The organism is Streptomyces himalayensis subsp. himalayensis, assembly GCF_013778455.1.
GTDB lineage: Bacteria > Actinomycetota > Actinomycetes > Streptomycetales > Streptomycetaceae > Streptomyces > Streptomyces himalayensis.
Genome location: NZ_JACEHE010000020.1, coordinates 1 through 57671 on the forward strand (window position 1 = coordinate 1; position 57671 = coordinate 57671).

Annotated in this window: 51 protein-coding genes and 3 pseudogenes; 25 read left to right on the plus strand and 29 right to left on the minus strand. The window is 68.5% G+C overall.

The genetic code is table 11. From position 1 onward, the window contains the following. The first annotated feature begins 760 nt into the window (after window positions 1-760). From H1D24_RS28020 to H1D24_RS28045, 6 genes are all read left to right on the plus strand, one after another. Entirely contained in the window at window positions 761-1153 is a 393-nt protein-coding gene (locus tag H1D24_RS28020; RefSeq protein ID WP_309484465.1) for a hypothetical protein, read from the plus strand. A gap of 69 nt (window positions 1154-1222) precedes the next feature. Further along, on the plus strand, window positions 1223-1780 hold the full coding sequence (locus H1D24_RS28025; protein WP_181660503.1) for a hypothetical protein: 558 nt from the start codon (window positions 1223-1225) through the stop codon (window positions 1778-1780). A 115-nt stretch (window positions 1781-1895) separates the two neighbouring features. Further along, the gene (locus H1D24_RS28030; protein WP_181660504.1) at window positions 1896-3074 is read left to right on the plus strand and encodes a DUF932 domain-containing protein; all 1179 of its coding nucleotides are present in this window, start codon (window positions 1896-1898) and stop codon (window positions 3072-3074) included. A gap of 296 nt (window positions 3075-3370) precedes the next feature. Then, complete coding sequence (locus H1D24_RS28035) at window positions 3371-3799, plus strand: hypothetical protein (protein WP_258564367.1); 429 nt, start codon at window positions 3371-3373, stop codon at window positions 3797-3799. Then, window positions 3796-3957 carry a hypothetical protein gene (locus H1D24_RS28040; protein WP_258564368.1) on the plus strand — a complete coding sequence of 54 codons (162 nt, stop codon included), beginning with the start codon at window positions 3796-3798 and terminating at the stop codon, window positions 3955-3957. The genes H1D24_RS28035 and H1D24_RS28040 overlap by 4 nt, the downstream gene beginning before the upstream one ends. Before the next feature lie 867 nt (window positions 3958-4824). Further along, a complete protein-coding gene (locus H1D24_RS28045; protein ID WP_220137352.1) occupies window positions 4825-5130 on the plus strand; it encodes a hypothetical protein in 306 nt (101 codons plus the stop codon). Window positions 5131-5164: 34 nt separating this feature from the next. Here the strand turns inward: H1D24_RS28045 and H1D24_RS43675 are convergent, their stop codons facing one another. The 3 genes and pseudogenes from H1D24_RS43675 to H1D24_RS28055 form a co-directional block, all read right to left on the minus strand. Next, entirely contained in the window at window positions 5165-5521 is a 357-nt protein-coding gene (locus H1D24_RS43675) for a LysE family translocator (protein WP_309484466.1), read from the minus strand. A gap of 38 nt (window positions 5522-5559) precedes the next feature. Next, window positions 5560-5763: pseudogene (locus tag H1D24_RS43680) on the minus strand (LysE family transporter); the annotation flags it as partial. Window positions 5764-5911: 148 nt separating this feature from the next. After that, window positions 5912-6418 (minus strand): DUF4265 domain-containing protein, encoded by a 507-nt coding sequence (locus H1D24_RS28055; protein ID WP_181660505.1) that lies wholly within the window; start codon window positions 6416-6418, stop codon window positions 5912-5914. Window positions 6419-6834: 416 nt separating this feature from the next. On the opposite strand from H1D24_RS28055, the gene H1D24_RS28060 reads away from it, so the two are divergent. Then, on the plus strand, window positions 6835-7176 hold the full coding sequence (locus H1D24_RS28060; protein ID WP_181660506.1) for a hypothetical protein: 342 nt from the start codon (window positions 6835-6837) through the stop codon (window positions 7174-7176). A 127-nt stretch (window positions 7177-7303) separates the two neighbouring features. Beyond that, window positions 7304-8002 carry a hypothetical protein gene (locus H1D24_RS28065; protein ID WP_181660507.1) on the plus strand — a complete coding sequence of 233 codons (699 nt, stop codon included), beginning with the start codon at window positions 7304-7306 and terminating at the stop codon, window positions 8000-8002. A 236-nt stretch (window positions 8003-8238) separates the two neighbouring features. Here H1D24_RS28065 and H1D24_RS28070 read toward each other — a convergent pair whose 3' ends face one another. The 3 genes from H1D24_RS28070 to H1D24_RS28080 all read right to left on the minus strand — a co-directional run bounded on the left by H1D24_RS28070 (window position 8239) and on the right by H1D24_RS28080 (window position 10622). Then, complete coding sequence (locus tag H1D24_RS28070) at window positions 8239-8436, minus strand: hypothetical protein (protein ID WP_181660508.1); 198 nt, start codon at window positions 8434-8436, stop codon at window positions 8239-8241. Window positions 8437-8958: 522 nt separating this feature from the next. Beyond that, complete coding sequence (locus H1D24_RS28075; protein WP_309484467.1) at window positions 8959-9972, minus strand: HNH endonuclease; 1014 nt, start codon at window positions 9970-9972, stop codon at window positions 8959-8961. Further along, a complete protein-coding gene (locus H1D24_RS28080) occupies window positions 9969-10622 on the minus strand; it encodes a class I SAM-dependent methyltransferase (RefSeq protein ID WP_181660509.1) in 654 nt (217 codons plus the stop codon). Before H1D24_RS28080 ends, H1D24_RS28075 begins: the two co-directional genes overlap by 4 nt. Window positions 10623-10815: 193 nt before the next feature. On the opposite strand from H1D24_RS28080, the gene H1D24_RS28085 reads away from it, so the two are divergent. Continuing rightward, a complete protein-coding gene (locus H1D24_RS28085) occupies window positions 10816-11859 on the plus strand; it encodes a phosphotransferase (RefSeq protein ID WP_309484468.1) in 1044 nt (347 codons plus the stop codon). A gap of 3 nt (window positions 11860-11862) precedes the next feature. Here H1D24_RS28085 and H1D24_RS28090 read toward each other — a convergent pair whose 3' ends face one another. Genes H1D24_RS28090 through H1D24_RS28125 form a run of 8 tightly spaced genes read right to left on the minus strand, consistent with a single transcriptional unit; the run spans window position 11863 to window position 17672 of the window. Further along, a complete protein-coding gene (locus tag H1D24_RS28090; protein ID WP_181660511.1) occupies window positions 11863-12900 on the minus strand; it encodes a glycosyltransferase in 1038 nt (345 codons plus the stop codon). A 3-nt stretch (window positions 12901-12903) separates the two neighbouring features. Beyond that, entirely contained in the window at window positions 12904-13518 is a 615-nt protein-coding gene (locus H1D24_RS28095) for a nucleoside/nucleotide kinase family protein (RefSeq protein ID WP_181660512.1), read from the minus strand. Next, window positions 13515-14393, minus strand: a complete 879-nt coding sequence (locus H1D24_RS28100) for a PIG-L deacetylase family protein (RefSeq protein ID WP_309484469.1) — start codon at window positions 14391-14393, stop codon at window positions 13515-13517. The genes H1D24_RS28095 and H1D24_RS28100 overlap by 4 nt, the downstream gene beginning before the upstream one ends. Window positions 14394-14414: 21 nt before the next feature. Continuing rightward, window positions 14415-15149 carry a glycosyltransferase gene (locus H1D24_RS28105; RefSeq protein ID WP_181660513.1) on the minus strand — a complete coding sequence of 245 codons (735 nt, stop codon included), beginning with the start codon at window positions 15147-15149 and terminating at the stop codon, window positions 14415-14417. Next, window positions 15146-16030, minus strand: a complete 885-nt coding sequence (locus H1D24_RS42700; protein ID WP_181660514.1) for a phosphotransferase family protein — start codon at window positions 16028-16030, stop codon at window positions 15146-15148. The genes H1D24_RS28105 and H1D24_RS42700 overlap by 4 nt, the downstream gene beginning before the upstream one ends. A 5-nt stretch (window positions 16031-16035) precedes the next feature. After that, the gene (locus H1D24_RS28115) at window positions 16036-16929 is read right to left on the minus strand and encodes a glycosyltransferase family 8 protein (protein WP_181660515.1); all 894 of its coding nucleotides are present in this window, start codon (window positions 16927-16929) and stop codon (window positions 16036-16038) included. Window positions 16930-16968: 39 nt separating this feature from the next. Next, the gene (locus tag H1D24_RS28120; RefSeq protein ID WP_181660516.1) at window positions 16969-17214 is read right to left on the minus strand and encodes an ATP-binding protein; all 246 of its coding nucleotides are present in this window, start codon (window positions 17212-17214) and stop codon (window positions 16969-16971) included. After that, a complete protein-coding gene (locus H1D24_RS28125) occupies window positions 17211-17672 on the minus strand; it encodes an ATP-binding protein (RefSeq protein WP_181660517.1) in 462 nt (153 codons plus the stop codon). Before H1D24_RS28125 ends, H1D24_RS28120 begins: the two co-directional genes overlap by 4 nt. Before the next feature lie 155 nt (window positions 17673-17827). Between H1D24_RS28125 and H1D24_RS28130 the strand changes: the two genes are divergently transcribed. Then, window positions 17828-19141 carry a helix-turn-helix domain-containing protein gene (locus H1D24_RS28130; protein WP_181660518.1) on the plus strand — a complete coding sequence of 438 codons (1314 nt, stop codon included), beginning with the start codon at window positions 17828-17830 and terminating at the stop codon, window positions 19139-19141. Here the strand turns inward: H1D24_RS28130 and H1D24_RS28135 are convergent. The 5 genes from H1D24_RS28135 to H1D24_RS28155 form a co-directional block, all read right to left on the minus strand. Next, window positions 19138-19677 (minus strand): NUDIX hydrolase, encoded by a 540-nt coding sequence (locus H1D24_RS28135; RefSeq protein WP_181660519.1) that lies wholly within the window; start codon window positions 19675-19677, stop codon window positions 19138-19140. The two genes, H1D24_RS28130 and H1D24_RS28135, sit on opposite strands and share 4 nt — an antisense overlap. A 42-nt stretch (window positions 19678-19719) precedes the next feature. After that, window positions 19720-20022, minus strand: coding sequence for a hypothetical protein (locus H1D24_RS28140; protein WP_181660520.1), 303 nt, complete (start codon window positions 20020-20022; stop codon window positions 19720-19722). A gap of 262 nt (window positions 20023-20284) precedes the next feature. Beyond that, window positions 20285-20458: an IS110 family transposase gene (locus H1D24_RS28145; protein ID WP_258564370.1), complete on the minus strand. Its 174-nt coding sequence runs from the start codon at window positions 20456-20458 to the stop codon at window positions 20285-20287. A gap of 234 nt (window positions 20459-20692) precedes the next feature. Then, a complete protein-coding gene (locus H1D24_RS28150; RefSeq protein WP_181660521.1) occupies window positions 20693-22762 on the minus strand; it encodes an NACHT domain-containing protein in 2070 nt (689 codons plus the stop codon). A gap of 65 nt (window positions 22763-22827) precedes the next feature. Beyond that, window positions 22828-23283, minus strand: a complete 456-nt coding sequence (locus tag H1D24_RS28155; protein ID WP_181660522.1) for a hypothetical protein — start codon at window positions 23281-23283, stop codon at window positions 22828-22830. Between the two features lie 164 nt (window positions 23284-23447). On the opposite strand from H1D24_RS28155, the gene H1D24_RS28160 reads away from it, so the two are divergent. Together H1D24_RS28160 and H1D24_RS28165 are read left to right on the plus strand one after the other, a co-directional pair. Beyond that, a complete protein-coding gene (locus tag H1D24_RS28160) occupies window positions 23448-24005 on the plus strand; it encodes a hypothetical protein (RefSeq protein ID WP_181660523.1) in 558 nt (185 codons plus the stop codon). A 176-nt stretch (window positions 24006-24181) separates the two neighbouring features. Continuing rightward, on the plus strand, window positions 24182-24829 hold the full coding sequence (locus H1D24_RS28165; protein ID WP_181660524.1) for a hypothetical protein: 648 nt from the start codon (window positions 24182-24184) through the stop codon (window positions 24827-24829). A 386-nt stretch (window positions 24830-25215) separates the two neighbouring features. On the opposite strand, the gene H1D24_RS28170 is transcribed toward H1D24_RS28165, so the two are convergent. Then, window positions 25216-25686, minus strand: a complete 471-nt coding sequence (locus H1D24_RS28170) for a DUF6247 family protein (RefSeq protein ID WP_181660525.1) — start codon at window positions 25684-25686, stop codon at window positions 25216-25218. 112 nt (window positions 25687-25798) lie between these two features. Here H1D24_RS28170 and H1D24_RS28175 point away from each other — a divergent pair, with 112 nt between their 5' ends. The 4 genes from H1D24_RS28175 (at window position 25799) to H1D24_RS28190 (ending at window position 29383) form a co-directional block, all read left to right on the plus strand. Further along, window positions 25799-26038, plus strand: coding sequence for a DUF8825 domain-containing protein (locus H1D24_RS28175; RefSeq protein WP_181660526.1), 240 nt, complete (start codon window positions 25799-25801; stop codon window positions 26036-26038). Continuing rightward, window positions 26035-26250, plus strand: a complete 216-nt coding sequence (locus tag H1D24_RS28180) for a LexA family protein (RefSeq protein WP_181660527.1) — start codon at window positions 26035-26037, stop codon at window positions 26248-26250. The genes H1D24_RS28175 and H1D24_RS28180 overlap by 4 nt, the downstream gene beginning before the upstream one ends. A gap of 121 nt (window positions 26251-26371) precedes the next feature. Further along, a complete protein-coding gene (locus H1D24_RS28185) occupies window positions 26372-27676 on the plus strand; it encodes a pentapeptide repeat-containing protein (RefSeq protein WP_181660528.1) in 1305 nt (434 codons plus the stop codon). Between the two features lie 855 nt (window positions 27677-28531). Further along, the gene (locus tag H1D24_RS28190; protein WP_181660529.1) at window positions 28532-29383 is read left to right on the plus strand and encodes a hypothetical protein; all 852 of its coding nucleotides are present in this window, start codon (window positions 28532-28534) and stop codon (window positions 29381-29383) included. Window positions 29384-29392: 9 nt separating this feature from the next. Here the strand turns inward: H1D24_RS28190 and H1D24_RS28195 are convergent, their stop codons facing one another. Then, on the minus strand, window positions 29393-30490 hold the full coding sequence (locus H1D24_RS28195) for a site-specific integrase (protein ID WP_258564372.1): 1098 nt from the start codon (window positions 30488-30490) through the stop codon (window positions 29393-29395). Between the two features lie 234 nt (window positions 30491-30724). Here H1D24_RS28195 and H1D24_RS28200 point away from each other — a divergent pair, with 234 nt between their 5' ends. Next, window positions 30725-31207: an RICIN domain-containing protein gene (locus H1D24_RS28200; protein WP_181660530.1), complete on the plus strand. Its 483-nt coding sequence runs from the start codon at window positions 30725-30727 to the stop codon at window positions 31205-31207. 354 nt (window positions 31208-31561) lie between these two features. Further along, window positions 31562-31699 carry a hypothetical protein gene (locus tag H1D24_RS42705; RefSeq protein ID WP_258564373.1) on the plus strand — a complete coding sequence of 46 codons (138 nt, stop codon included), beginning with the start codon at window positions 31562-31564 and terminating at the stop codon, window positions 31697-31699. Window positions 31700-31716: 17 nt separating this feature from the next. Here H1D24_RS42705 and H1D24_RS44160 read toward each other — a convergent pair. The 3 genes and pseudogenes from H1D24_RS44160 to H1D24_RS28210 form a co-directional block, all read right to left on the minus strand. Then, window positions 31717-31929, minus strand: a pseudogene (locus tag H1D24_RS44160) (formyltransferase family protein); the annotation flags it as partial. After that, window positions 31872-32231 (minus strand): ATP-binding protein, encoded by a 360-nt coding sequence (locus H1D24_RS44495; protein WP_508480294.1) that lies wholly within the window; start codon window positions 32229-32231, stop codon window positions 31872-31874. The pseudogene H1D24_RS44160 and the gene H1D24_RS44495, both read right to left, overlap by 58 nt. A 35-nt stretch (window positions 32232-32266) precedes the next feature. Continuing rightward, on the minus strand, window positions 32267-33325 hold the full coding sequence (locus tag H1D24_RS28210) for an aldo/keto reductase (RefSeq protein WP_181660531.1): 1059 nt from the start codon (window positions 33323-33325) through the stop codon (window positions 32267-32269). 106 nt (window positions 33326-33431) lie between these two features. Between H1D24_RS28210 and H1D24_RS28215 the strand changes: the two genes are divergently transcribed. After that, entirely contained in the window at window positions 33432-34058 is a 627-nt protein-coding gene (locus H1D24_RS28215; RefSeq protein WP_181660532.1) for a TetR/AcrR family transcriptional regulator, read from the plus strand. 530 nt (window positions 34059-34588) lie between these two features. Here H1D24_RS28215 and H1D24_RS28225 read toward each other — a convergent pair. Next, on the minus strand, window positions 34589-34825 hold the full coding sequence (locus H1D24_RS28225; protein WP_181660533.1) for a hypothetical protein: 237 nt from the start codon (window positions 34823-34825) through the stop codon (window positions 34589-34591). A gap of 550 nt (window positions 34826-35375) precedes the next feature. Between H1D24_RS28225 and pglW the strand changes: the two genes are divergently transcribed. Genes pglW through H1D24_RS28255 form a run of 6 tightly spaced genes read left to right on the plus strand, consistent with a single transcriptional unit; the run spans window position 35376 to window position 53880 of the window. After that, window positions 35376-39848: a BREX system serine/threonine kinase PglW gene (gene pglW, locus H1D24_RS28230; RefSeq protein ID WP_181660534.1), complete on the plus strand. Its 4473-nt coding sequence runs from the start codon at window positions 35376-35378 to the stop codon at window positions 39846-39848. 58 nt (window positions 39849-39906) lie between these two features. Continuing rightward, window positions 39907-43671, plus strand: a complete 3765-nt coding sequence (gene pglX, locus H1D24_RS28235) for a BREX-2 system adenine-specific DNA-methyltransferase PglX (protein ID WP_181660535.1) — start codon at window positions 39907-39909, stop codon at window positions 43669-43671. Between the two features lie 23 nt (window positions 43672-43694). After that, window positions 43695-47609 carry a DUF6079 family protein gene (locus tag H1D24_RS28240; protein WP_181660536.1) on the plus strand — a complete coding sequence of 1305 codons (3915 nt, stop codon included), beginning with the start codon at window positions 43695-43697 and terminating at the stop codon, window positions 47607-47609. After that, on the plus strand, window positions 47606-50398 hold the full coding sequence (gene pglZ / locus H1D24_RS28245; RefSeq protein ID WP_181660537.1) for a BREX-2 system phosphatase PglZ: 2793 nt from the start codon (window positions 47606-47608) through the stop codon (window positions 50396-50398). Before H1D24_RS28240 ends, pglZ begins: the two co-directional genes overlap by 4 nt. Then, complete coding sequence (brxD, locus tag H1D24_RS28250; protein WP_181660538.1) at window positions 50399-51730, plus strand: BREX system ATP-binding protein BrxD; 1332 nt, start codon at window positions 50399-50401, stop codon at window positions 51728-51730. It abuts the gene before it with no gap. Next, complete coding sequence (locus H1D24_RS28255) at window positions 51727-53880, plus strand: DEAD/DEAH box helicase (protein ID WP_181660539.1); 2154 nt, start codon at window positions 51727-51729, stop codon at window positions 53878-53880. The genes brxD and H1D24_RS28255 overlap by 4 nt, the downstream gene beginning before the upstream one ends. Before the next feature lie 127 nt (window positions 53881-54007). On the opposite strand, the pseudogene H1D24_RS28260 reads toward H1D24_RS28255, so the two are convergent. The 4 genes and pseudogenes from H1D24_RS28260 to H1D24_RS28275 form a co-directional block, all read right to left on the minus strand. Continuing rightward, window positions 54008-54204: pseudogene (locus H1D24_RS28260) on the minus strand (IS256 family transposase); the annotation flags it as partial. Between the two features lie 117 nt (window positions 54205-54321). After that, on the minus strand, window positions 54322-55995 hold the full coding sequence (locus H1D24_RS28265; RefSeq protein WP_181660541.1) for a DUF262 domain-containing protein: 1674 nt from the start codon (window positions 55993-55995) through the stop codon (window positions 54322-54324). Window positions 55996-56035: 40 nt separating this feature from the next. Beyond that, on the minus strand, window positions 56036-56275 hold the full coding sequence (locus H1D24_RS28270) for a hypothetical protein (protein ID WP_181660542.1): 240 nt from the start codon (window positions 56273-56275) through the stop codon (window positions 56036-56038). After that, entirely contained in the window at window positions 56272-57504 is a 1233-nt protein-coding gene (locus tag H1D24_RS28275) for a helix-turn-helix domain-containing protein (protein ID WP_181660543.1), read from the minus strand. The genes H1D24_RS28270 and H1D24_RS28275 overlap by 4 nt, the downstream gene beginning before the upstream one ends. Between the last annotated feature and the right edge of the window lie 167 nt (window positions 57505-57671).

The window sequence follows — 57671 nt, forward strand, 5'->3', positions numbered from 1 at the left end:
GCGCGCGGTCTGCTCCGCAGACACGACGCGCCGCCGCTACGCGGCGGGCTAATTTCCTTGCTCCGCAAGGAAATTGAGGTGCCGTCACTCCGTGACGGCGGCTCGAATCGCTCCGCGATTCGAGCCAAAACAGAATTCGCTCCGCGAATTCCTGAAAGCGCAGCAAGGCGGGGCGGGCTCCCCTGCCCGGATCCTTGCAAACTGTCACCGCCTATTCATTCATGCCCATTTCCCTTCCAAAGGCAGAATGTGCGCGATTCATTTAATCCCTCCCGGGAAAGGTTAAATGAAATCAAATCAAATTCCCCTGAATTCCGTCCCGTTAGTTTGGATGAAAACATGCCCTCGTGTCGTTCCTGGCAACCCGTGGCTACAGCCTCACCCGCGCGCCCCGCAGGGCCACCACCAAGCCCCAGGGCGCACCAGCGCCCGAAGCGTGGCGGCCCCGCCGACGCGCAACCCAAACCCTGGCCCCGATCCCCGAGGCCGCCGCGCCGCTCAGCCCGCAACCCGCCTTTCTCTCCTTCGGGCAGGGAGTAGTGGCAGCAGAGGGGATGTCAGCTAGCCGACCAGGCCCAAATCGCCCTGTGAGCTGGGGTGATGGGAAGGCCGGCCGCAAGGCCGCGCAACATCTGGCGCAACCTATGGCGCGACACCGTGGCGCAACAGATGCCGCAACGCGTGGTGCAACAGGTCTTCCCCCAAGGCCATACATCCACTATTATTTGAAGTCCTGGTGGAGGCGACCCCAGGGACCGCAGTGACCAACGAAGGGGAAGATGTGGAAATCCAGATCTCTGACGGAATCGTCCGCCGGGTGCGCGGCGGCCAGGACGCCCCCATGAACGGCCTTGCGATTCAGGCCCGCACGATCGCGAACTTCATGCCGCTGATGTGTGCGCGGGCAGGAGCGAACATCGTGCACAACTCCGACGCGAATTACACCGGAATTCGCTTCGACACCAAAGTTGGTCCGGTGGTGCTGGAAATGCCGATGGGTGACGGTCCTTACCGGCTTGTTCACGAGCTGATGGAGTCGGACGAGAAAGGGCGTACCGAGGTGGAGATGCGGCGATTCCCTCAGATCTACAAGCCCCGTGGAGTCGCGCACATCACGGCCGAGTTCCTTCGGTCGCGCGGGTTTCTGAAGTAAATCCGCCCGGGGGCGCTACCGGGCGGGGCGCCCCCTTGCACCCGTATCACCGAGAGGAGAGGGGAAGTCATGGAGAACACGCGGATTGCGGACCAGGCCGAGGAGGCTGGGGCGCCGCTCACGGTGGCAGAGCGGGAGCAGGCCGGTTACGCGCTGCGGGAGTTGGCGCGCAGCGAGAGCGACCGGGACGCGCTGCGGGTGCCGCACGAGCAGTTGGAGATGGTCCGGCCGTTCTTCGAGTTGGGTTGGGCGATGGGTGTGCGCACCGGTCACACGGGCCCGGCCATGGCTGATGTGCCGGTTGACCGCGCGACGGTCGCGCGCGCGTTCGTGATGCTGCTGTCGGAGCGGGTGGCGGATCAGCTCGTGATCGCGGTGGCGCGGAGTCTGGACCCGCAGCACGCCGGACCGGTGCTGTGGCAGAAGGTCAGGTATCACGGCAGTCTGACGCAGCGTCACGGTGCGTACTGGGTCAGCGCGATCCACGCGCACGCCGACCGGTTCGGCGAGGTCCCCGAGCTGCGCTACGACCTGTGCGGGATGCGCGGTGCCGCGCCGGTGTCGATGGTCACGAATGTGCGGCGGACGAGCCTGACGCCGCTGCCCGATTACCGCGCGATGGTCTAAGTGTTCAGGTCAGGGGCGGGTTTACTCACCCCTGCAACACACTATTATCGAAGTTGTTCGGGGGCGGTGGCCCCGCCCCCGGACCCGCAGAAACCACAACGAAGGGGTACACCGCATGACTCAGCAGTTCGCCGAGCGCGCCACGAACGTCGCCCCCACCGGTGCCCGAAACGCCGAACTCTCCGACTTGGTCCGCATCCTGGAGGACCAGCAGCACCGGAAGCTGGACGTGATCGCCCCCGCCGCCGCGCTGCGGTTCCGCGAGGGCAACGTGCACGTCGAGGGCGTGGAGTCCCTGATCACGGAGGACGGTGTGACGGAGGTCGACGGCATCTACCGGCCCACTGCCGTCGCCGACGAGGGAATCGCGGACAAGCTGCGGATCCCGCTCGCCTACCTGCGCCGCATGCGCACCGACAACGTTCCGCTGCTGGACGAGAACGTCAACGCGTGGCTGGGCCAAGAGCCGGAGCGCCGGTTCATGTTGCGTGCGTTCCGGGGCGAGAACGGCCCCGGCATGCCGCCCGCCGAGGGCGTGGCCCGCGCGCTGCTGTCCGACAGCTACAAGGTGATGGACAACTTCGACATGCTGCTCGCCGCCCTGGACGGGGTGCAGCAGTCCGGCCACCCCACGCGGGTGACCGGCTGCGACCTGACCGACCGGCGCATGTACGTGCGTGTGGAGTCCCAAGCGGTCGCGATCCAGGCCCGCGCGCTGCTGCGCGGCTACCGCTCCCCGTTCGACGGCCGCAGCGGTGACGAACTGCCGATGGTCTCGGCTGGTTTCGTCATCACCAACAGCGAGGTGGGCGCCGGGGCGTACACCATCACCCCGCGTGCGGTGATCCAGGTATGCCGCAACGGCCTGACCATGGCCAAGGACGTCATGCGCGCCGTCCACCTCGGAGGCAAGCAGGACGAGGGCGTCGTGTCCTGGTCCGGCCAGACCCAGCGCAAGACGCTGGAACTGATCACGTGCAAGACGGCCGACGCCGTGCGCACCTTCCTGTCACGGGAGTACGTCGAGGCCAAGGTGTCGGAGATGGAGGCCGCCGCCGGTAAGACGCTGGCCGAGCCGACGAAGACGATCGAGCACGTCACCAAGACGCTCAGCATCGGCACCGAGGCCAAGGACATGATCTTGGCTCACTTCGTCCGGGGCGGTCAGATGACGGCCGGGGGCGTGATGCAGGCCGTCACGTCGACCGCGCAGACGCTCACCGACGCCGACCAGGCCGCCGCCCTGGAAGCGCTCGCGGTGCCCGCCCTCACGGCCGCCGCCGTGCACGGCTGACAGACCCCGTGCGGGCCGGGAACCTCCCCGAGCCCGGCCCGCACGGCCCCGACCGCCCAGAGCGCGGAGCGCGCCCCACGCCTTCAGGGAGCGCGGAGCGCGCCCGCCCCGCCCCTGCCGCGTAGCGGCAGCGCGACGTGTCTGCGGAGCAGAGCGCGCGCCAGAAGACGCCTGCCACGCCATGAGGCGCAGTACGCCGGCCCCCGGCGCTCACCGCCCCGCCCCGCCCCGCAAGGAGTCCCCATGCCCGCACGCCCGGAGCTCATATGGCCCGACGATGACGCATAGCCGCTGCCATGAGCCGCACCCTGACCGCGCTTGCCGTCCTGGTCCAGGCACTCGGAGACGGGGAGCACGCGATCAGTCTGGTGGCCGAGCGGACCGACGACACCTTCGTCCGGGGTCAGGCCGACCTCTCCGTCGGCACCGCCCCGCTACGCCTGGCAGTGCTCGACGAAGACGACTTCGCCGCGCGGCGCGCGCTGCTGGTGTTCGCGCTGGAGGGCAGCACCGTCCGGCACGCCGTCCTAGTCGCCACCACGGCCGCCGAGCCGAACCCCCGTGCGTGCGGCTGGATTGTACGGAACGGGTGGCTGCACCCCATGGACACGGCCCAGCTCCAGGACGCGGTCATCCCGTGCCCCCACGTCTCCGCCGTACTGCGCAAGGTCTACCGCTCCCCGGTCCTGCCCCAGATCCCGGACACCAACGAGGAGGCCCCGTGACTGACACGCCCGCCGTCACCTCGGACGGCTACTGCACCAACACCACGCCGGTCCCCGGCACCATCCGCACCGTCAACGCCAGTCTGACGGGCCGAAGTTCTTCCGCATGCACGGCCGCCGCTATGCCCAGTGCCCGTGCGGCCGCGACGTCTCCCTGACCCAGCGGGACAGCCTCCGCCGCCACAAGCCGCCGCAGGCGTAGCCCACAGACGCCGTTCCCGCCCCCAGGCCCGGGGAGGCGGCAGGCCGACCCGGCCAGAGCGGCACCTGCCGCCCCGCCGCCCGCGCCCTCCCCTTCGGCGAGCGCGGGGCGGCAGGCCCTCGGCTCACCGAGTCGCCCCCGAGGAGCCACAGCCCATGACCAGCCGGAGCCTGACCATCGAGACGCCCGCCAGTACCGTGCGCGCCACCGCAGGCCCCCCACCAGGCCGACGCCGTCGTGCTCGAGCTGGGCGGGCGATGCGCGGCAGCGTGCACGTCACCGGCAAGCACCACCCTCACCACTGGGACCAGTTCACCGCCGTACGCGCCTGTCTGGACCCGTCAACGCCTTCCAGACCACCGCCCCCAGCAACCCGCCCTGCCGCGGCTCGCCCGCAGCCACACCGGCTACCGGGGCAGCCTGACCCTCTGCCGCGACAACGTCGACCGCCCCCAAGTGTCGGTGTATCCGATGAAGTCCCCTGAACACGCACCGTCGGAGAAAGACGGCAGCAACGCTCACCGCCGTCCTGCGCCCCCTGCGCCGAGCACGTTGCGCCGCGCGACGACCTGCCCGTGATCCTGGACGCCTCCTGGCAGCGCGACACTCCCGCCCTGCCTTTCCTCACCTGGTCGGCCTCCCACCACCAGGCCGAAGCCGCCCGCTTCGGACGGGAAGCCCGTGCCGCCCACCCGGCGCGGCAAGCCGCCGTGGCCGCCTGGTGGACCGCCGCACAATGGCTCACCGCCTCCCCGCACCCGGCACTCCTGCTGATGCCGGCCCACTGCCCCGGCTCACTGGCCCGCCATATCGACGAGATGCAGTGGTGGGCCCCTACTGCCTCACCGAAGCCGTCCGCGAGCACGAACACGCCCGCCGCGCCCAGGCCGAAGCCGCGCAGGTTCCCACCACCAACGAATCGTTCGGCACCAACGCCAGCGCCGAGGAAGCCGTCGCCTACAACCGCAGCCGCGTCGCCACCGCGACCGCCGTCGCCCTCTACCGCTCGGGTACGCGCTGCCGATGCCCGACGACCATCTGGTACAGCTGCGCGAGGTCGATCAGTGGCCAGTGGATTGGTCGGCGCTTGCGTGGCTGGAGCGCCAGCTGGGGCCGATATGGTCGATGATGACGGTCGGCGGCGGACTTGGAGACGCCGAACCTCAGCTCGCCGCCGCTGTTCGAACCCCGAAGGCCACCAGCACGGCTCCTGCCAGGCGACTCATCCACCGCCGGAATCGAGGTGTGTCGATTGCCGTGTGCGCGAAGGCGATCACGGATGTCCAGAACAGCAGCCACACCAGCACGACGGCTACATGCGCGATCGCAAGCGTGGCGATCTGTGGCGCAATAGGGCGGCTGGAGGTCAGGAACTGCGGCATCAGGGTGAGATAGACCGACGCGGCCTTCGGATTGAGGACGTTGGACCACAACCCCTGGCCAAGCCCTGGAGTTGAGCCCATGGCAGGCGCCATCGCCTGCGTGTCGTTGGTTCTACGCCTCGACGTGCAGAACGCCACGTGGTCACGCCCAACCAGATGAGATAGACGCCGCCCAGGAGCTTCACCATCGTCAGCGCCCGAGCCGACGACATGACGAGGGCTGACAGGCCAACCGCGGCAAACGTCGCGTGGACCAAGAGCCCGCACGCCGAGCCAAATGCGGCGCGCACACCGTCGGACCGCGAACCCGCGATCACCTGCTGCGTGACCAGCGTGAAGCTCGTGCCGGGAATCAATGTCAGGGGTGTGACCGCGGCCATGAAGCCGAGTACCAGATGCCACTGCACGTAAAGAGCCTATGCAACGGGCGTGTGCCAAGCCTCCGGTTCCGCCTGTCCAGTTCGAGGCAAGCCAGATCGGGGCCAACCTCGCCCTGTATCAACCCGAAGATCCTTTACGGGACAGCCCTTAAGCTTCACGCCAGGCGTCTGTCACACAGGCAGTTTCGAAGTGCCACCAACCGTGCTCCTGACCTCGGGTCAGAAGAGCCTTGATCCGGCTAAGGTCTGCGTCAGCGCGCACGGTGAAGGCAACCAGAGGGAACTCTTCGCTGAAGACCTCACCGCCCACGCCAGAGGGCGCCAACTGCTCAAAGACAGCGTGGGCGCTCCGCCCCAGCGGACCGCTGGGGACGGGCAGGACGCGAATAGTGCAGCTACCCGACGCCTCCACTTGCTGCACCGCCCAGTGCAGACCTTGGGCGTCGGTACGGAACCGGACGACTTCCCCTTCGGCCACGCCGTCCTGAAAGAAAGGGACGTTCGCCACGCGGGCGGTATCTTCGCTCAGCTGCGTTGCCCACAAACCTTCGGTGTCATAGGGAAGCCACCCGTCACGCGGCACAAATCGGTACCAGATCTTGATCTGGTCCCCCACTGCAGGTCGCACGCGTTCGGGAGCGGCGTTGAAGGTCATAGGCGACATCATCCTTCACCGGATCCCGAAGCGAGCACACACCTGCTCGTAGTTCGGAACAGGTGCTCCTGCTCGCCGTGCGTGTTCGCCTCCAAGTGCAACCTGCTGGTGGCCAGGGCCCGGCGCCCGCGGCTCGCCGGCCCCTACGCTGAAGTGGAGGCGGACCGCCGCGCCACTTCCGCCCCGGCTGGCGCCTCACCGGTCTGATCGAGGCCAACCCTCAGTCCACCGACCCGACCTCGGGATCATCTGTCTCGAAGACGGACCTGACATGGGTCTGCTCGAGCAGCAGGTCCGCCGCACCCTGCAGCGACCGCCTCGCAAAGCCTTTGGACCTCGCCGCCCAGGGCCGCCCCCCTCCGCGACGGCTGCAGCGCACCACCGCCCGGACCTTCATGTGAGGGATACTGCCCACGATGACGACGACCACCCAGCGCATCCTCGACCTCGCCGCAGCCGCACCGGCCAGCCACGACGAGAACCTGGCGCTGCTCCTGCGCGAAGCGAACGAGCTGTACCAGCAGGGCCTTGAAGGTCTGCGCCCAAGCGTGGCGGCCCGCTTCGCCGGGCTGTCCACCCGGGATCTCGTGGCAGCCGCGAACGCGGCCGGCATGCCCTGCGACGCATCTCAGGACCGCGATGAGCTGCTCCTGCTTCTGGCCCTGGCCGAGTGGGAGATGACGCCAGCGGCCATGGCCTACTCGGAGATGGCCAAGGACGCAGCCCGCCGCGGCGTGTGCCTGATCCCGGAGGAATGACCCCGTCTTCGTCCGCCGCCCGGAAAAGCTGGGCGGCGAGCTGGCCCCCCATCCCAAACTCCTGCCATTATGTGTGTTGTGAGCCGGACAGCCTGGCCCACCTTCGATTAGGACGGACGCTTCTGCCATGATCTCGCGCCGTGAGCCACGCCTGGCCGACGCTGCCGAGATCGCGGCTGAGCAGGGCTTGTCGCCCGCGCGGATCAGCATGCTCTACAACGAGCGCTCCGAGAACGGATTCCCCGAAGTCGCCGGCCACCGCGGCCGTGCCCGCCTGTGGGACCACGCCGAGGTCACCAAGTGGTTCGCCCGCCGCCAGCCCGCGAGGCTCAGCGAGCACACGCCGCCGTCCCGCGACCCGGACGACCTGCTGAACGCGGCGGAGGCCTCGAGGTTCCTGGGCTACAAGAACCCCAACCAAGTAACCACCTACGTCCGCGACCACCCCGGGTACTTCCCCGAACCCGACGTCGTCGAGGAACTCGGCACTCCCCAGAACGCCTACCGCCGACAGATGTGGCGCGTGCAGACCCTGCTGGACTGGATGGCCACCCGGCCCGGCCGCGGCAAGCACGCCGGCGCCAAACGTGCCGCCCCCGCTCTGCCCGACGTCCCGGTCGACGGCGACCCCGACGAGCTCCTGGGGGCGACGCAGGCAGCCGCCCTACTGGGATTCAAGAGTGTCAACTCCTTCTCCAGCAGCCTCTCCCAGGGCAACCTGCCCTTGCTGGAAACCTCCGACGCGGTCACGGAGAAGGGCGGACGCCGACGGTGGACGCGCCGCCGAATCCTGAAGCAGGCCGCCCAGCGCAATCCCAGAAGGTAGAAGCCGGCGGTGAGCGCGCATCCGCCCACCGCCCCAGAGACGCGGCATCCGGTTACGGGTCGTTGGTCCCTTGCGGGCCGGGTGTCGCACGATGGCCGGCATGGCGTGGCTCGCCACCACGCCCCCGCAGCAGCAACCGCTGCTGCTGCGGACCGGCCATCGCCAATCTTCCAAGCCAGGCACGGGAGGCTGCTCGATGCAGCCCAGCAGAGGCGCGACCGCCCCCGCGCCATTGCTCAGAGCCGAAGCTGCCGTGCCTGCGGGTCATAACAGTTGAGACCCATCGAGGAAGCAGCCTCCGCCGCGGAGGCAGACACCTCCTCCGCCATGCTCCAGCTCATCGGGAAGTAGATCAGGGGGCCGCTCACCTCTTTGATCAGCGGACCGGTCGACCACGGCGAGACGTCGTCTTCGTCTTCGTGAGATCGGGCCATCGTTCCCAAGAGCACGGCGACATAGGCCGTGATTTGCTTGGTCGGAGGAACGTCGGTCCAACTCCGTGTCGAAGTAGGCCTCGTACAGATCGGTGAAGCAGGTCGTACGCGAACTCCGGGCTTGCCGGCCAAACTGTCCGCCGTAGGGCGGTGCCTCGGGCCATCGCGCCACGACGGCCCCGACCAGTGGCTTGATTTCCGCCACCGCGGTCAGCAGTGCTATCTGTCCTGCTCGGTACTCCGACACGGCTCGCTGATCTCGAAGATCGAGGAGGCTTCGCTACCGGTATTCATACCGTGACCGCCTCTGGTCGTTCGGCGAGCCGACCGCGTTCGAAGCGGGCTCCGGCGCGGATCAGGGGAACGAGATGGGGCGCCGTTGACGGCGCGCCAGCGGCCTGGCCATCGAGTTGTCCCCCAGGGTCTCGCCACCATCGAGGCCGCCGTTCCGCCCGAGCAGGTCGCGGACACCCGCTACGACGCGACCAGCCTCACACATGCGTGCTACCCGATCAGTTCCCTTCAGGCAGCTGCCTGCACTGCCTCCAGGAACTCTCGCCACGATGACACGTTCCTGCCGCGCAGGGCACTCTTCAGGCTCAGTTGCAGGGTGCGGCGCAGTGGGTGAGGCGACTGCATGATGGTCTCGTTGCGGGCGGCCAGGCGGGCGATTTCGGCTGGGGTGGGCAGTCGATCGCTCTTGACTCCGTTGCAGGCGGCGTGCGCAGGGGCGAGGTTCCACAGGGTGTCCAGGTTCGGGCCGTGCCAGGCGCCCACGCTGCCGTAGCGCTTCATCAGGGCGAATGGGAAGACGTGGTCTACGGCTATAGCGTCCTCCAGGACCAGGACGTCGCCACAGATCTGGCAGCGGCCGTGCTGGAAGCCGATCGTGGCCTCGACAATGCCGGTCACCGCGCGACGGCGAAGCTTGTCGGTGAGCTTGAGCGTGTCCAAGTCATGAGTGACACCGTCCTCTACCAGGCTCCGCCCCACGCCGGCCGCGAAGGAGCTTTCCACGATGCTCCAGCGCGCGCCCAACTCGGCGGCCAGGCTCGCAGCCTGCTCGGACCGCGCCAGCCGCATCAGCTCGGGAGTCAGCCGCACCACGCGCTGCCGCCCCGTCCCCTCCAGTTCGTAGAACGTGTGGGGCACCACACCGCTGCCACGCAGGTTGTGGAACTTCTGCATCACCATCGCGGGCATCGACCGCACCGCAGCCGTCAGCAGCCGCTCGGTGGGATGGCCTGCAGCCAGCGTCGCGGCGCCCTCCTGGGTTGCGACGGCGAGGAAATCCTGTTCGCTCAACTCGACTGTCTGCGGGGCCTGCGGGCCCTGGGCCAGGTGGCGCGCCATGCCCAGGCTGTAGGTGACGGCGAACTCCCCGAGCGGTACCGCATCCCGTCCAAGCCGCCCGAACTCGAAGAGGGTTTGGCCCAGGGCGAACTTGTAGGTACGCGAGTTGGCGCCCATCAGCACCGCCAGGCGCCACGACGCACGCGGGGAGGCGTCCTGTGCGTAGAACTCCTGCCCGTTCACCCTTCCCCCTTGCGCAGGACGACGGTCTGCCACCACACGTCGGCCCTGCCGAGCCGGTCCCTGCCCTCCTCGACCAGCCGCACCAGCCGTAGCCCTGCTCGCTCCCCCAGAGAAACGACGTCCTCGGCAGGCACGTCGAACATCACCCGGTCCGTAGGCGGGTCCCCTCGTCGCAGTGAGATAACGAGCAGGCCCGCCGGGGCCAGAAGCGCGGCCAGCCGCTCCATCGCTCGCCCGCGCTCGGCCAGCGGCAGGTGCATCCAGACGGCCGACAACAGCGCAAGGTCGAATGTCTCATCCAGCCGGGACAGCTCTGGCAGCGAATCCTCCGCCCACGAGACGTTCTCGCTCGGGTGCTGTTGCTGGGCGACCTCCCGTAGCTCGCGTACCGGCTCGGCCGCCACCACCTGGTAGCCGCGCGCCGCCAGCGCCGCGGCGTCCCGCCCCGTGCCGGCCCCGATATCCACGACCCTCGCCGGGACGGGCGGTAGCAGGTCCAGCACGCCGCCATGCACTTCCTCAAAGGTGACGCTCCCGTACCGCTGCCCGAGACGTCCGGCGTTCTGCGCGTAATAGGCCTGGACGCCCGCGGCAGGATCTACTGCGGGCGGCGCCACGCGCTGCGTGACGTTCTCGCCTGTATCGACCATGGCGCCAAACTACGGGAGGGCTCTGACAAGGCACGCCGCGCGGGAGCGACGAACTCACAGGGAGACGGGCGTCATCGCCCTCCGCGGCGGCGCCGCTTTCGTCGGTGATGCCTGCGTGGTGATCCACTCGGTGCCGGGCGAAGCGGCCAAGCTTCGGCTGGGCGGGGAGAAAACCGGGCGTATGGTGGTCCGCGTGACGGACGTGACCTGCGAGGATCTTGACGACGTTGCCTCAGTACTTCCGGCACTGGTACGCGCCTTCAGGCTGAGCGAGGCCACCAGCTGGAGGTTCCTGACCACGGGGCTGATGAACCGCAACTGGCGTCTGGAGACGCCCGAGGGCACGTTCGCGCTGAAGGAGATCAGCGACGTACCGCTGACCAAGGCCCGTCGGAACCTGCGAGTGCTGTCCCTTCTCGCAGACGAGGGGCTGCCGGTCTGTGAGCCGGTGCACAGCGTCAGCGGGGATCCCGTCGTCGAGGTGGACGGACGCGGATACTGCCTGCTGCCCTGGGTGGACGGGAAGCACGTACGGGGCACCGAGCTATCACTGGATGAGGTGCGGAAGCTCGGTGGGCTGCTGGCACGGCTCCATGAAGGGCTTAACGGCGCGGTGGTCCGCGACGGGCTGTTGCCCGGGGCGGACGAGCGGCCCCGCGCCAGGGTGACCACGCCGGAGGCCGCAGCTACGAAATCCGACCGCCTCCTACAGACCATCGGGCGATCCGGCTCGGAGGCTTTCGATCGGTTCGCGGCCGAGGCACTGGAGCAGCGCAAGCTGCTGCTCGACAAGTACGCGCCGCTACGACCGAGCGCCGAGGTCCCGCTGGGACCGTTCGGCTGGACACACGGCGACTTCCAGTACCGGAACATCCTGCGGCGCGACGGCACCGTGGTCGCGGTACTGGACTGGGACCGGATTCAGGTGCGTCCCTACGGAGAAGAGGTGGCGCGCACCGCTCAGGTCCAGTTCGGCATGGACGGCCGCCTGGACCTGCAGCGCGTCGCCGCTTTCGTGACCGGGTACCGCACGGTGCTCCCGCTGGGCGTGAAGGATCTGGCCGACGCCGTGTCCCGTCTGTGGTGGAAGCGGCTGACCGACTTCTGGCAGCTGGAGTGGCACTACAACCGGCAGAACTCCAGCTGCGACGACCTGTTTCTGGCGGACGAGCCGGTCGTGCAGTGGTGGAGCGAGCATCTGGACGAGGTACGGGCCGCGTTCGCGGCGTGCCCGTGACAGCTACCCGTCGAGAACTCCGGCCGCGGCCAGCTCCGGCAGGCACGGCCGGGTCAGCTGCTTCGCCCGCCTGCTGGCTCCGGCTCCCAGTTCCGCGTGATCGGCAGCCTGGATGGCGTGTGCCCATGCCTCGGTGTCGTCGTAAGGCAGCGCCATGCCTGAGCCTCCCAAGGCCTCCGGGATGCCTCCGCGGCGGGCCCCGAGGGTGGGCAGGCCGCACAGCCCAGCCTCGATGATCACTCGGGGGAAGGCGTCCTCGACGGCGGAGGGGACGAGCAGCAGCCGGTGGCGGGCATAGAGCGGCGTCATGTCGTACGTGTGTGGCACGTAGGAGACGTTGTGATAGCCCACGAACTCCTCGGCGGTGTTCCACCAGCCCTCGACCAGGGTGAAGTGCCGGTCCGGCAGTCGCCCAATCAGGCGGTGCAGCAGCGCCGAGCCTTTCGCCGGAACTGGGTTGATCATGAGGAGATCGCCAGTGCGAGGTTCGTCTTTCAGCACGGGCCTGACGAAGGGCGGGTGCAGCACGGTGAGGCAGGTGTCCGGACGGGGCCGGGCGCGCGTGGCGACGAACTGGGAGACAGCCAGCGCGTGGTGCGGCCTCCCGTGGAGGACGCCGAGCCCGGTTGCGGAGACCGAGTGGAGGATGCCGACGACTCGCGAGGTGCGGCGGCCCATCGCGCAGAGGTCCGCGGCCCCCTCCTGTGCAGTGATCACCAGGTCCGGGGACTGGTGGTCCAGCGCGTGGCGCAGAGCCGCTTCCACCGCTGCCTGAGGCACCGCGCAGCACGTGATGCCCTTCCACCGGTAGCGCAGGTCGTCGTCCTGCTGCTCGCAGGGAACACCGAGCGAGGCCAGGTGGCGCCGCATCATCGGCAGCTCGGACGCGGCGACATCCCAGGGCGGCTGGTGAGCGCCGAGGTAGGCGACGGACCAGCCGGCAGCACGGAACTCCTCGGCCAGGAGCTGCTGCGTTACTTCCGCGCCGCCGATGAGGAACGGCGGCGGCGTACGACGCCAGGCGAACAGGACGGTGGGCACGCGTCACCGCCTATTCAGCACGAGGTCTGTGACGGCCTGTGCCACATCCTCGGGGGGCTGGTCGGCCGAGACCACCTCGAGGCGCCGCGTGATCACTGGCTGCTTGCCGTTGAGGAAGTAGGAGCGGGCCAGGGACAGGAAGTCGTCGTCGTGCAGAAAGTAGTGCGGCTCGGTGGTGGTGTGGCCGGCGTGCTTGCGGCGCAGGTGAAGTGACTCGGGGCTGGCGTCCAGATAGATGGTCAGGTCCGGGCGCAGGTGGGGAAGTTGTTGCAGGTGCCGGAGTGCGGCGGGGTATGCGGTGTAGCCGGCCAGCTCGTCGAGTGCTCTGGCGTGGGCCATGAGGGTGTCCACGGAGCGGTCGAGGAGGATGACTGGTGCAGCTGGCCTGCGCGTGACGGCGGTCACCCGCTGTGCCTCTATCCCCATGAACACGGCGAAGGCGGTGAGCTGTTCGGCGGTGGAGCCTGTGCGGGCTTCCGGAATGCTCTCCGGGTGAAGGATCGACTTGACGTAGCAGTCGAAGAAGACGGCCTTCGAGAGAGCGGGGATGGCGCGCAGCGTCTGAAGGACGGTGGTCTTGCCCGCGTATGAGGGGCCTTCGAGGGCGATGATGGTCATGCCGTCTCCTTCAGGCGGTAGAACCGCTCCGCGAAGCGCGGTCCCGCGGCGGGATCGACCAGGTCGGCGGCGGCGGTCCAGGCGTGGCGGATCGGCCGGTACATCTTGTGTGGTGGCTGGATCTGGGAGCCGTGCAGGTAGAGCAGAGTGAGCTTGTCGAGGATCGCGCCGGTGATGTCCTCCAGCTGAGGGGTGAGCCAGCCTCCGGTGCGCTGGCGGAACAGGTGCTGGTCGCATGTGGCCTGGGCGTAGGTGGGCCAGAAGGCGACGTCTTCCCAGAACCAGCGACAGCCGAGGATGCGGGCGGCTTCGTGGACCAGCAGGTGGTCGGGGTGACGGGTGACTGCGGCCGGGGCGAGGAGTTCCGCGCCGGGCTGCACGCGGAGCAGTCGCTGCAACTCCCACACGATGTGCTCCAGCCTCGTAGGGTCGTAGGGCCGGTAGGGCTTCATGGCGTCCCGGTGACCGAGCGCGTGCTGGCGGGCGCCGAGCGGGCGCAGGGCCGTGGCGCCTTCTCGGGCGCGGAGCGCGGAGACGGCCTCTTCGCCGCGGTAGTGCGCGCTCAGGGCGGGGTCAACGGTGGCCGACCGGCTGAAGACGGTGATGACGGTCAGCGGGCGGGGCTGTGTCAGGAAGTGGCCGGCGGCGGAGAGCGCGAAGTCGTCGTGGTGGGGTTCGATGACCACGACCGGACGTCCTGCGGGCGTGCGCTCCTCGATCACGTACGGGACACCGGTGTGGGGTGCGAGAAGGTTGAGCAGGCTCCCGCCGCTGGCGATCTTCGTGAGCTCCTCCTGCCAGGCGAAGTGGGCCTCGGCCAGGTCTGTGGGGAAGGTGTAGATGCCCTCGGCGTCGGGCACGGGAAGCTGCGGCACGGTGTGATCTCCCGTAGGTCGTCAGCGGACGGTGGTCTCGTACCAGTGGCGCCAGAAAAACGCGGAGCGAAGGCGCACGCGGGCGGTGACCGGGTTCTGCCACCACCACATCCGCCAGGTAGGCCACTGGTCGTAGCGGCGGGTCGACGGCTCCACGCGCAAGTCGTCGACGAGTACGACCGGCTCTCCGCGGCGGTCGCCCAGGTCCCGCAGCCGGGAGAAGAACTCGACGTCCTCGCTCATGAACAGGTCAGTGCGGTAGCCGGACAGCGTGGCGAAGGCCTCCGCGGTGCAGAACTGGGCCACGCCCTGTGCGCCCCGATTCCGGCGTCGGTACGCGTCCCAGTACCAGCACAAAAGGCGTGCTCCCCACCGTTTGGGCATGTAGCGCGGCGGAATCGCGCCGCCCACACACTGGCCGGAGGACAGCAGCCCGACGGCCGCGCAGACGGCCTCGGCCGGCAGGGCGACGTCGGCGTCGACGAAGAACAAAAACCGCCCCAAGGCGACGGCGGCACCGGTGTTGCGGACCTGACCGATGTTGCGGCGCCGCTCACGTACCACCACGGCGCCCATGCCGGTGGCTACCTGCGCGGTGGCGTCGGTGCTGGCGTTGTCCACGACGATGACTTCGCCGCGTTTGCCGCTGGTCTCCTCCCACAGCTGCAGGGACTTGAAGACGGTGGGCAGGTACTGGGGCAGGTAGTCGGCCTCGTTGTAGGCGGGGATCACGACAGACACTTCGGGGGCACTCACCGGATGGTCCTTCCTGCTGTCAGGCGGGTGGGATTGCGGAACAGCTCGGGGTGCCGGGCGGCCAGAGCGCGAAAACGCGCCGCCCACAGCTGCTGGTCCCGGGGATGAGGTGTGCTGTGCACCCAGCAGCGCAGGGTGTGAAAGACGACCAGCGCCGCCACAAGCCCGGTGTCCACGGGTGTGCCGTAGTGGCGCTTGATGGCGTGCAGGTCATCTGGGGCCAGCGCGTTGGTCATGGTGAGCGTCTGCGCGAGGTCGAATTCGGGGGGCCCGTGCCAAATGTGTGGGAAGTCGACCAGGTGATCAGCGCCGTCCGCGGAGATGACGATGTTGCCGAAGTGCACATCGCCGTGGCACCACACCGGGCGTCGGACACTGATGCGGGACGCGATGCACTCCAGAGCCGGTTCGATGTGCAGGAGCGTCGAGGAACCACAGCGCCGGGCCAGCGATGCGACGTGGTCCGCGAACGGGCGAGGAGGCACGGGCAGGGACCATGCCGGGATCCTGTGGAAACCCTTCAGGAGCGCGACGGCGCGTCTGAGGGCATACCTGTAGGGGAAACGGCCCTCGGCAACGGCCTGCTCGAGCGTGACCGTCCCGAGGTCACGGGTGATCAGTGCCGTGGAGCCAAGCGAGGGCACAAGCCCGACGGCGAGCACGGGCGGTACGGCGACGAAATCGGCGGCCGCTGTGCTCACGCGCGCCTCGGTCAAGGCGTTGCGCCGGGCCGTGGCCGCGTACACCTTCACCACGACCCTATGCCCGTCAGCCAGCCGTACCCGGTAGACCACCGATCGGGACCCGGCGGCCAGACGTCGGGAGGAGACCGCCTCTGCGTCGAGCAGGCCCCGGCAGGCCCGGGCGACCACTGGTGCCACCCCGCTCACCGCACACCACCCGACCCGGCCTCGACCCCCACGGCTCCCAAGCGGCGCACGTGGCGGAGCGTGGCACGCAGATGCATCCGGTACTCGCGTACGTCCTCGGTTGTCGGGCAGTCGCTCCGCCACGGCTTCTCAGGGCCGACGAAGTGCACAAGGCGCGCTCGCGGGTCCGCGCGCAGCGGCCGGTCCACCACGCGGCGCACCCAGTCCCCTCGCTGCAGGAACCGAGCCACCTCGAACCGGTTGAACGCCGTGTCCACGGGATGAGCCGCCCGCGTGGCAAGCAGCCACAGATTCAGCGCGTCCTGGTCGTTGTGAAGAATGTGCCGACGCCCGGCAGCAAGGGCCCACTTCGCCCCTGACCGCACGCGGTTCATCGTCGCGGTGTGCAGCCACAGCACGCCGGCGTTGTAGTAGGGGCGTCCGCGCACGGAAGGGAAGCGGTCGGCGAGCCCGGGCAGGGCCGGACACTCCCCCACAGATGGGTTGAACTCGTCCCGGACCGCACCGACCCGGTCCGCCGGCAGGCGGTCGAGCGGTTCGGCGAGATCTCCGCGGACCAGGACGTCGCTGTCGACGTAGATCAGGTAGGGACGGCGGACGAACTGAGGCGTGAACTGGAACCGCAGATAGGTGGTGACGCTGATGTAGTGGCCCTCCACCAGCAGCGCCCTCGCCGCCGGCCTGGCCCACCGTAGATCGAATGAACCGAACCCGACCCGCTTCGCGATCGCCGCAAGCAGACAGGCGTGTGCGGGAGCCAGGTCCAGGGTCAGCACTCGCACGGCTGTGGTGCGGCGTGCTGCGGGGCCGATACCGTCCGCGAGGGACGTGATGGCCGTGAGCGCCGGTAGTAGGTACCGCTCGTCCACGCAGAGCCCGAACGCATGCAAGACAATCTCCTGACGTGGTGGTGTGTCGTACGGGGCCGGTCACTGAGCCGCGAAGGGCTGCGCTTCACATGGCTGGAGGACAGCGCGTACGGTCTTGCCGCCGCTCTCCCGCAGGAACCAGGTCACTTCACCGCCGAACTGGCGTATCAGGTGCAGGCCTCGACCACGCTCGTCCTCCGGCCCGGCCTTGATCACCTCGTCGAAGCGGGAAAACGCAGGCACTGGGTCCGATACCTCGATGACGAGGCATTCGTCCTCGAGGGCAGCGACGGGGTGGATGGTCACGGGAGGTCTCCGTGTGTCGGGCGGTGGCTCATTGGGCTCGGACTGAGGAGGAAGCGGGCCCAGACCGTCTTGCCCAGCGGGCTGCGGGGGTGGTGACCGGTCTCGTCGGCGAGGGCTGCGACAAGTTGCAGGCCACGACCGTGCTCATCGTCCGGTCCTGCCGTGACGGGATCAGGGCGACGAGTGCTGGCGTCGGACACCTCGATCAGGCAGCAAGTGTCTTCAGCGGTCAGACGGACTTCGAAGAGGTGACCGGCTCGGTGCCCGTGTTGCACGGCGTTGGTGGCCAGTTCACTGGAGACCAGGACCACTCGGTCGATGTCGTCCTGAACGTAACCCCAGGTCTTGAGCGCCTTGCCAACCTGGCTACGGACCAGGGCAACGCATTTGGGGGTGGATGTGAACTGCATCTTCCACTGCTGTGCGGCCTGTTGGTCGGGTGTCGTTGTCGGGAGCATCGCGTCCCCTCGTCGCGGGCGGTAGTGGAGCTTCAGCTCACCGCAGGAAGGGGTCACAGAATGAGGCCATCGTGATTACCCAACGTGGGTAAAATCCGGGGTGGTTTGACTCCCCAGACCGCCCACAGACTGCGGGGCGAGGAAGAGGGACCCGAGTGTCCGGACCGCAGCCCCACCGCGCACTTCCGCCGGAGTTACTGGCCAGCCCTGAATGGCGAGAGGCATGCCGTGTCCGGGACTTCGGCCGCATCTTCCGCCTGGTCAAAGTGAAGGCGGGGATCTATCCCTCGCGTATCGCGGCCCTGTGCGGCATGACGCCCAGCCGGGTCGGCGAGATCATGGCCGGACGTCGCAGCCTGGCGCACATCGACGTGATCGAGCGGGTCGCCGATGGACTACGTATCCCCGGCGCGATGCTGGGCCTTGCTCACCGGCCTTGGGAGATCCCACAGCCGGTCCGTACACGAGGAAGCGTCCCGGAGCCGGAACCACAGGCCGCTCACGAACCGGTCACTGAGGCTGTGCCCAGCGACGGTTTCGACGACCTGATGGCACTGGCCGACGGGCAGGTCAACCGCTCCACGCTTGCCGCGCTCCGCTCCTCGGTGGAGGACTACTGGCGCCGCGACGACCAGCACGGCGGCGCGCCTTTACGGCCCGCCGTCGTGGGGCATCTGCGTTATGTCACCCAGCTGATGACCGGCGCCGACAGCGCTCTGCGCAATGATCTGCAGTCGCTGGCCGCTGAACTGGCCCGCCTCGCAGGCTGGGCGTACTTCGACGCCCGTCAGTACAGCACCGCGCGCACCTACTTCGCCCAGGCCCTCAGCCTCTCCCGCGGGCAGGGCGATCGGCTGTTCATCGCCAACGTTCTCTCCTGCATGAGTCTGCAGGCCACCTACGACGGCAACCCGATGGACGCCGTGGCGCTCGCCTGCAAGGCCCAGGACATGGCCCGATCCGCTGGCGGCCAGCCCTTGGTGATGTCCATGCTCCACATGCGCGAAGCCTTCGCTCATGCCACTCTGCGCGATGCCGCCAGCTGCCACCAAGCCCTCGACCGGTCCCGTGACACCTACGAACACGGACGTGGTCGTGAGGATGAAGCACCTTCCTGGGTGCGCTACTTCGACGAAACCAAACTCGTCGTCGATACAGGGATCGCCCTGGCCAGACTCGGAGAAGCGGCCCGCGCCGAACCACTCATCGCCGAAGGGCTGCGACGGGAGAAGGCCGGCCAGCAGCGCGGGCGCGCCTTCCACGCCTTCTGGCTCGCCAGCACCCAGCTCCAGCAGGGCAAGCTCGATGAGGCCTGTCGCAGTGCCGGGCTCGCCCTGGAGCTGACGGCGTCCATCGACTCCCCGCGCGTGGCAGGCCATGTTCAGGAATTCCAGCGGCGCCTCGGGCCGTACGCTCGCGAGGCGCCGGTGCTCGCCTTCGAGCAGCGGATGCGGGAGAGGCTCGGCTAGGCGCTCGTGGTGGCCTCGTCCAGGAGCAGGTAGAGCAGACCGACCAGGCTGCCGCTGCTGACAATCTCCCGGCGGTCGATCATCCCGCGGATCTGCGAGAGCGGGATCCACTCGATGCGGTCCGACTCGTTCGCTTCCGTCGGCGGCCCCGTATAGGTGGCACCGTCAGCTCGGAAGACGTGGTGCTCGGAATCAGTGATGCCGTTCGCCGGCTGGGCGTAGACCAGGGGCTTGATGGCCTCCACACGCCAGCCGGTCTCCTCCTCGACCTCGCGGGCGGCCGCCTGCTCCGGCGTTTCATCCTCTTCGATGAGGCCCATGGGCAGTTCCCAGCCCCACGTGTCGGTGACGAAGCGGTGGCGCCACATCATCAGAACCCGCTTCTGATCGTCGACCACGGCGGCCACCGCCAGGTGTCGCATGCGTACGACATGGTGTTCCCAGCGGCGCCCGTCGGGCTGCTGGACGTCCACGAGCCACAGGTTGACCCACGGGTTGCTGTAGATCTGCCGTTCGCCATGGACCCTCCACTGCATGAGGTCAACTCCCTTTCACCGTTGCGGTCTCCAGCATGTCACTTAGACGAGAAATCGTCCGCCCTGCTTCAGAGCGAACGTCCCCCACGACCTGGTCGCGGTCTCCATCTCCTCGTTGGCCTCGCCGGTCCCGATGCCGCGCCGTACCTTTGCCGGAGAATACGGAGGAGCCGATTCACGGTCGTCCCTCGACTCCACCCTCACCGCATCCGCCCTCAGGACGCCGTTGCCTGTCAGCGAGCGGGCGACGGCACGACGTTCTGCCGGCCTGCGTAGTAGCTCTCTCCCTTTCTGCTGACTCCCCAAGAAGGTCTGTTTGTCCCTGCCCGTGATCCGGCTTGCCATCGAGGCCCGAGACAGCACCGCCCACTACGGTGTCCCAGCTCCACAAGACTGAGCCGCTGACGCTCTGCGCCCCGCATCCCCGATCTCCAGCCCACCGCCGAGAAGCGGTAGCCGAAGGCCGTGCCTAGTCACTCGGTGGGTGTCTTGGACCACCCCACATGCACCTTGGGCCCTGTCCAGCAAGTCAACGAGGCAGTTGGCCTTCACGCGCACGTAGCGGTGCCCTTGGGAGCAGTGCCGCTCCCTCGGGTTACCTGGAAGGTCACGGAACCTCTCCGTGGGACCGGAGCCAGTCCAGCAGCCGCTGGTATCCCTCCGGGGTGGTCTCGAACTGCTCGGTGGCCAGGTGCCGGCCGATGCTGTCGATGACCGCGGCCTGGTGGAGATCGGTGTGGGTGTCGATCCCGCCGATGACGCTTATCTCGTCTGCTGCCATGCTGGTGTGTGCTGCCCTTCCAAATCTCGCGTGCGGAGGGCACGCGCCGGTCGGGCAGACGGACAAGACAGTGGTGGGGACCTCTGGCCAGGCTCCTATTAGGTCACAGTCACCCGGCCGGCCACGCGCCAAGCGGCATCGCCCGGCAGGCCGACGATTCCCCAAAAGGACAACCGAAGCGTCAGTCAGGCGGAGAGTCAGACCTCCGGGCGATGCCATGGCCAATCCTCACTGTCAGGCGATCGGCCGAGTGTCCCGGCCGATCCAGTCCTGCAGGGCATGGTGACGGAACTGGACAGCAATTCCGGAGAGCCGGAACAGGCCGGCATCGTAGGCCCAGTCGAGAAACGGCCCCAGCCTGCGGCGGGGGAAGCGGCGGTGAGCGATCAGGATCGGGACAGCGATCGCGTACAGAGTCCAGGCTGAATCGCAGGTTCGACCGATGCCGATGGCCAGTCCCAGCCAGAGCCCAAGTACTGCTCCGTCACCGAAGGCAGTCCAGGACAGCCATGGGTAGGCCGCCAGGTTGGCCGCTCCGAATCCGGCGCTGAATGCCAGCCCGTAGCACGTCAGAACGACGGCCTGGAATGCCAGTGCCTGCCCCATCAGTCGGCTTGGCTGACTGACGGCCGATGGCCGACGGGCCAGGACAATCTCCGTGGCGAGGACCAGCCCGACGGAGACGAAGGAGAGTCCGTATGCCTGTCCGACTCTGGGTCCGTATCCCTGGCTGAACCAGATGCCGAAGGCGTAGCCGACCGTCAAACCGGCCACGGGCCACACCAGCGCAAACAGCATCCGGCGCCTGCCCGACGGAGTACGCAGCAGAGAGGTGTCCAGTCCACGTAAGCGGGCAGCGCTCCGGCCCGCTCGGGCGATCACCCAAATGACCAAGAGCAGCCCGGCCAACAAAAGCGCGCGTCCAGGGGCGTAAGGCGGGATCCAGTACGAGGTCGTGGCGTGGTAGTGGCTCAGCGCGAACAGCAGGAACAGCGCAGTCAGCACCCCTTGAAGGACCATGGAGACGATGCGCGGCATGTAGCCGCCAGCCACGCGCCACAGCTGGTGTGGGTAGAAGTCGGCTCCTGAGCGGCCCTGCTGGCGGGCCATGGCGAGGTGGCGGGCCAGAGTGCCGAGCCACTGACGGACCTCGGATTCCGAATAGCCGGTCCCCGAATACTGGTGCTGGGCAACCGACTCCGGCAGGAGTCGCGCGAGCAGAAAATCGCGCAACCCGCCCTCAGGCAGCCTGGTCAGTTCCTCAGGCTTCCCATGGTTGAGATAGGTCGCCACGGTGACGAACAGCCACAGCGGTGAGCACAGCAGTCGAGCGAGCGGGCTGTCCGGATGGTTCGTGAGGTGCTCGTCGATGGGGCGCCACCGATCCGCAACCTTTCCATCCGGAGAGCGTCCGGGGAACCGATAGGCCAAGTGTTGCCGCACGCGATCGATGTCGAGAGGCAGAAGGGAGACGACCGCGGCGTCTTGAAGCACCGGCACTTCGCCGGGGCGCATTGCAGGACTGCTGGACTGCTCCAGACGGCGGTAGAGGTCGGCTCGGCAAGTGACCACGATGGGCTGCGGCCCGTGGTGCCCGTGTGTGTTAAGTGCGCGGATCACCGCTAGAGCGCGTGTGGGGTCGGCTCCTTCGGGGTCCATCTCGTCCAGACCGTCGAGGATCGGCAACACCCAGCCCGCTCGAACGAGTTCTCTTGCATGTCGGCGCTTCAGCGGATGGGCTCCGCTGGATATCTGACGGACGATCCAATCGTCCAGAAGTTTGGCTACGGTCGCGGGCGCCATGTCCGGGGAGGCGAGGCGGGAATCCTCGAAGCTGGGGAGGCTGAGCCGTACCGGGACCAAGCGGCCGCGCTCAGTCGGCTCTTGCTTCTGTGAGTCAATCAGGTCGAGCAGCAACTGCATTACGAGCACTGTTTTGCCAGCCCCGGCGTTTCCAAGCACGACCAGCCTGCCTCTGCGCAGCCCGGTGTAGAAGGCCGCGATGGTCGACAGCGATCCATCGCCCGACTTTTCATCATCCCGCCACCGCACCAGGTCGAGTTCGGTCCGATGGAACTCCAGGTCGGCCGCCTCGGGATCACCAGCGTCCGCCAGGAGACGATCGCGAACATCGGCCTCCTGACGGCGCACCGAGCTGGCCAGGGTCTGCGCCCAGCCCAGCAGTGCCTCGTGCTGTTGGGGTAAGGCAACGATGATGTCGCCGTTGCCCTCGTGCTGAAGGGTGACGTCGCCACCACCGCTGTCGACCTGGTAGAGGCTTCCCCACACGGTCGATCGGCTCACGGACTGTGAGGTGGCCCTGCGGCGGCGTCCCCACTTTCCCCAGGCGTCAGGCAAGTTCGGCAGCCTCACTCCAGCTCAATGTCCGTGCCACCGTCGACCTGGTGGACCGGTCCAGAGATCGAACCGGAGACCGTCTGATCACCGCGGGGCACGGCTCGCGGAGGTTGCGGTGCCCCTGCCGGTGGCGTCGGGGGCGGGGTGGGCGTCGAAGAACTGGTTTTGATCTTGACTGAGCCAGTTGCCCCACGCATCTGGTATACGCCTCCGCCGACGTTCGCCGCCACGTGCTGTCCGCCTCCACTGGGGCGGTACTGGAGCACCAACCCCCAAATGGTCACGATGAGACTGGCGATGGCGACGAACAAACCCGCCACCCCGGCCAGCGAGGTCGCCTTTTCCAGCCCCACGCGGTTGAAGTACCAGATGAGGCCACCCGAAGTCACAGCCGTCACGATTCCGCCGGACCACGCCAGAGCTTTCCCCGTCATGACAGCATCATCGAGGATGCGCAGGCGTCGCACAGCTAAATTGCGCCACTGCGCCATGATTCCGGTACGTGGGGATGATGGGCTCCGCGCCCTCGCTGCGCAGGCTGCTGGCAGCCTCCAGCTGGTCCAGCGGAACGGGATGCAACCGACCGTAGACAACTATTCACACCCGCGGCTACGCCCCGTAGCCTCCCACCATGGAATGGTTAACGGCCGCTTGCTGGGGGGCGTTTGGTGGCTTCGCGATGGAGGCTCTTGACTTCATCCGAGCGGTCCGGTGGCATCGCAAATGGCCGTGGCTGATCGAGTCGGCCTCTTTGGACCTGGGCCAGCCGCAGGCCCATAGGCATGTCCGGCCTGGAGAGGAGAACTTGCCTGCCACGGGCTTCGGCGCCTATTTGGCGTCCGGGGTCTTCCGGATCGTGGTCTCTGGGGGCCTCGCTGGCGCGATCGCGGCGAGCGCTCCACCGGGAACGGTCACGCCGTGGGTGTCGCTCATTTCGGGCGTTGGCTCGCTGGCGATCCTGGAGCGGCTTCTCACGCTGGTCCCCTTGCTTGTCAGATACGGCAAGGACGCCGTTGTCGGAATGGTGGAGGCTCACCAGGCCCAGCAGGCACAGCAGCAGTCGCAGACGCTGCCGCCCGCTGGTCCAGCAGTTCCTGGGCCGATGAATCCGGGCACTCCTTCTACGGGCAGCGCTGGCATCGCCTCGCCCGCTCAGCCGGATCCGGGCCCGGGGGGAGTGGTTCAGTGATGGTGATCACAGCGGAGTCCTTTGCTGGCCGTTTCTTGGCCGCAGTCTCCCGACGGGGGCCAGCCTTCCGGCCTCCGCGGTCTGCCTGGCGGGGCAACGAAGAGCTCATTCCCCGCCTGCGTCGTGCCCGCCGCAGGACAGCAGCTGCGGTCACCCGCTTTGTTCTGAGTGCGTTCGTGGCCCGACTGCATGACGAGCTGGTCCTGTTGCCGGCTGAGACGCGGATCCAGAACAGGGACGGTCTGCACGAGCTGGTCTCGGGCTTCGTTCAGTTGCAGGCGTCGGTACGCGAGTTAAGCCTGCATAAGGAGGGGGACCGGGTGGTCGGCGGCTTCGGGCGCCCCCAGATGTCGGTCGCCAGGTCCATCCTGCGCTCTCAGGTGGACCCCCGTGTGGAAGACCTGAGGCTGATCAGTAGGCGCTTGACTGCATGGCCCATCAGTGTCGAGAACCTACTGCTGCGCCTTCTCTCCGAGGTCCGCGACGAAGTGGACAGTTGCGTGATTGCGCTTGGCCGGCCTCGGTACGTGGGTGCGGGCAAGAGGATTCCGGAGGCCCGTTCGCGGTTGCGCGTGGTCCAGGAGGTGATGGGTGAGGTGCAGCGCCTCATCGAGGCGGCAGCGGACGACTTCTCTGGCGCTGACCTCACACGGGTCGACCCCGCCATGTCTGATCTGGCTTGGCTGCAGTGGGATGCGGCGACGCAGTGGCCGCGGGGTTGGGAGGAACGGATCCGGCGGATGTCGCTGGAGCATGCGCCGGGTCAGTTCGTGGTTCAGCCGGTGGATGCGGATGATAGAGCGGATTGGTTGGCGGACGTGTAGCGGCTCCAGCGAACCCGAAGAACTGGCTGCGACGTTCGTCCACAGGTCTCCGGAACTGCCTGATCCCGCGCTCGTCAGCGGACCGCCGACAGGCCGCCCGCGGCGGCCGGCGCCAATGCGGCCGCCAGCGGTGACCTCGATCTGCCAGCTGTCCATCGTCTCTCCGCGGTGGGCGCCGCGGGCCAGTTCGCCCCTGAGCCGGTGGTGGCGCTCGGTCCGGGTGGCCGGGGCCGGGTCGGTCCGCATGAGGTACCAGGCGGCGCGGGTGTTGCCCGCGGCCTGGGTGCATAACTGCTCCCAGCCCTTGGCGGCCTCGGCGTTGGCGAAGCGGATGTCCCATTCGTCGTCGGCGGGTGGCGGGGCTGCGCGGTCGCCGCGCTTGGGGCTCATGCGGCTGTTCCTGGCTCGGGTACGGGCCCGTAGTCCTCGCCGTGGTCGGTGGTGAGTGCGGCGTACAGCTCGGGGTCGGCGTGCACCTCGGCGGTGTGCCGCCACTCGGTGATGAGCTGGGCGACGGCCGCGGTGTTGTCGAGCTCGGCGGCAGCGCCCAGGGCCTCGACCAGCTCGACGGAGAACGCGCGGACGTCGTGCGCGGGCAGGTAGCGCACCCACGGGAAGGCGCCCGGCAGTACCTCGAGGACCAGGGTGCGGCCCTCGGGGGTGCGCATCATCTCCACGAACATCCGGCTCGTGGCGCCCATGACTTCCTGGTCCTGCTCGGCGCGCGCGGCCGTGGTCAGTACCAGGTCCTCATCGTCTCGGCGGCGGAGCAGTATCCGCCGGGCACCGCGGAGCCCGGCCAGCGTCAGCTTGGGCTTGTTCAGCAGCTCCGACAGGTTCGTTTCCAGCACGCTCATAACTTGAAGCTTAGTTGACAAGTCCCAGGATGGCTCCCCGTTCGACCCGTTTCGCACCGCAGGGCAGCCTGTCGGCGTGCACCAAAAATCGAACACGTGCTTGAATTCGGCCATGGCGTCCTTCCCGTCCTTTCCGCCCGACCTGGTGCAGGCCCAGCGCGAGTGGATCCGCACCTATGCGGCGCTTGCCCAGCAGCCGCTCCGTACGGCGGCCCTGCGCCGACGCCTGCAGCTGCTGTCTTCTCGTCTCGCCTCGCATCCGTTCTGGGCTACGGAGGCGGGCCGGTCGCCGGCGGCCCGGGTTGAGCTGCGTCAGCAGGCGCGCAGGCAAGAGGAGACGGGGGCGTCATGAGCGTCGACCTCACCGATCGGCAGGTGCGCATCTTGCGGTGCATCAGGGAGTGGATCGCTGAGCATGGCGAGGGCCCGTCGATTCGTGAGATCGGTAAGCACGTGGGCCTGTCGAGCTCGTCGTCCGTGGCGTACCAGCTCGGCAAGCTGGAGCAGCAAGGAATGGTCAGCCGCAGCGGCAGCCGCTGGCGCTCCTGCAGGCTCGGGCGCTGACACCACACTGACGGTCAGCCCATCAGCTGTAGCCGTTGATTGCTGCGCGGGCTTGCAGATGGGTGAACGTCGAAAGGTGGTCACTGCAACCGGCCGTGCGCCTCGACGGTCTTGTTGGTGTATGAGATCGAATCTGGCTCGGCGCCGGGCCGAGCGGCGCGGCCTTCGCCTCTGGCCTGTCGGCCCCGTCCTTGCTCTGGCCTTCACCACGGCGATCGCCGTGGCAGCTGCGGTCTTCTTCGCCGGATGGGACCTGCTCGGCGTCCAGGGCCTCAAGCCTGAGCATCGCCTCACCTCCAAGACCCTGTTCGACCTGGTGAAACTCTCGTTCGGGGTGGTCGCCGGGGCCGGTGCCTTGGTCGCCCTGGTCGTGGCCTACCGGCGCCAGCGCGTCGACGAGGACGGCGCCCTCCGCGAGGCCACCCGTCTGCACACCGAGCGGTTCACCACCGCGGTCTCCCAGCTTGGCGAGGAATCCGCCGCGGTACGCCTGGGCGGCGTGCACGCCCTGGCCGGTCTCGCCGACGACGCTCCCACGCGCGAACTGCGCCAGACCTGCATCGACGTCCTGTGCGCCTACCTCCGACTTCCGTACACCGCCGAGGCTGACCTCCCGTCGGGCGACGCAGACGCTCGCCATGCGTACCTGGCCCTGCGGGAAGTGCGGTACACCGTCATCCGCCTCATCCGGGACCACTTCCGGCTCGCTCCCGAGCATCCGCATTCTTGGCAGGGCCACGACCTGGACTTCACCGACGTGGTCTTCGACGGCGGAGACTTTTCCGGCGCGGAGTTCTCCGGCGGCACGGTCAGGTTCGACGACGCGACGTTCTCCGGCGGCACGGTCGACTTCAAAGGCGCGACGTTCTCCGGCGGCACGGTCGACTTCACCCGCGCGAGATTCTCCGGCGGCACGGTCGACTTCCGCTACGCGACGTTCTCCGGCGGCTGGGTCGACTTCTGGCGCGCGACGTTCTCCGGCGGCACGGTCTTCTTCACCCGCGCGAGATTCTCCGGCAGCGCGGTCAGCTTCATTGAGGCGACGTTCTCCGGCGGCACGGTCCACTTCCGCGACGCGCCGTTCTCCGGCGGCACGGTCGACTTCAAAGGCGCGACGTTCTCCGGCGGCACGGTCGACTTCAACGGCGCGACGTTCTCCGACAGCTCGGTCTACTTCATTGAGGCGACGTTCTCCGGCGGCACGGTCCACTTCCGCGACGCGACGTTCTCCGGCGACACGGTCTTCTTCACCCGCGCGAGATTCTCCGGCGGCACGGTCGACTTCACCCGCGCGAGATTCTCCGGCGCCATACTGGACTTTTCTGGTGCGGATGGTGTCGCGCCGTCTGACCTGGTGCCAGCGAGCGGGCAGCCTCTGCCAACCGGGCTGCTGTTCCCTCCCGCGTGGTACCCGACAACGCCCTGACAAGTTGGCAAGCTCGACTGCTCACGGCGGGTTCGCCGGACGGGTCTCACCACGGTGGTGGCGCGCCGAGCGGAGCGCCCACGACGGGCCCGGCCACATCGCGGCAGCTGCTGCTCCCCTGCAACCGCAGCGGGCGGTGCGGTCTGCTCACGCTCGCGCGTGCGTGACGGCGGCAGTACGGCGAGGGGTCCAACTCCGACGGAGTCCACGGCATACCGGCCCGGCGCCTCTCCCCGCCCCTCCGCAGCCAGCCTTTGCTCTGTCACAGCCAAGCCACTGCGGTCGGCAGCGCGCGGGCCACGTAAACCTCCCGCCCTGGCCGTGCTCTGGCAGCGTCCAACAACCGATCGGTTCTCGGACGGCGGCGTCGGGTCGTCGATACGCCGGGCCAGAACCGACGTCCGGTGTCCAAGAAAGATGTGCAACAACGTCCGACATCCCGCAAGGGCCCGTTTCTGTACGGTGCCGGGGTAACGCCCGCCGAAGCGCCATTCGGGAGCAGCAGAAAGGTACAGTCGACTCCGTTTCAGGATTAGCAGATAGCAAGCGTCGCGCTTGTTTTTGTAAGCGGGTTGCCCTGTTGAAGCTTCAGGGGAATTAGGCCACTTGGCCTCTTTTTCGGAGCGCGGTGTGGGGTGCAGAATGACGTGTATGGGCCTGGGCTGCGCCGGTCCTGGAGCTGTCCGGTGAGTCGGGTCCTCACGTCCTCACGGATCATCCGTTAGTGCGAGAAAGCAAATTCCCATCCCACACGGGACCCTTATGGCTTCCAGCGTCCGGCGGAGAATTCCCCGGCTTATCTGCGCATCTTGCATCAGCACTGGGCTCCTCGTTTCCGCAGGAGCCACCACCGCCATGGCAGCTTCCCAGTCGCCCGTGGAGGTATCGAGCCAAGCCCCCACCCAGGATCCGGAGCCGGACCCCGGCGGAGGGGATGGTTCGGGCACGTCGAACGGTGAGACCGACGGCACCGACCGGCAGCCGGGCACGGGCGAAGACCCGCATGTCACCGGCCAGGCCCCGGGCACGGGCCAGGACCCGGGAACAGGCCAAACCGACCGGCAGCCGGGCACGGGCCAGACCGACCCCGGCACGGGCACCGGTCAGATCGACCCGCAGCATCAGGGCACGGGCCAGACCGACCCCGGCACGGGCACCGGTCAGACCGACCCCCAGCAGCAGGGCACCGGCCAGACCCAGCAACAGCAGCAGGGCACCGGCACCAATCACCCCCGCACAGACACCGGCAGGCAACCGAGGCCTAATCTCACGCCACCAACTACGAAGAACCCATCGGGCCAAACTAAGGTCCCGCCGAAACCGCTCACTCCGGTACAGCAGCAGGCACTCAAATGTGGGGCTGCCGCCATCGGAAAGATCCCGCAGGTGGTCAAGGTGGCAGGTCTGACTCTGAAGATGGTGAAGGGTTTTACAGCCGGATATGCCGTTGGCGAGGATCTGAATACTGGCGATCAATACAATGTCTGGTGGGATTCCGCCGAGCTGCTCGACCTGGCTTTGCCCGTTCCGGCCGTCACTTGCCTCAGAGTGCTAGACAAGATCCACGAGGAGGAAGGGAAGAAGGCGGTAGCCCCGTACGAGAAGGATCCTTCCAAACTCGGAGTCAAGGAAGATACGCCGGTGAAAACCCCGGAGGACCCGGCGCTTCAGCAGAAGGACGGAGCTTACACCGGCAGCGGAGGCTGAAGAGAGGGCCTACAGCACGCCGATGAGCGCGTTGTCCTCCCAGCCGTCGGCGTCTTCGAAGTAGCCCTCCATGGCGGCGGAGTTGGGTACCCATCCGCCCTGCTTGGCGATGTCCTTGCGGTCGTTGCCGGCGCGTTTGGAGCTGGTGGCAAGGCCGCGGCGGGGTGAGTGGCCGGTAGGGCGGAACGACAGGTCGGCCCACCGGCCGAGGCGGGTGATGACGTCGCCGATGGTCTCGGCGTCGAGTCCGCCGGCCATGACGGTGTGCCAGCGCGGGTGCAGCGGCCGGTAGGCGTAGCCGTCGGGGTCGGTCAGCTGGGCCTCGTCCTTCCAGGCCCGCCAGGCGCGTACCGGGCAGCTGCTGGGGCGGGAGCCGAAGGGCACTTTCACCTTGCGCGGCTTGATCTTCGAGACGCGGATGTCGACCTCCATGCCGTGCTCGGTCTCGACGAGGTCGCGCACCCTGAGGGCGGCGATCTCGTGCTCGCGGCCGGCGATGGCGAAGTGGGTGAGGCCGATGGAGCGGTCGCGGATGCCGAGCCGGTTGTCGGGGGCGGCCTGCACGGCGGCGCGCAGGTGCTCGGCGAGCAGGGCGGGCGCCGGTCCCCGGCCGCGTTTCTCGCCGGTCTTCTCCATCTCGCGCACCTTGGCCTTGAGCACCTTCCGGGCGCGGGCGGCCACGGTCTTGTCCAGCAGCAGCCGGTGGTCGGTGCGGCCGGTGACCACCACGCCCGAGAGGCGGCGGTCGATGGTGGAGGGCGCCATGTAGCTGACGGGACGGCCGTCGGTGTCCTTCTTCCATCCGGGCTGGAACCACAGCCACTCGACGAAGGCGGTCAGCGAGCCGGGGGTGATGGCGGTGACCGGGATGCCGAGCAGGGCGGTGAACTCGGTCCACTGCTTCCAGTCCGCGGCGTAGCTCTCGGCCGTGTTCTTGGGCCGCAGGTTCTGCTCGTGCTGCGCGGAGCGCTCCTCCAGCTCGGCGAGCTTGGCGAGGACGTCGGGCGTGAACGTCTCGGCGGTGCCGGGTGCGCCGGCGGGGGCCGGGAGGACGAGCGTGGGCGTCACCACGTGCGATGCGTCCGTGCTCGTCTCGGTCTGCTCCATGATGGCCCGTCACGCCCCTTTATTCGTAGCAGAGTTTGTAGCTTCTTTATCCCGCATATGTGAGGCTGTCCGGGGTCCAGAACGGACGGCCGAGCACAAGCTCGCCTTACACGGTGCGGCCGGGACATGTCAGGTTTAGGAGCCGCTCGCCCAGACGATGCACAAGGCGGGCACCGTTGACCGTGTGACCCAGGCGTCCCCGGCGGGCGGGGCGCGTGTACGGGAGGGGAGCCGATGAATCGGAAGACAGCATGGGCGGCGATCACCGCGGTCCTGAGCGTGCTCGCGGTACTGGTGACCCCCACGCCGGCGTCAGCGGACGTGAAGGTGAACAGCTTCAAGAACTATGGAACCACCTGGTGCCTGGACTACTACGCCGCCAGGGGGGTCTACGCGACCGACTGCAACTCCGGGAAGTTCCAGCAATGGATCTGGAACAACGACCGCACGCGCGCCACCCCGATGCGGCAAGTGCAGAGCGACTTGTGCCTGACGCTGCGCAACCCGGACGAAAAAGTTGTTATGGCCCCCTGTGATCTCTCCATCTGGGGGCCCAGACAGCTGTGGTGGGTGACGTACCCGGCCGGCGGGGCCAACAGCCCATTCATCAAGAGCGCTTATATCCCCGAATGGTGCCTCCACAGCTTCTGGGACAGTGTGGCCGTCGAAGAGTGCGCCGGGTCTGGTGATCTGTTCGAGCGGTGGGCCGTCCTCTGAGCTGCGAGGCCCCGTAGCGCGCCTGTGACGCCTTCGAAGGCGACTGTCCGGCCGCGTTCGACCTCACAGGGGCCTGGCCATGCGCCGGGCCCCTCTTGCAACGAGACGCGGCGGCCCTCTCGCGGGGAGGGGCGCCGCAGTCGTGCGTGCCGATCAGCGCCTGGCGCGGCTCCTTTGCCAGCTACACGCGGAGCATGAAGCAGCGCAGCCCACCCGGCTCGAGGTCGTACCAGCAGCACCGCCCCCCCTTGATGAGGATTCGCGAAAATCCCGTGGGTTGCTCCTCGCTCGCTTCGTTGAAGTGTCAAGGGCCTGGGGAGGGTGGGGAGCGGGGAGCTTGCGGGGTCAGTCTGTGTGAGTGCGGGCGAGGGTCTGGACGGTGGCTGGCAGGAGCTTGTGCTCGGCCTGGAGGACGCGGGCGGCGAGGGTGTCGGGGGTGTCGCCGGGCAGAACGGGGACTGCTGCTGCGCGATGACCGGGCCTTCGTCGTAGTTGGCGGTGACGTGGTGGACGGTGGCGCCGGAGAGGGTGTCGCCGCTGGCCAGGACGACCTCGTGGACGTGGCGGCCGTGCATGCCCGGCCCGCCGTGGCCGGGCAGGAGTGCGGGGTGGATGTTGATGATGCGGTCCTGGTAGGCGTGGAGGACAGCGGGGCCGATCTTTTTCATGTAGCCGGCCGTGACGACGAGGTCGATGTCGTGCTCCCGCAACGCCGCCAGCATGGTCTGGTCGAGAGCGTCGGGGTTCGGGTGGGTGCGGCCGGACAGATGGATGCCGGTGATGCCCTGTTCCCGGGCGTGGGCCAGTGCGCCTGACCCGCTGTTGTTGCTGGGCGTTCACTGCCTGGCGAAGGGTCTCGGCGTGGTTTTGGTGGTGGCGAAGCCGGTAGGAGGGGCCGTCGATGCCGACGACGGTGGCCCGGTGCAGGGAGCCGGTCCAGCATCGCGGCGGCGACCGTGGCGTCGCCGAACGCGAAGGCCCAGTCGGCGATGCCGACGTTGGTGCTCAGGATCGTGCTCGACACGCACGATTGTCTGCTCCAGCTACTTGAAGCCGACGTCAGGCAGCAGTCGGAGGCGTCAGGTCACCAACTGGCGGGTTGAGGCGGGCAAAGCCTTCCTGGCGTTGGTAGGGGAAGTATGGGTAGGGCGCTGTCTTGCTGCTTGCCGTGTCGAGTTTCGCCATCTGTTCGGGCGTGAGCGCCCAGCCGACGGCACCAAGGTTCTGACGGAGTTGCTCCTCGTTGCGGGCGCCGATGATGACGGAAGAGACGGTCGGACGCTGAAGCAGCCAGTTGATGGCTATTTGCGGAATGGCCTTGCCGGTCTCCTGCGCGATCTCGTCGAGGGCGTCGACCACGCGGTAGAGGTGCTCTTCCTCAACCGGCGGGCCGTAGTCGGCGGTGTGGTGCAGTCGGCTGCTGGCAGGTAGAGGCTGGTTGCGGCGGACTTTGCCGGTGAGCCGTCCCCAGCCGAGCGGGCTCCAGACGAGTGCCCCGAGGCCCTGGTCGAGTCCGAGGGGCATCAGCTCCCACTCGTAGTCGCGGCCGATGAGGGAGTAGTAGACCTGATGTGCGATGTAGCGCGGGCGACCGTACCTGTCCGCGATGGCGAGGGACTTCATCGCCTGCCAACCGGAGAAGTTGGAGACTCCCAGGTAGCGGACCTTTCCTGCTCGAACGAGATCGTCGAGCGTGGACAGCACTTCCTCGATCGGCGTGCTGGCGTCGAAGGCGTGCAACTGGAACAGGTCGATGTAGTCAGTGCCAAGCCGGCGCAGCGCGTCCTCGCACGCGGTGATCAGGCGCGACCGGGAGGAGCCTGCATCGCCCGGGCCGTCACCCATCGGCAGGCTGGTCTTGGTGGACACGATCACCTGGTCCCTGCGGCCTTTGATCGCTTCGCCCAACACCTCCTCAGACGCGCCGCCGGAGTAGACGTCGGCGGTGTCAAACATCGTGATACCGGCGTCCAGGCAGATGTCCACGAGGCGTCGTGCTTCTCGTGCATCAGTGTTGCCCCAGGCGCCGAACAGCGGTCCCTGGCCTCCGAAGGTGCCAGCGCCGAAGCTCAGCGCGGGAACTTTGAGCCCGGATGCACCCAGCCGCCTGTACTCCATGGCCGCTCCTCAATCTCTTCAGCTAGCCCGCTAACGGTTCTAGAGTTCCGTTAACATGCCCTCAAGGTAGCATGTGTAAAGCGATTAACGAAACTGGGGTCCCGTTATGAGTTCGGAGAGTGCGGAGCCGGGGACCGTCCGGCCGGGAGGACGCACGGCCCGGGTGCGGGCGGCGGTGCTGCAAGCGGCCGGGGACACCCTGGCCGAGCGGGGCTTTGCCCACTTGGACCTCGCCGACATCGCGCGCCGTGCCGAGGTGGGCAAGACGACCGTCTACCGCCGCTGGGGAACTGTGACCAGCTTGGTGGCCGACCTGCTAATGGACATGGCCGAGCAATCACTGCCGCGTACCGAGACCGGCTCGCTGCTCGGCGACCTCAAGGCCAACGCCCGGCTTGTGCAGCGCACCTTGGCCGACCCCCGGCAAGGGGCGCTGTTCAAGGCCGTGATCGCGGCCGCCACCTGCGAGGCGAAGACGGCCGAGGCCCTGCACCACTTCTATGACATCCGCGTCAACGAGTGGGCCCCCTGCGTCCAGCAGGCCATCGACCGCGGCGAGGTGCCCGAGGGTACCGACGCCCACGAGGTGATCCGCGCTGTCTCCGCCCCCCTCTACTACCGCCTGCTGACCAGCGGCGATCGCCTCGACGAAGCCGCCGCGGACCGGGCCGCCGAGGCAGCCGCGGCTGCGGCGCGCGCGGGAGCGTACCTGCTGAGCAAAGGGCTTGTGTGACCGGCCCGCATCTGTCGCCGAATGCGGATCACCGTGCGTGATCTCCGGCCGCGTAGTGGCGCCAGGTTCCTCCGGCCTCTTCGGCGAGGCGGGCGGTGGTGTCGTCGTTGTAGCCGAGCATGCGGGCGACAACCGGGGCAGGGCTTGCAGGACGAGGTGGCGGATCGCCGCTGCGCGTCCTCGCTCGTTGGGGAAGCCCAGTTGAGGGAGCCGGAGCTCCAGGGTGTCCAGGGTCATGGGCTGTCCGGCCCGGCGGCCGGGGAAGAGCCACCGAGCGTCGGGGTTGGTTGCGGTCGTGGTGTCCGGTCGCTGATCCAGGTAGTCCAGCAGCATCCCGGCGAAGGGAGCCGGGACGGGCGACGGCGGGGCTGGAGGTCGTCGACGGCGAGCCGGGCGATCCGGGTGAGCGGCTGCGCGTGGACGAGAACAAGCGCGGCTGCGACACGGTCCTGGAGTTGCACGTCGTCGCGGTTCACGACCGTGATCGTCTCAGCGAACGGCGGTCGCGGGACGGTGCTCTGCGCGGAGGATCACTCCGCGGTGGCCGCGACAGGAGGCCCTGGTCGGCCGTGCCGGACCGTCTCGACCAGCAAGTCGCCCGCCTCGCTGCGGTAGTACAGCACCTGCCGTATGCCGCGAGGTGGGTCGTCAAGCTGTTCCACGGAGGTCTGGTCGCGCCAGTCCGGCCAGCGCCGTGCGACCTCGCCGAGGACTGGGTCTTCGTCTGTCGCCCTGGCCAGACCGGCGTATGCCTCGTCCGCGTACACCCGCGATACCCCCCTGGTTCTACTGCCGCTACGGCGGCGCTGGACGCTGATGATCGCCGCCCCGATCACGCCCCACCGCAAAGCCCTCCCGCCCCGGCGTGCCACGGCACAACAGGACAGATAGCAATGGAACGGGCGCAGAGGCGCGGGCACCCGGAGCCGAGCTTGCGTCACGTGCGGGACGCAGGTTCACCGGCAGGTACTTAGCCGGCACGCATGTGGAAGACCCCCCTGCCGCAGGTCACACAGATCTACTACGATCTTCACACTAGCTACACCAGTAGGGAGACTCTGTGATACCCCTTCACCGAGGTTCGGAGCGCTCTCCAGGGATCGGGTTTTTTAAGGCGAACACCACAAGGACGTGAATGGTCGCACCATTGAGCCCCCGTCCTCTGCATCGACCTCCCGAACTGGCATGCTGGAAAAGCGAGTTGAGAATACGGTGGTCGACTCGGGCAAGGGCATTACCTCGCGATCAAGCCGTCTGAAGATCGCGCCCTGCGACCGGGGGCAGCAATCAGGACATGGAAAGGCGCGGTGAACGTCGGTGGCGGCAGCCAACGGATCGGCATCCCCCCAACCGAAGCCAGTACCAAAGCCCGCCCCGCCCAAAGTCCAGCGATGGCACCAGACCCGCACCTCCCCGTTCCCCTGGGAGCAGGACGCTCTCGACCACATCAAGCGGCTCATGCCGCAGACCGAGCCCTACCGCGCCTGGGCCACGTTCTCCTTCACCGCCTCCTCCGGGCGCGTCAATGAGTGCGACCTGTTCATTGCCGTCCCGCGCGGCCTTTACCTGGTGGAGCTCAAAGCCCACCCCGGACGCCTCGTCAACAACGGCTCCACCTGGTCCTTCCAGGGCAGCGACAAGACCCGCACCATCCCCAATCCCCTGCACCTGACCGATCTGAAGTCCAAGGAGCTCAAGGGCCAGCTGGAGTGGGCCGCCCGCCAGCTCTACCCTCGCCTGCGCATACCGCGCGTCGAGCCCGCCGTCTTCCTCTCCGACCCCGGGCTGGTCAGCCAGCTCGACGAGGTCCAGCGCATCCGTGTCTACGGGCGCGACGGCAGCGCCAGCGGTCTGCCCGGCATTTGGCAGGACCTGCTCGGCGCGCCCCCGCAGCGGGAAGAGCAGCGCATCACCGCGGATTTCGCGCGCCACCTCGACGAACTGATGCGCAAGATCGGCGTCCGGGCCTCCACCGCGCACCTCGACTTCGGTGACTGGCGGCTTACGTCGCGCCCTCTTGACGCCGGCGACACCTGGGAGGACCGCCTCGCCAAGCGCGAGGGCCTGGTCCACGAGGAGGGCCGGGTCCGCGTCTACTTGGTCGAGCTGCAAGCCACCGAGTCGGCCCGTCGCTCCACCGAGCGCGCCGCGCTGCGCGAGTACCAGGTCCTTCAGGGCATCGCGCACCCTGGCATTGCCCAGGCCGTCGACTTCCGCGAGCACCAGGGCGGCCCGGCCATCCTGTTCCGCCATCGCCACGACGACCTGCGGCTGGATGACTACCTCGCCGCACACGGCGCCCGGCTCACCGACGAGATCCGGCGCAACATGGTCCGCCAGCTTGCGGATGCCTTGCGCTACGCCCACCGTCGCAGCCTCTACCACCGTGCGCTGGCCGCTCGATCGATCTACGTCACGGCCCGGGCCGACGGCGAGCAGCCGGTCCTGCGCATCACTGACTGGCAGAGCGCCGCGCGCGACTTCGACGCCACCTCGCTCAGGTCGCTGGGTAACAGCCCGCTCGGCGGGGAGCACATCCAGGACGCGGCCGAGGTGTATCTCGCGCCGGGCTTCGACGAGGAGTACGCGGACCCGGTCGAACTCGACGTCTTCGGCCTGGGCGCGGTCGCCTACCTCATCCTCACCGGCACCGCCCCTGCCGCCCGCCGCAGCGATCTGATGGCCCGGCTGGGTGCGGACGGCGGACTGCACCCGTACGCGGTCAGCGACAGCATCGCTGCTTCCCTGGACGAACTCGTCTACCAGGCCACCCGCGGCGACGCCGCCGACCGGCTGGCATCCGTCGATGCCTTCCTCAAGCAGCTCGACGCAGCTGAGCAGGACGTCAACTCCCAGGCGGCCACAGCCGAGGCCGACCCGCTCACGGCGGCCCCCGGCCAGGCCCTCGACGCCGAGTGGACCGTCGTGCGGGTACTGGGCAGTGGCGCGACGGCCCGCGCCCTGCTGGTGCAGGCCGACCCCGAGGTCGGAGCAGGGGCCCCGCAGCCCCGCGTACTCAAGGTCTCCTTGGATGCTGAGAAGGACTCCCGGCTGCATGCCGAGGCAGCGGCACTCAAGCAGGTTGGCGGCGGCCGCATCGTCCGGCTGCTCGACGGCCCGCGCACCCTGGGTGGGCGGACCGTCCTGGAGTTGGAGTACGCCGGCGAGCAGTCACTCGCCCAGCGCCTGCGCGGCCAGGGCCGCCTCACCTATGACGACCTGGAGAGCTTCGGCGAGGACCTGTTCAAGGCTCTGGAGGAGCTCACCGCCAAGGGCGTCCGCCACCGCGACATCAAACCCGACAACCTTGGTGTCCAGAGCGGCGCGGACGGCCGCGAGCACCTGATGCTGTTCGACTTCTCCCTGGCCGATGTGCCCGACCGCGACCTCAAGGCGGGCACGAAGGGCTATCTGGACCCCTTCCTCGACCACGGACACCGCCGCGAGTACGACGACTACGCCGAGCACTACGCCGCCGCCGTCACTTTGCACGAGATGGCCAGCGGCGAGCGCCCCGTCTGGGGCGACGGTACCGGCGACCCGCGCACGACCAGCGACGAGCATCCGGCGCTCGCCGAGGACCTGTTCGAGCCCGGCCTGCGCGAGGGTCTGACCGCGTTCTTTGCCCGTGCTCTGCACCGTGACACCGCACGCCGCTTCGACTCTCTCAAGCAGATGAGCGCGGCCTGGCGGGAGTTGTTCACCCGTGCTGATGCCGTACCGCCCGCCACCACCCCTGCCACGGCCACAACGGACGCCGACACCCTGCAGGAGATCCGGGACGCGGCGGCGCTGGCAGCCGAGGCGAAGACCGAGCTGATCGCCGCCGGACTGTCCCCCCGGGCTGTCGCCGTCGCCGCCGGCCTGGGCGCGAGCACGGTCGGCGAACTGGTGGCCGTGCCGCTGCACCGTTTCTCCCAGGCCCGGGGCGCGGGCGTGCTCATCCGCAACGAGCTGAAGCGTCGTCACAAGCAGTGGACGGCGGCGCTGCGTCGCAAGCCCGCGCCGGAGGCGGCAGGGCCAGGGGCGCGGCAGACAGGCACAGCCGTCAAGGCCGTGAGCCCGTCCGGGAAGTCGCCGGCCGCGGCCTCCGAGACGGACGCGCAAGTCGTCGACCAGATGACCGCCCGCGGGTCCGTCGACCAGCTTGCCGCGCTGCTCGCACCGGGACCTAGTCGCGTCAACTCCAACAAGTCCGAGGTGCTGCGCGCGACCCTCGGCCTGCCAGGTGACGGAACCGAGCCCGAGCCGTGGGAGGGAAAGCTCGCGCCCTGGTCCACACAGGTCGCCATCGCCGGCGCCCTGGGGACCGCGCAGCCCACCGTCTCGCGGCACCACGTCGCCGCCATCAAGGAGTGGGCGGCGACCGGGTGGTTGCAGCACATACGCGACGAGCTCGTCGCCGTCCTGGACGCGGGCGGCCGCGTGATGACCGCCCAGGAACTCGCCGTCGAACTGCGGGTCCGCCACGGTGCCGGTGTCGACACCCCGGCGCGGACCCTGGCCAAGGCGCTCGCCGTCGTCCGTGCCGCCGTGGAGGCCGAGGCCCTGCCCGATGGCCGGGACGAGGAACACCAGCCGCGGCTGGCGGTGTTGCGCCGCGGCGAGCGGGTGCTCGTTGCCCTGGAGTCGCTCCCGGGGTCGGACGCACCCAGCGCCCCTGACCTGGCCGACTACGCCGCCAGGCTGGGCGTGAAGGCCGACGAACTGGCGGCCTTTGATCCCCTGCCGGGACGTGCCTCGGTCGTGCGCGACCTGCGCGCCGTCCCCACGCCTGAGGGCATGGCGCCGCTCGCCGAGACCCGCCTCGTCGCCCTGGCGGCGGCTGTGGCGACGAAGGCGGCGGCATCTCCCAGGCTGGAGCTCTATCCCCGCGACCTCGCCCTGGACCGCGCACTTCGCATCTCCCAAGCCCCGGCGGGCGTCCGGCGCGACCTGGGCATCACGGTCGAGGACCTGCTCGCCAAGGTCCGCTACCGCTTCCCCGAGCTGGACTTCGGAACGCCCACACACGTCACGGTCGAGGACGCACTGAAGAAGGCGGACTTCCCGCTGGAGTACGACACCGCCGCGCACTGCTTCCGGCCGCCCGCCCCCTCGGTGAACGGAACCCAGCTGCGCAGCGGGACGTCCACGGGCACGCTGACCGCCGCCGGCGGCGCCGCGATCGGTGCGGCAGCGGCCGGACGCGACCCCGACGCGCTGCTGGCCGGGAAGCTGCGAGGAGCGGTCGAGCGCGGCGGCTTCATGGCGCTGAACGTGCACCTCAAGTACCTCGCGGGCGCGGCGGAAGCAGTGGCCGGGGCCTTCCCGGTGGTGCCGGTGAACCTCGCGCAGGTGTTCCTGGCGGAGTTCCGGGCACTCGCGGGCGAACGCGGGACGGACTGGACGAAGGTGCTCGGCGCGGATGCCACCTTCACGCGCTCGGGCGAGCTGCCCGGGGGCCTGCGTTCGTACGTCTCGCGGGTGTGGCCCCGAGTCGGCGAGCGGATCGCGGAGACGGCACGAGAGAGGCAAGGCGATGTGGTGTTCGTGCACACGGCCGGACTGCTCGCGCGGTACTGGGAGGCGGACGGACGCGAGACGCTCGTCGACCTGCAAAACGCCGCGCGGCGGGGCGGGGCGAGCCCGCACGGGCTGTGGCTGCTGTGCCCGTCGGAGTCCCCACGCGGAGCCTCCCACCTCGACCGACGGACCGTGGAAGTACTGGGGGAAGCCGAGCGGGTGGTGCTGGAGCGGTCTTTCCTCGACGCCTTGAGGGCGGCCGCGTCGGAACCGCTGGTCGGCTGAGCTGCCGCCCAGGTGGGCGGGGCCGTGTTGCTGCAAGTCAAAGGGGAGGGACGGACGAGTGTCCGGACGGGGCGTAAACCAGACGGAGCTGCTGAAGGACCTGCGCAAGCAGGTCAAAACGCTTGAGGACGACCTGCGCGCGCGTAGCGAGGACGTGGCGGAGTACAAGGCCAAGCTGGAGGCGGAGTACACGCAGGCGCGGGAGGCCAAGCGCACGGCGGCGACGTACGAAACGTGGCGGGACGAGCGGATCACACAGGTCGCCGCAGCATGGGTGCTGGCGTGCGTGTTCGTCCGCTTCTGCGAGGACAACCGGCTGATCGCCGACCCGTTCCTGGCCGGCCCAGGCGAACGCCTAAAAGACGCCGAGGACCGCGACGCGGAGTACTTCAGGCTGAACCCCGAGAAGAACGACCGCGACTGGCTGGTGCACGCAGTCGAGTCACTGGCCGCGACCAACCCGGCGGTGGCTGGCCTGTTCGACCGCGCGCACAACCCACTGTGGGAACTGTCGCCGTCGTATGAGGCGGCGAGCGCACTGCTGAGGTTTTGGCGGCGGCGCGGGCCGGATGGCGAAATCGTGCACGACTTCACCGACGAGCCGGTGATGGGCGAGGACGGCGTCGTCGAGCACGAGGGACTGAGCACCCGCTTCCTGGGCGACCTGTACCAAGACCTAAGCGAACACGCGCGGAAGACGTACGCGCTGTTGCAGACGCCGGAGTTCGTGGAAGAGTTCATCCTCGACCTGACGCTGGAACCGGCAGTTCGAGAGTTCGGGCTTGCGCCGGAGACTGCCGTCGGCGAGGACGGTGAGATACGCAAGGGCCTGCGCACGATCGACCCGGCGTGCGGGTCGGGGCACTTCCTGCTGGGGATGTTCAAGCGGCTGCTGGCGAAGTGGAGGCAGGCCGAGCCGGGCACGGACGCCTGGGAGCTGATCCGCCGCACGTCGGAGTCGGTGCACGGCTGCGACAAGAACCCGTTCGCGGTATCGATCGCACGGTTCCGGCTGCTGATCTCGGCGCTGCAGGCGGGTGGCGCGAAGCGGCTCGACCAGGCTCCAACATTTCCGATCAATGTTGCGGCAGGTGACTCGCTGCTTCACGGGCGGGGCGCGGCCGGCATCCAGGGCGACCTGCTGTCGGACGGCGAAGCGTTCGCTTACCAGACAGAGGACGTCAAGGAATACGTGGAGCGGTGCGACCTGCTGGGAGTCTCGACGTACCACGTGGTGGTCGGGAACCCGCCGTACATTACGGTCAAGGACAAACAGGAAAACGAGAACTACCGCGGGGCGTATCCGTCCTGCTCGCGGGAGTACGCGCTCTCCGTACCCTTCGCGGAACGACTTTTCCAGTTGGCGATCCGAACCACGGGCGCGGATCGGTCGGCGGGCCACGTTGGGCAAATCACTGCGAACTCCTTCATGAAGCGTGAGTTCGGAAAGAAATTGGTCGAAGAGTTCTTCCCTAGCGACCGCACGGGCATCCACTTGACACACATTATTGATACGTCGGGTGCGTACATTCCTGGGCACGGAACGCCCACGGTGATCCTTGTCGGACGCTGTCATATTCCCCGGCAGAATGAGCCAGTGCGAGCGGTGCTGGGCGTGCGCGGCGAGCCATCCCAACCGAAGGACGCCTCTCGTGGTGCAGTTTGGACGGCGATTATCCAACAGGTCGACCAACCGGGGAGTGAGTCCGAATGGATCTCAGTCGAAAACTCTGGCCGGTCCCGTTTTGCGACCCACCCATGGTCGCTCAGCGGCGGAGGAAGTAACAAGACTCTTGAAGCAATTAATGGCAAGGCGATAGAACCACTCGCTTCACGAGCCGCACTGATGGGGTTTGTTGCGATCACAGGAGAGGATGAAGCCTTCTTCCTCAATAAGGCGACGGCTAGCCGTAAAGCTTTGGAAGAGACCTTCCCAATGGTTACCGGCGTCGCCGTGCGAGACTACGCCGCACCGGCCAAATCGGTAGCGTGGCCCTACGCAAGGAATCTGACCAGAAAGCCGCTATCGACTCTCCCGGGGTTCCATCGCTTCGTGTGGCCCAATCGCCGGATCCTGCAACTGCGCAAGCGATTCGGAATATCGATGGAAAAAATCCCCTCGCTTGCATGGTATGAATATCGCGAACTATATAGAGACAAGCTTTCATCGCCACTAACGATCACATTTGCGGAGGTTGCAACGCACAATCACTTCGCATTCGACACGGGCGGAAGTCTATTTAGTCAAACCGCTCCCGTTATCAAGCTGCCAGAGAGTGCCACCGAAGCTGATTATCAGGAATTGCTTGGGCTGCTCAACTCGTCGACCGCTGCTTTTTGGCTCAAACAGGTGTGCCACAAGAAGGGCGGAGGTATCGGATCAGGTGGCGGAAAGGCAGATCAACCCTGGTCCTGGAGTTACCAATTCAACAGCACAAAGGTTGAGAAGTTTCCCCTTCCCGCGCACCTTCCTCGCGCTCTCGGTTGTGCCCTCGGCGACGCTGGGCGGGAGCTCGCCACCCACGAGCCCTCCGCCCTCTGTGCCTCCGGCTCGGCGCCAACCCGCATTGCTCTCGACGCCGCCCACTCTGCCCACACCACCATCCGCGAGCGGATGGTCGCGCTGCAGGAGGAGCTCGATTGGGAGGTTTACGGGGCTTACGGCCTTGTCCAGTTGAGCGGGACAGGCAATCACTTGCCCCTTACCGCCCCTGGCCTCGGCTCTGTCCCGCGCGTCAGACTTGGCGAGCGCGCGTTCGAGATCGTGCTCGCGCGGAAGGTCGCCACTGGTGAAGTCAAGACTGAGTGGTTCACTCGTCATCACTCGACGCCCATCACAGAGATCCCGACCCACTGGCCCGACTGGTACCGCTCCATCGTCCAGAACCGCATCGACGTGATCGAGAAGCGCAAGGACATCGCGCTGATTGAGCGACCAGAGTGCAAGCGCCGCTGGGCGTCCGAGCCGTGGGAAAAGCGGGAGAAGGAGGCCCTCCGCACCTGGTTGCTCGACCGCGCCGAGGACCGCCGCCTGTGGTTCACGCTGCGCGACGGTTTTGAGCAGCCGCGCCCGCTCACGGTCAGTCAGCTTGCCGACGAGTTCGCCAAGCTCAACCCCGACGTGCCCGCCGTTGCCACGCTCTACGCCGTCGACCACCTCGGCAAGCGTGACCTGCCGCTCGAAGCGGTCCTGGCCGAGGCCCTCGACGCCGAGCATGTCCCCTACCTCGCTGCGCTCCGATACAAGGACACAGGCATGCGCAAGCGCGCCCAATGGGAAGAGGTCTGGGACCTCCAGCGGGAGGAAGACGCAACCGGCGAGAGAGTAAACATCCCCGTCCCACCGAAGTACACCTCCGCCGATTTCGCCAAGACCGCCTACTGGTCCAACCGCGGCAAGCTCGACGTCCCCAAGGAACGGTTCGTCTCCTACCCGGGCGCCAGCCCCGATGCCGACCCAACTCTGTTGCTCGGCTGGGCCGGCTGGGACCACCGCGACCAGGCCCAGGCCTTGGTGAACGTCGTCAAGGACCGCACCTCCCAGCTGAGCTGGGACAACGACCGAATAACGCCGCTCCTCGCGGGCCTGGCCGAGTTGATGCCGTGGGTGCGCCAGTGGTTCGGCACCGACGACCAAGAGTGGGGCGGCAACGCCGCCGAGGAGTTCGGGACGTTCCTGGACACCGAGCGCGCCAAGCGCGGGCTGACGTCTGAGCAGCTCGCGGCATGGCGCCCCGCGCCGAAGACCCGCGGCCGCAAGGCCGCAGCCCCGCGTACCCCGAAGAAGACCGACACCTCCGCTGCCGACACGCAGACGGCCTGAGCGGGAGAGGGAGACCACCGCCCATGAGTTCCTCCAGCGACGCCCTCTACCTGAAGGACGTCCTCAACCTGCCCAAGTCCGTCCTCGCGGGCGACTTCAAAGTCGAACTGTCAGGCGGCTTCGGCGAGTCCGGGCAGCGCGTGCGCGAGTACGTCATCACCGACCAGCTCGAGCAGGCGTTCCGCAAGTCCCTCGGCATCGTCAAGGCGGCGGTCCGCGACAACACCTCGCACGCCGCCTACCTGCACGGCTCCTTCGGCTCCGGTAAGAGCCACTTCCTGACCGTGCTCCACGCGATTCTCAACGACAGTGCGGCAGTCGCCCGTGACAAGCCGAAGCTGCAGGCGGTCATCGCGGAGCACGCCGACTGGCTCGTTCAAGAGGGGACGAGGAAGCGGTTCCTGATGGTGCCGTACCACCTGGTCGGCGCCGCGTCGCTCGACTCGGCGCTGCTCGGGGGTTACGTCGCCACCGTCCGGCGGCTGCACCCGGGCGCGCCCGTGCCGCCGGTCTACCGCGCGGACGCCGCGCTCGCGGATGCCCGCCGGCAGCGCGACTTCCTCGCGGACGACGCGAAGTTCATCCAGTGGCTCGGCGACCCCGCCGGCCCGGACGCTGCCACCCAGGGCGATGTGAGCGACGGCGACGACCTGGACGACCTGGACGCGAAGGCCGCCCCCGCCTCCGGCTGGACCTCCGCGAGCCTGGATGCCGCCTTCGCCGCCGCTCCTGGCGATGAGCTGCGCAACGCGCTGATCTCGGCGCTGATCTCGGATTCGGGTCCGATGGCGTCCTACGCCCGCGGCGCGCAGGGCGACAAGAACGCGTTCCTGCCGCTGGAGAACGGCCTTGCCGTCATCAGCCGGCATGCGCAGAGCCTCGGCTACGACGGGCTCGTCCTCTTCCTCGACGAGCTGATCCTGTGGCTGCAGGCGCACCTCACCGAGAAGGCGATGGTCAATGACGAGGTCAGCAAGCTGGTGAAGCTTATCGAGTCGGGTGACACCGACCGGCCGGTTCCGATCGTGTCGTTCATCTCCCGGCAGCGCGACCTGTCTCAGCTCGTCGGCTCTGATGTGGTCGGCGCGGACGTGAAGAACCTCGAGCAGCAGGTCGGCTACCTCGCCGGCCGGTTCGACGTGGTGAGCCTGGAGGACCGCAACCTCCCCGCGATCATCAAGGAGCGGGTCCTTAAGCCCAAGGACGACGCCGCTCGCGCCGCCCTCGGCAGCGCCTTCGCCACGGTCGAGTCCTCCGACGCCGCGGTCCGGGAGGTGCTGCTGGATGCGGCCGGGGCGACCCGCGCGGACTGGGCGGATTTCAAGGAGCTCTACCCGCTCTCCCCCGTTCTCCTGAACACCCTGGTCGCTCTCTCCGGGGCGTTGCAGCGCGAGCGCACCGGTCTGAAGCTCATCCAGGAGATGCTCTACCGCCGCCGCGAGGACATGAAGCTCGGTGACCTGATACCCCTGGGTGACCTGTGGGACGTCCTCGCGGACGGCATGGGCGAGGCGTTCACCGACCGCCTGCGCGCCCAGTCCGAGGCTGCGATCCGCTTCCACACCAAGGTCCAGGCGTTCCTCCTGCAGAAGTACGGCTCCACCGAAGATGCCGGCTATCGCGCCGATGACCGCTTCGTGAAGACGCTCCTCCTCGGCTTCCTCTCTCCGGAAGTCCCTGCCCTGTCCCGCCTCACCGGTGGACGCCTGGCCGCGCTCAACCACGGTTCACTGCGCTCTCGCGCGGTGACGCCGGGTGAGCTGGCGGTGCGCCGGCTTCGCGAGCTGCAGGCGGAGTTCCCCGGTGAGCTGCGCAGCGACGGCAACGACGCCGACCCGGTGTTCACTCTCCATCTGTCCGACCTTGATGTGGAGCCGATCCTCGACGCGGTCGGTGAGAAGGACAACGTCGGGCAGCGCCGCATCTGGGTGAAGGAGCGTCTGTGGGAGGCGCTGGGGGTCCGCGACACGGGTGCTTTCGTGTGCGAGCACGAGGTGGTGTGGCGCGGTACCAAGCGCATCGCGGAGTTCGTCTTCGAGAACGTGAAGGAACCGGCGACCATGCCGACGACGCAGTTCTCGCCCAGCGTCGAGGGCCGTGTCCGCTTCGTCGTCGACTACCCCTTCGACGAGTCCGACGGTCACCCGAGCGATGACACCGCGCGTATCCAGCGGCTGCGGCAGGAGGGCGTTGAGGCTGCCACTGTCGTGTGGCTGCCGTTCTTCTTCTCCCCGCAGCGCTCCGCGCAGCTCGGCCGCCTGCTGAAGATCCAGTACCTGCTGGAGCGGGACCGGCTCGCTAACTACGCCGCTCATCTGCCTTCCGATGACCAGATTCGGGTCAAGCATCAGCTCGAGGCCCAGCGCGACACCCTCACCAGCCAGCTCACCGACGTGCTGCGGCAGCTGTACGGGATCGCGAGCGTGGATGAGACGAACGTCGGCGCGGAGACCCCGGACGGGCTGCACGTGTACTCCCTCTACCCGGGACACACTCCGCAGCTGCAGGGCGGCGCGCCCTTCGCGTACAACCTGGCCAAGCTGGCCGACGGGCTGTTCGCCGCGCTGTACCCCAAGCATCCGGACTTCGACCCGCAGGAGACCCGGAAGCCCGTCACCGCTGGCGAGTTGAAGACGGTGTACGGGTGGATCGCGCGGGCCATGGAGGACGGGTCGCGCCGCGTCGTCGTGGACAGCAAGCAGCTGGGGCTGGTCAAGCGGATCGTGCACCCCCTGGAGCTGGGTGAGGTTCATGACGGGCCGCTGAACGTCGGCACCGAATGGCGCCGCCGCATCGAGCAGCACGCCACCGCGCAGGGCGTCACCGGCGACTACGACGTCGAGGACATCCGCCGCTGGATCGCCGCGCTGGGCTGGACCGGCCTGGACAAGGCGGTCAGCAATCTACTGATCGCCGTGTACGCACTGGTCGCGGACCGCTCCTGGGTTTTCAACGGCTCCGCGGCAGCGGCCCCCGAGCTGGACCGTATCGGCCCCGGGTGGGCGCTGCGGGCTCAGGAGCTGCCCAGCGAGCAGGAGTTCACGGCCGCGCACGAGCGGGCCGCCGCGCTGTTCGGGGAGAGCGTGCCCCGGGTGCGCTACGCCCGTAACGTCAACGACCTGGCGGCGAAGGTCCGGGCGAAGGCGCAGGGCTGGGAACCGGCTGTCAACGGTCTGCGGCGGTCCCTGGCCAACCACCGCGCAGCACTCGGCCTGACCGATGAGCACAACGCTCGCGAGATCTCGGTGCGCGATGCCGCCGACTTGATCGCCCGCCTTGTCCGGCACAAGGACGCCACCGCGCTCGTGCGGGAGCTGTCCGCACTCGCCTACACCACCTCCGATGACGCCCTGGCGAAGGCTATGTCCTCGGCGCAGCCGACCTTGGACGCGCTGGATCGCGTCAAGTGGCAGCTGCTCGACAGTGTGCGCGGCCTGACCAGCCGGGGCGATGGTCTTGCGGACCGGGCGGAGCGGCTGCTTTCGGAGATCGCCGAGGCGGCTGCGGCCATGGAGCGCGACCGGGAGCTGGCTCCGGTGCTGAACGGGGCTGAGAGCCGGGCCGTGGACATCATCAGCGAGTCCGGGCGGCTGAACGCCGTCGCCGCGCCGGCGCCCGAGTCCACCACCACCGCAGGGTCTGTTCCGGACCCGCGGGGCGCGGACCAGGTGAGCCTGACCGTTCATGGCCGGCCCCCGCTGCCCGCTCAGGTGCAGCCGACACCTGACACTCCCGCAGGACCGACCGCTTCCTCTTCACCTGCGGTTCCCCCCGCCCGGCGCCGCCGACTGATCGTCGCGACCAGCACGGGCAGTCTGGAGCCCGAGCTGGAGCAGGTCCTGGCCGAACTGGCCCAGCAGATCCTCTCCCACGCGGCTGCCAAGCCCGGCACCGCCATCGAGATCGGCTGGCAGGAAGTGGAGGGTGGTGAGTCATGACCCAGGCGGCCACGGGGACCACGGTCCCCAAGATCGACCAGCGTGCTGTCGAAGCGCTGCTGTGGACGGCGCTCCCGCACGCCAAGGGCTCTCGCCTGGTGCTGGTCCGCGGCCGTTACCGCGAAGGCGCACCGGCTGAGTTCACCACGCGTCTGGTCAAGGATGCGACGGTGGATGGCGAGCCGGAGCAGCGCCGGGTCTATGTCAGCCACCAGTCCTCGGTGCTCGGCATGGTCGACGCCTGGCAGAGCCATCTCGCCCGGCACACGGGCGGTGCCGGTGGCAGCGACATCCTCGTCGTCACCACCGATGCTCCCGACACCCGCCCGATGCCGCTGGACTTGCGGGGGGAGGCCATCGGCCGCTCCCTGCTCACCGTGGACCGCGTCGAGATCGTCAAGCAGCGCTTCGGCGCGGTGGACGTCGACCCGCGCATCCGACGCGAGCCCTGGCTCGCCGACGCGCTGCTCGCCGCGGAGCCGTCTGGCGGATGGCTCCCCGTGGGCTCCGTGCTGACTCTGGACGCTGCCATGCGCGCTCTGCTGCACGCCCGGATCGGCCTGGGCGATGGCCTGTCGATCGACGCTGTGCCGCTGGATGTGGAGGCCCTCCTCACGTGGTCCCGCTCCCCCGGCGGTCCGGCGCGTTTCGCGGAACTGCAGGTCGAGGAGCGAGCCGGCCTGGCCAACTGGCTGGAGCGCACGGTCGGCGACTCGGCTCCACTGCTGCTCGCCCTGGCACAGGCCGGACGCGGCGAAGACGCGATGGCGCTGGGTGTCGTCGCGGCCGTCCTCACCGGGCCGAGGGCCACCGCGGACGCGGCCCTGGCCGTGGGAGCGCTGTTCGGTTCCGTGCCCTTCCGGCCGGACGAGCTGCGCCACTACACCCTTGCCGTGGAGGGCGTCCTCGCCCGGTGGATCACGCAGGCCACGGCGGGTGGTCCGCGCAGCGGTGAGGCGCGCACCCGCGTTTTGGAGGTCTTGGAGCAGGCCGATGGCCTGGCGGATCGGGCGGGTCTGCGCGAGGCCCTCGCCGACAGCGGATTCCTTCCCTCCGGCTTCCGTGCCCGGCTTAGGGCACTCGCCGCCACTCTCACTGCGGCTCCTGACCAGCGCGCGGTTGCGGCAGCGGAAGCCGCCCTCCACCAGTTGAAGAGTCATCACCTTGCGGACCTGCTCTTCTGCGAGCAGGTGCAGTTGGCCGAGATGGCGGTACGCCTCGAACGCTGGCTGACGACTCCGGAGGCCGACCTTGCGTCCGGCTCCGGGGTGGTGGGCTCCGCGGTTCACGCCCACCTCGGCGACTGGGGCTGGGCCGACCGTGCCCTGAACCGGCTGTGGGCCGGGGACGGGGCGGCGGACCCGCACGTCAACGAGGCGTATCGGGTGGTCCACGACGCTGCCCGGGCCCGCCGCGATCGTCTGGACCGCACCTTCGCCAAGGCCCTGGCCGCTTGGACACAGCACGCCAGCAGCACCGCTCCCGATGGGGCGCTGCTGGTGGAGGACGTGCTGCGGCGCATTGCAGTGCCGCTCGCTTCGAGGCGGTCCCCGCTGATCCTGCTCCTCGACGGCATGAGCAGCGCGGTCGCCACCCAGCTGGGTGAGGAACTGGGTGCGCCGCGCTGGATGGAGGCCGCGCCGGAGGCCGGCCGGCGGGTCGCCGCCGTCGCCGCGATCCCGTCGATCACCACCGTCAGCCGGGCCACGCTCCTCACCGGCGGCCTGGTGGCGGGCGGTCAGAGTGTGGAGAAGGATGGCTTCGTTGCGTTCTGGCGCAAGCGGCGGCATGAGGCGGTGCTGTTCCACAAGGCCGACCTGCCCGGCCCGGCCGGGCACCGGCTCGCGCCCGAAGTCGTCGCGGCCCTCGCAGGCGACGGTGTGGTCGGCGTGGTCCTCAACACGATCGACGACGCGCTCGACCACGGTCAGGAGAGCTCCAAGGGCGACTGGACGGTGGGCAGCGTGCGCTACCTGTCCGAGCTGCTGGACGCGGCACGCGGCCAGGGCCGCCCGGTGGTTCTGGTCGCCGATCACGGCCACGTCCTGGACCGCACCGCCGAAGGCCCTGTGCCCGCCCACGGCGTCGAGTCGGCGCGCTGGCGGATCAGCAGCCCCGGGGAGCAGCCCGGTGAGGACGAGGTCCAGCTGGCCGGCCCGCGCGTGCTGGAGGGCGGCGGCATGGTCACCGTGCTGTGGCGGGAGGATCAGCGCTATACCCCCCGCAGGGCCGGCTACCACGGCGGCGCGGCTCTGGCCGAGATGACCGTGCCGGTGCTGGTGCTGCTGCCGTCGGTGGAGATCCTGCCCCCCGGCTGGTCGGTGTTGCCCCCGGAGAGGGTCACCCCGCCGTGGTGGCTGGAAGCGGGCCTTGGGAATGTGCCCGCCGCGTCGCTGCCCACCGTGAAGTTGGGATCGGTCGCGAAGAAGGAATCCGAGCCGACCCGCTCCGGTGACGCTGCGGCGTCCCCGTCCCTCGGCGCCCTGGTGGTGGATACCGGCGTGTATGCGGCGCAGAAGCAGTTCGTCCGCAAGGGCCCCGAGAAGAAGGCCGTCGCCGCCGTCATCGACGCTCTCGTCGCGGCGGACGGTACGCTCTCGCTCGCCGCGGTGAGCACGGCCGCCGCGTCCTCGGGCGGGCGGGCCCCGCGCAACGCCGAGTTCTTCGTCGCAGCGCTGCAGCGGCTGCTCAATGTCGAGGGCTATCCAGTGCTGGGCCTCATCGACGCGGGCGCACGCGTCAAGCTCGACATCACACTGCTGAAAGACCAGTTCGGGGTGAAGGCGTAGATGAGCACGGTCTCTGCGGTCAGCGCGGCGCGCCGTCGCGAGGTGGTGGACGCGCTGCGGCGCGGCACCGTGCCGCAGTCGGGACTCGACCTGTTCGCCGTCGGCCTGGACCGCTTCTCCGGGGCCCTGGACGGCGACCTGGCCACCGTGGCGCGCGGCGGCGCCGCCTTCCATGCCATCCGCGGCGAGTACGGCTCCGGAAAGACGTTCTTCGCCCGCTGGCTCGCCGAGCGTGCCAAGCGCGCCGGACTTGCCACCGCCGAGATCCAGATCTCAGAGACCGAGACCCCTCTGCACAAACTGGAGACCGTCTACCGCCGCCTCACCGAGCGCCTCACCACGGCCACCCACCCGCCGAGCGCGCTAAGGGCTGTGATCGACTCCTGGTTCTTCACCCTCGAAGAAGAGGTCCTTGACGCGGGCGAGAGTGATGAGGACGACGCTGACGCGCTTGCCGCTGCGGTGGACGCCCTCATGGAGCAGCGCCTCGTCGGCGTCGCCCGGACCACCCCGGCGTTCGCCGCAGCCCTGCGCGGCTACCACCATGCCCGCGCCGCAGGCGATGCGCCCACCGCCGAAGCGCTGATCGCCTGGCTCGGCGGACAGAAGTCCGTCGCCGCCGCGGCCCGGCGCTCCGCGGGCGTGCGCGGCGACCTGGACCACTTCGCCGCCCTCGGCTTTCTGCAGGGCCTGCTCACCGTCCTTAGGGACTGCGGCCAGCCAGGACTCCTCGTGGTCCTGGACGAGATCGAGACACTGCAGCGGGTCCGCAGCGACGTCCGCGAGAAGGGCCTCAACGCGCTACGGCAGCTCCTGGACGAGATCGACGCCGGACGCTTCCCCGGGCTGTTCCTCGTCATCACCGGAACCCCCGCCTTCTACGACGGGCAGCAGGGCATCCAGCGGCTGCCTCCGCTTGCCCAGCGCCTGGCTACGGACTTCTCCACCGACCCGCGCTTCGACTCGCCGCGGGCCGTGCAGCTGCGCCTGCCCGGCTTCGACCTGACCCGGCTGTGCGAGCTCGGCCGCAACATCCGCGACCTCTACGCCGGCCAGGCCACCCACCCCGAGCGGATCGCCCACGTGGTGGACGACGCCTATGTCGCCCAGCTCGCCACCGCGGTCACCGGCGGGCTCGGAGGCAATGTCGGCGTCGCGCCCCGGCTGTTCCTGCGCAAGCTCGTGGCGGACGTCCTCGACCGCGTTGACGAGTTCGAGGACTTCGACCCGCGCAAGGACTATGCCCTTACCGTCTCTTCCGCCGAGCTCAGCGAGGTCGAACGCAACGCCGCCGCAGCGAGTGCCGACGACGTCGAGCTGGACCTGACGTGAACCGCCCCGAACCGAACGACCCGCTCAGTCGGCTCGACACCGTACTGCTGCACCACATCGTCAACACTCTCGGCTGGACGTCGCTGCGACCGCTGCAGCAGGAGGCAATCGACCCGCTGCTGTCCGGAACCGACACTGTGCTGCTCGCTCCCACCGCGGGCGGCAAGACGGAAGCCGCCGCGTTCCCGCTGCTGTCCAGGATGGCCGGCGAGAACTGGACGGGCACATCCGTGCTCTATGTGTGCCCGCTCAAGGCGCTGCTCAACAACCTGCTGCCGCGTCTGGAGACCTACGCATCGTGGCTCGGGCGCACCGCCGCGCTGTGGCACGGCGACGTCTCCCAGCCTAGGCGCAAAGCCATCCTGCGCCGGCGCCCGGACATCCTGTTGACGACGCCGGAGTCGCTGGAATCGATGCTGGTGAGCGTGAATGTGGACCATCGCGCGTTGTTTGGCGGGCTGCGCGCCGTCGTCGTGGACGAGGTCCACGCCTTCGCGGGCGACGATCGCGGCTGGCACCTGATCGCCGTCCTGGAACGTCTGCAGCGCGTCGCTGGGCGGTCCGTGCAGCGCGTCGGGCTGTCCGCCACCGTCGGCAACCCTGAGGAACTTTTGAGCTGGCTCCAGGGCTCGGCCTCCGGCACCCGCCCCGCCCAGGTCATCGCCCCGCACCTGCACGCTCAGTCCGAGCTGCCGTCAGGGAAGCCGCCGGGTGCACCTCCCGGCGATGTGCAACTCGACTACGTCGGCTCGCTGACCAACGCCGCCACGGTCATCGCCGCCCTCCACCGGGGCAAGAAGCGCCTGGTTTTCTGCGAGTCCCGACGCCAGGTCGAACAACTCGGCGAGAGCCTGCGCGCCAAAGGCGTCACCACGTTCCTCTCCCACGCCTCCCTGTCCGTGGACGAGCGACGCCGCGCCGAGGAGGCCTTCGCCGACGCCCGGGACTGCGTCATCGTCTCCACCAGCACCCTCGAACTGGGCATCGACGTCGGCGACCTGGACCGTGTCATCCAGATCGACGCCCCTGGCAGCGTCGCCTCCTTCCTCCAGCGCATCGGACGCACCGGACGACGCCCGGGCTCCACGCGCAATTGCCTCTTCCTCGCCGTCGACGAGGGCGGCCTGCTCGCCGCTGCCGCCCTGCTGCTTCAGTGGTCCCGAGGCTGGGTCGAACCCGTCGTGCCCCCGCCCGAGCCACGCCACATCGTCGCCCAGCAGATCCTCGCCCTGTGTCTGCAGGAACACCGCATCGGTGACAGGCTTTGGCAGGAGTGGTGGGGTGGCCTTGGCCCCTTCGGCCCGGCAGCCGAGCCCATCGTGCGCCACCTGGTCCGCGAGGGCTACCTCGACCAGGACGGCGGGATGCTGTTCATCGGCCCCGAGGCCGAACGCCGCTTCGGACACCGGCACTTCATGAACCTGACGGCCGTCTTCACCGCTGCACCCGAGTTCACGGTCCTCAATGGGCGCACCGAAATCGGCACAACCGACCCCACCCTCCTCACCGAGGAGTGCGCAGGACCGCGACGCCTGCTGCTCGCCGGTCGCAGCTGGCAGGTCACCTACATCGACTGGAACCGCAAGCGCTGCTTCGTGGAGCCCGTCGACGGCGGCGGGAAAGCGAAGTGGAACAGCGGCGCGCTGCCCATGGCTTCCTTCGAACTTGCCCGTGCCGCCCGCGAGGTCCTCCTCGGCGAAGACCCGCCGATAGCGTTCACCAAACGCGCCGAAGGAGCGCTGGCGCAGCTCCGCGAGGAGAGCACCGAAGCCGTCCACCCCGGCGGCAATCTGATCATCCGCGATGGCGAGGGCAAGGACCTGCGGTGGTGGACCTGGGCCGGCCACCGTACAAACGTCACGCTAGCTGCCACCCTGACCGGGATTGCAGACCCCCTCCAACGCGGCAACGACCTCTACGTGCGGCTGCGCGCCGACCTCACCCCGCAGATGTGGAAGGAAGCCACCGGCCACGCCGCCGACAGTCTCTGCCTGCCCGAGATCGACCCCCGCGCCCTGGGCGGCCTCAAATTCAGCGCCGCCCTACCAGAACGGCTCGCAGAAGCCACCCTCGCAGCACGCCTCGCAGACCTGGACCACGCCGCCCAAGTTCTCGCCGAGCCCGCACGCTTCATGAACCTCCAGGCCTGATCATCGACTTGGCGTGCCGCGCGGTTCGTAACTTCTCGTCGTCCGATGAGGCACCTTGCCTACGAGGCAGCCCACTCAAGGACCACCGCTTTACAAGCTCGAGGCCCCGCGGCTCCGTGCGACCCGCTTCCGCGCGCTCGACCAGTGGTCCGCGTTGCAAGCGGGCTCCGGCGCGAGCTCCAGTGCGACGAGATGGGCGCCGTTGACGGTGCACCATCGGGCCTGGGCGGACTCGGAGAGCTTGAACACCATCGCCAAGGCGGCGTCCCACCTGCCCGACCCCTGGGTGACCTTGGTCTGAAGCTTCACCTTCCCCGACGAGCTGAGCGACCGCCCGGACTGGTCTGCCCAGCTCATCGCTGGCCTGTCCGCCCTTTCCCGAGCCGCGCTGTCTGGATGAGTGAGCAGTCGGTGCTCATGCCCTGCAGGTTGCTCTCACCCTCACAGGTCCCACTCGTCGGCCAGCAGGCCCACGAGCCGCCGCTGCCGCTTCTGCAGCAGCTCCGGCGTCCAGTCTTGGTGCTGCAGCACCTGGCTGGTCAGGGCGAAGGTGGAAACGCCGTGCCTCCCCGTGAAGTACTTGGCCTTCTTCTCTATGAAGTCGTAATTCTGGGCGTAGGAGTTCTTGGACCGGTTGAGCAGGACGAGGTTGCCCAGCCGGTGTATCCACCGCTCGCGCTGCTCGTCGGTGAAGAGCCGCAGCCACTGCGACCCCCGCTTTGGGTTCTGCGGCAGCACGTGCTCGACGGTGATCAGCGGGTGGTCGTAGGAGACTCCGGGCTTGCCGGCCAGCATCTCATCGAGGCGAAGCAGGACGTACTTGCGGGTCTTGGTGACCAGGTAAATGTCGCCGTTCAGGCGGGCGAGCGTTTCGGCCTTCTCAGCGTCGGTGAGTCCGAAGGACGGGGCGTCCAGGCCCTTGCCGGCGTCGAGTTCGCGCAGCAGCTCGGCGTAGCGGGTGACACGAGGCGTGGTGTAGACACGGCGGAGGAACATGCTGGCCGAGAGCCGCTCCAGCGCGGCGAAGAAGCGGTCGAGCCAGGCCGGGTCGTCGCCGTGGTTGCGTAGCGCCCACAGAGCTGCGGGTCGCCAGTCGTTGTTGTCGACCTGCTGGAGGCGCTTGAACCAGGCGTTGACCTGCTCCGCTCCGGATGCTGCCGCGTAGTTGGCGTCGCGGATCTGCACGTAGGCGTCCGCGTACGGCACGACGACGTCGTTGACGAACGCTTCGGCCTTGCCGGGCAGGTAGTGGCTGAGCACCTGCTCGGGGAATTCCTTGAGCAGTTCCCGCTCCGCCCGTTTCATGGCGAACACCATCCGCAGGTGGAGGAACAGGTCGGCGAAGTCGTCGCGGCCGAGCGCCTCCTCTGCGTCCTCCCACTTGCGGGCGCACTCCTGCGAGGTCTGCGCGTCGAGAGCGCCGATGATGTGCGACTTGAAGATGTCGGTGGGTGACAGGTCCAGCCCGCGGGAGTTCATGACGCTGAAGATGCGGTGCGCGCTGTCCAGGTCGGGGGTGCTGACGACGACCAGGAAGGTGCGTTCGCCCAGCATCTGCACGAGGTCTAGTCGGCGCTCCTCGGACCAGTCGGCAAGTATCGCGTGCAGGGCCTTGGCGTTGCGTTGGACGGACTTTTGCGCGTCCGTCGGTAGCGCCCCCTCCTTCAGGGTGCGCAGTGTCTCGGTGGCTCCCGTGGTCTGGACGTACTGCTGGAAGAAGCCGGCGTCGCGGCTGCGCAGGGTGAGCCTGGGTCGGGGATCGAGCCTGCGGACTTTGTTGCCCGGCTCGGTGACCAGTTTGTCGAGATCGCTGCGCAGCTCGGGGTCGTCCGTCAGGTCGCGGAGGAGGGCAAGCAGGATGGTCAGGGTGGTGAGGCGCTGCTGGCCGTCGATGACCTCGGCGGTTGCGTTGCCCTTCGCCTTGACGAGAACGATGGAGCCCAGGAAGTACGGCTCGTCCGTTCCTCGCTCCAGGGCTTCCTCCAAGTCATTGAGCAGTTGGGTGGCCTGCTCGACCTCCCAGGCGTACGGCCGCTGGTAGTCCGGTATACGGAAGTCGTAGTCGCTGCTGAACACCTTGTGCAGGGACACTTCCTGCGCCTCGAGTTGCTGCATCCACCCATCATCTCGGAGCCGTTGACGCGGTGTCTCGAAGTCAGGCATGGCATCCAGAGTTCGGCGTCACCTGCGGCGCCCAGGTCAGGGCCCCGCAAGGCCTACGGCAGAAGTTGACCAGCGGCAGCCGCTCGCATCCGTCCGTGCAGGCCACGTCGTCGCGGCAGACATGGCCGCCCCGCGCGGCGTGCAGCCGTTCTGTCTCCCACCGGCACGGACGCCGGCCGAAGGGGCCCAGCAGCGCCGAGAGCCCGGTCGGCGGCGGCGTGAGGTTGGTCATTGAGTGCTTCCTTCCAGAGGGCGCAGGGCGGTGGCGCAGGTGGCACAGCGGCCGTCGCCGCCTGGGTGGGCGCGCCGTGGTGTGGGGCCGGTGCAGCTGCGGCACCAGGGCCAGTCAAGGCAGGCGGGGCAGAGGTCTTCGCCGGGGGCGCATCCGGGCCTGCCGCAGCCGGCGCATTCGGCGAGCGCCCGGTAGGTGACCGCTTCGATCACCGTGCGGCCATCGCAGGCCGCCCGGGAGGGATCCGGGGTCGGAGGCGGTTGGGGCGGGTCGGCGTCATCTGCGCAAGCGGCTGGGGGCGGGTAGCTCTGGGCGGCGCGCAGCCGGGCGGCGACGATCGCGTCGACGGAGGTCCTGATCCGGCTCGGCAGAGGGCGGCCGGCGATGACGTGATGCAGCTGCTCGGGGCTCCAGCCCGCATCCAGCATGACCGTCACGATCCGGCCCTGATCCCGCAGTGCCGCTCCCGTCAGCAGCAGCTCGGGATGGCGTGCCCCGATCGACAGCAACAGTCGGACGCCCGCGGACGGTTCCTCGCGCGGCGTGTTCTCGGGTGCACTCTGCCCGGTGCCGGGGTTTGTCCGTGCCGCGTCTTCGTGTTCGCGCGTGCGCGTGCTTGGGGCGGAGGGACGGACGGGGTTGGTGTTCTGGTTGGTGGTCTTCTTTGGCTTGGTGTTCTTTGTTGGCGGGTCAGCCTGCGCAGGTTCAGCCTGCGCAGGCTTTTCCGACTCTGGTTGTGACCAGCGGTTCTGCCTGGCTGGAGGTCTGGAGGGCGGCGGGGCTGGTGTGCCGTCGCCATCGGGGCGCTCGGGCATGTCCGTGATGAAGTAGGCGGCGGCGCCGAGCGTGCCGTCCGAGCGTCGCTCGCGCTCGCGAAACAGGTAGCCGTGCTGCTCCAGCTCCTTCAGGGCGGTGGTGACGGCCTCCTTCCCGTCGGGCCCCAGCCGGGCCAGTTCGGTGACGCTCACCCGCCAGCCGTCGCGGTGGGTGGAGATGAGGCCGAAGATTCCCTTGGCGCGGAAAGAAATCTTCGGGTCGCGGAAGAGGTCGTTGCGGATCTGGGTGAACCGGTCCGCCGCCATCACCCCGCGGCGGATCCCCGCGCCATAGCCGCTCATCGCGGCGCTCCCGTCTGCACGTGGGGTGCGCGGCGGCGAGGGCAGCGAGGCGACCGCGCCATAGGGAGGGCGGCCGGTGCCGGCGGACGAGGAAACAGGCGTGACGTCCATGCCGTCAGCTCACCCGCTACGCCCGACCACACCGTCGGCCACAACCCCCGGCCAGCGGTCACGATCGGGCAACTGCCCGCCAGGCTGCCGTGGTCGGGGTCATGGTCGGGCCCGACCAATGTGTGCTCGGCCGCCCTTGGCGGGCGGTGCGCAGTCCCGGTTGCGCA

Excerpts from the sequence above, each read along its gene's own strand:
- H1D24_RS28060 (WP_181660506.1), top strand. The coding sequence starts at position 6,835 with ATGACGACGACCACCCAGCGCATCCTCGACCTCGCCGCAGCCGCACCG.
- H1D24_RS28055 (WP_181660505.1), bottom strand. The coding sequence starts at position 6,418 with ATGACCTTCAACGCCGCTCCCGAACGCGTGCGACCTGCAGTGGGGGAC.
- H1D24_RS28175 (WP_181660526.1), top strand. The coding sequence starts at position 25,799 with ATGGCGTCCTTCCCGTCCTTTCCGCCCGACCTGGTGCAGGCCCAGCGC.
- H1D24_RS28030 (WP_181660504.1), top strand. The coding sequence starts at position 1,896 with ATGACTCAGCAGTTCGCCGAGCGCGCCACGAACGTCGCCCCCACCGGT.
- H1D24_RS28200 (WP_181660530.1), top strand. The coding sequence starts at position 30,725 with ATGAATCGGAAGACAGCATGGGCGGCGATCACCGCGGTCCTGAGCGTG.
- H1D24_RS28170 (WP_181660525.1), bottom strand. The coding sequence starts at position 25,686 with ATGAGCGTGCTGGAAACGAACCTGTCGGAGCTGCTGAACAAGCCCAAG.
- H1D24_RS28265 (WP_181660541.1), bottom strand. The coding sequence starts at position 55,995 with ATGCAGCAACTCGAGGCGCAGGAAGTGTCCCTGCACAAGGTGTTCAGC.
- H1D24_RS28145 (WP_258564370.1), bottom strand. The coding sequence starts at position 20,458 with ATGGCAGCAGACGAGATAAGCGTCATCGGCGGGATCGACACCCACACC.
- H1D24_RS28195 (WP_258564372.1), bottom strand. The coding sequence starts at position 30,490 with ATGGAGCAGACCGAGACGAGCACGGACGCATCGCACGTGGTGACGCCC.
- H1D24_RS28275 (WP_181660543.1), bottom strand. The coding sequence starts at position 57,504 with ATGGACGTCACGCCTGTTTCCTCGTCCGCCGGCACCGGCCGCCCTCCC.
- H1D24_RS28270 (WP_181660542.1), bottom strand. The coding sequence starts at position 56,275 with ATGACCAACCTCACGCCGCCGCCGACCGGGCTCTCGGCGCTGCTGGGC.
- H1D24_RS28135 (WP_181660519.1), bottom strand. The coding sequence starts at position 19,677 with ATGCAGTGGAGGGTCCATGGCGAACGGCAGATCTACAGCAACCCGTGG.
- H1D24_RS28210 (WP_181660531.1), bottom strand. The coding sequence starts at position 33,325 with ATGGAGTACAGGCGGCTGGGTGCATCCGGGCTCAAAGTTCCCGCGCTG.
- H1D24_RS28035 (WP_258564367.1), top strand. The coding sequence starts at position 3,371 with ATGAGCCGCACCCTGACCGCGCTTGCCGTCCTGGTCCAGGCACTCGGA.
- H1D24_RS28180 (WP_181660527.1), top strand. The coding sequence starts at position 26,035 with ATGAGCGTCGACCTCACCGATCGGCAGGTGCGCATCTTGCGGTGCATC.
- H1D24_RS28215 (WP_181660532.1), top strand. The coding sequence starts at position 33,432 with ATGAGTTCGGAGAGTGCGGAGCCGGGGACCGTCCGGCCGGGAGGACGC.
- H1D24_RS28160 (WP_181660523.1), top strand. The coding sequence starts at position 23,448 with ATGGAATGGTTAACGGCCGCTTGCTGGGGGGCGTTTGGTGGCTTCGCG.
- H1D24_RS28240 (WP_181660536.1), top strand. The coding sequence starts at position 43,695 with ATGAGTTCCTCCAGCGACGCCCTCTACCTGAAGGACGTCCTCAACCTG.
- H1D24_RS28125 (WP_181660517.1), bottom strand. The coding sequence starts at position 17,672 with ATGCTCCCGACAACGACACCCGACCAACAGGCCGCACAGCAGTGGAAG.
- H1D24_RS28140 (WP_181660520.1), bottom strand. The coding sequence starts at position 20,022 with ATGGCAAGCCGGATCACGGGCAGGGACAAACAGACCTTCTTGGGGAGT.
- H1D24_RS28025 (WP_181660503.1), top strand. The coding sequence starts at position 1,223 with ATGGAGAACACGCGGATTGCGGACCAGGCCGAGGAGGCTGGGGCGCCG.
- H1D24_RS28095 (WP_181660512.1), bottom strand. The coding sequence starts at position 13,518 with ATGACCATCATCGCCCTCGAAGGCCCCTCATACGCGGGCAAGACCACC.
- H1D24_RS28190 (WP_181660529.1), top strand. The coding sequence starts at position 28,532 with ATGGCAGCTTCCCAGTCGCCCGTGGAGGTATCGAGCCAAGCCCCCACC.
- H1D24_RS28070 (WP_181660508.1), bottom strand. The coding sequence starts at position 8,436 with ATGGCCCGATCTCACGAAGACGAAGACGACGTCTCGCCGTGGTCGACC.
- H1D24_RS28065 (WP_181660507.1), top strand. The coding sequence starts at position 7,304 with ATGATCTCGCGCCGTGAGCCACGCCTGGCCGACGCTGCCGAGATCGCG.
- H1D24_RS28185 (WP_181660528.1), top strand. The coding sequence starts at position 26,372 with ATGAGATCGAATCTGGCTCGGCGCCGGGCCGAGCGGCGCGGCCTTCGC.
- pglZ (WP_181660537.1), top strand. The coding sequence starts at position 47,606 with ATGACCCAGGCGGCCACGGGGACCACGGTCCCCAAGATCGACCAGCGT.
- brxD (WP_181660538.1), top strand. The coding sequence starts at position 50,399 with ATGAGCACGGTCTCTGCGGTCAGCGCGGCGCGCCGTCGCGAGGTGGTG.
- H1D24_RS28080 (WP_181660509.1), bottom strand. The coding sequence starts at position 10,622 with ATGGTCGATACAGGCGAGAACGTCACGCAGCGCGTGGCGCCGCCCGCA.